Here is a 57,671-nt window from a genome sequence, read left to right on the forward strand (position 1 = left end):
CCAGGGCGCGGAGCCGTGCGGCGGGCCCGGCCCCGGGGACGAGCCCCAGGGTCTCGGCGAGCCGTGCGCGGGGTCCGGGGGCGACGGCTCCCGCGAGGGCGTGCTCGAGAGCGGTCCCGACCGTGTCCGGTGCCGCCGGGGCCCAGGCCTGCAGGGTGCGCTGGGCCAGCATGCCGGGGAAGCCGCCGTCGGCGACGAGGTCGGCGAGGTGCGCTGCGGCGCGGGGGAGGGGCGCGCGGTCGGTGAGCACCCATGCGGTGTGCTCCCGCAGCCACGGCTCGTCGTCGAGGAGCGCGGTGAGGAGCGTGTCCGCCCGGGACCCGGGCACGGAGGCGAGGGCATGGACGGCGGCGATCGCCGCGACGTGGTCGTCGCGCCGGCGGATCTCCTCCGCGAGCACGGGCAGCGCCCCGGCTGGATCCTCCCGGACCGCCTGCAGCAGGTCGTCGGCGCGGCGGATGCCGTCGAGGATCGAGGGGGCGCGGCGGACGGCCTCGAGGGCCTCGTGCGTCGCCGCGCCGGTGCGCTCTGCGCTCGTTGACGGGGCGCGGGGCGCGGCGAAGGTCATGGGCCTCACCGTAGCCGAGGCCCGGTGCCGCGCACAGCGGGTCGCGGGGATTCTCAGGCTCCTGGGAGCCGGCGCGCCGCCCGCGCGTCGGCACGGCGGCAGAGCAGGGCGAACAGGGCGCCCGAGAGGTTGTGCCAGACCGAGAACACCGCGGCAGGCAGGGCGGCGAGGGGGTTCATGTACTGGGCGGCGAGCCCGGCGGCCAGCCCCGAGTTCTGCATGCCCACCTCCACGGCGGTGGTGCGGCGCACGGCGATCGGCTGCCGCGTCACCGCCCCCACGAGGTGGCCGAGGACCAGGCCCAGGACGTTGTGCAGGGCCACGGCCGCGAGCACGAGCAGGCCCGCCTCCACGATCCGGTCGGCGCTGCCCGAGACGACGATGGCCACGATCACGGCGATGGCCGCCACCGACACCCACGGCAGGGCGGGCAGGGCGCGCTCGACCAGGCGGGGCGCGAGCAGTCGGACGGCGAGGCCCGCGACGACGGGCAGGAGGACGATCTTGGTGATCGACCATGCCATCGCCCCGCCGTCCACCGGCAGGTACTGCCCGGCCAGCCACAGGGTGAGCAGCGGGGTCAGCAGCGGTGCGAGCAGCGTGGAGATCGAGGTCATGGCGACGGACAGGGCCACGTCGCCGCGGGCGAGGTAGGCGACCACGTTGGAGGCCGTCCCCCCGGGCGCGCAGCCCACCAGGATCACGCCCGCGGCGAGCTCCGGCGGCAGCCGCAGCAGGAACACCACGAGCAGGGCCACGAGCGGCATGATCACATACTGGGCCCCGACGCCGAGCAGTACCGGCAGCGGCCGCTTCGCCACGAGCGCGAAGTCCACGGGCCGCAGGGTCAGGCCCATGCCGAACATGACCACGCCCAGCAAGGGGTTGATCCACCCGGACAGGCCGCTCACGGCGCCAGGGGCGAGGAAGCCCACGAGCCCGCCCGCGAGGACGAGCACGGGGAAGAGCAGGACGGCGGTGTAGGCGCCGCGGTCGGGCGCGGCGGTGACGGCCGCCGCGGGCCCGGGGCCTACCACCCGCGGGCCCGCCACTCCTCGAGGTGCGGGCGCTCCGCCCCCAGCGTGGTCGGCTTCCCGTGGCCGGGGTGGACCACGGTGTCGTCCTCGAAGCGCTCGAAGACGCGCTCGGTGACGTCGTCCATCAGCTGCTGGAAGTCCTCGGGGCTGTTCGTCTTGCCCACACCGCCGGGGAAGAGGGAGTCGCCGGAGAAGATGTGCGCCGGGCCCTGCGGGTCGCGGTAGACCAGGGCGATCGAGCCGGGGGTGTGCCCGCGCAGGCCGATGACCTCCAGGTCGAAGCCGTCGAACTCCGCCGTGTCGCCGTCCTCGAAGGTCAGGTCCATGGGCACGGCGATGTCGGACTCGTCGTCGGCGCCGCACGCCGTCATGGCCTCGGAGCGGGAGCGGACCTCCTCCAGGGCGCGGACGTGGTCCCAGTGCGAGTGGGTGGTGATGATGAGCTGGAGATTGCCGTAGGCCTGCGAGCAGTCGCCGTTGCCGGCGCCCACGAGACCGGCGATGGCCCGGGCGTCGTCGGCCGCGTCGATGAGGACCTGCGTGCCCTCGTCCTTGGAGGTGAGGAGGTAGACGTTGTTGTCCATCTCGCTCACGGAGATCCGGCGAATCGTGACCTCGGAGAGGTCGGTGACCTCCGTCTTCGTTGCGATCATGAGGACGAAGGTACTCCCGACTCCTGGCACTGGCCAATCGCGGGAGCGCCGGGGCGCCGGGCGGTGTGTCCGACGGCACGGGCGCCGGGGTTGGCTTCCCCACACCGTCCGGATAAAGTTGCGTGAGGCAACAAAACATCAAGGCATCCGGTGGCACCACGCCCGCGTCGTCGTCGACGCGGGACCCCGCGAGGAGCGGGGAGTGCGGACCGGGTGCCCCTTCGTCGTTGTCGCCCCGAACATCCCCGATCCCGGAGGAGCCTCCGTTGCCCGTCTCCCACGACACCGCCGTGGAGCTGGTGCGCGACCTGCTCGAGCTGCAGCGCGTCATGAAGCGCGTGACCAAGACCGACGCCGGCCCGCGCCGGCTCAACCCCACGGCGATCGCCCTGCTCTACTACCTCGACGGCAACGGGCCCCGCCGGGCCACCGTGATGGCCGCCGAGACAGGTCTCGGGCCCTCCGGGCTGAGCCGCCAGCTGGCCGTCCTCGAGGAGGAGGGCCACGTGGAGCGCACCCCCGACCCCGACGACGGGCGCGCCGCGCTGGTCGCCATCACGGATCGGGGCCGGGAGCACGTCCGGGCCGTGCTCGAGCAGGACGCCCAGCGTCTCGCCGCGCGGCTCGAGGGCTGGGACGAGGAGCAGGCCCGCACCAGCCGCGGGGCCATCAACGAGATCACCACCGTCTTCCTGGACTCCCTCGGCGTGGAGCGCACCACGTCCTGCCGGGACCAGCCGGACCGGGACCACGCAGACCGAGAGCACGAGGAGCACACCGCACCATGACGTCACAGCAACCGACCACCGCACCGGGCGGGGGGACCGGCGCCTCCCACCAGGAGGTCATGCGGGCGCTCACGGGGATCCTCTCGGTGTTCTTCATGGCGATGGTCACCCTCACGATCATCGGCACGGCCCTGCCCGTGATCATGGCCGACCTCGGCGGGGACCAGACGTCCTTGTCCTGGACGGTCACCGGCACCCTCCTCGCCAACGCCGCGACCACGCCCGTCTGGGGCAAGCTCGCCGACCTCTTCGACAAGAAGAAGCTGCTGCAGCTGTCCATCGTGATCTTCGTGCTCGGCTCGGCCATGGCCGGGCTGGCCCCGACCATCGAGTTCCTCATCCTGGCCCGCGTGGTCCAGGGCGTGGCCATGGGCGGGATCATGGCCCTGGCCATGACCATCATGGGCACGATCATCCCGCCCCGGGAGCGCGGCCGCTACGCCGGCTACATGGGCGCCGTCATGGCCGTGGCCACCTCCGCCGGCCCGCTGCTCGGCGGGCTCATCGTGGACCTCTTCGGCTGGCGCTGGGTGTTCCTCATCCCCGCCCCGCTGGCGGTCCTGGCGGCCGTGCTCGTCCACCGCACCCTGCACATCCCGCCGCAGGCGCCCCGGAAGGTGAGCATCGACTGGCTCGGCATCGTGCTGCTGATCGTCTCGGCCTCCGCGCTGCTGCTGTGGGTGTCCCTGGCCGGGCAGCCGGGCATGTTCGAGTGGGTCTCGGCGACCTCCGCGGCCCTCGTGGCCACCGCGCTCGTGGGCTCCGTGCTGTTCGTGCTCGTGGAGCAGCGCGCCGCCGAGCCGGTGCTGCCCATCCGCGTGGTCACCGAGCGCACCACCGCGCTGGCCATCCTCGCGGCCATCGCCACCGGCGCGGCCATGTTCGCCTCGACCACCTACCTCGGCCAGTACTTCCAGCTGGGTCAGGGCTTCAGCCCCACCATGGCTGGGATGCTCATGCTGCCGCAGGTCTTCGGCTCCCTCGTGGGCGCCACGGTCGCCGGGCAGCTGATCACCCGCTACGGGCGGTGGAAGATCATCCTGGTGGTCGCCGCCGTGCTCATGTCCACGGGCCTGTTCCTCGCCGCCACGCTCACGCACGACACCGCGCTGTGGGCCGTGAGCGTCTTCATCTTCCTCGTGGGCCTGGGCATCGGCGCGCTGAACCAGAACCTGGTCCTGGCCGTCCAGAACACCGTGGGGCTCAAGGACATGGGCGCGGCGTCCTCCTCGGTGGCCTTCTTCCGCACCATGGGCGGCGCCGTGGCGGTCGCCGTGTTCGGCGCCCTCATGAGCTCCCACCTGGCCCGGCAGCTCGCCGAGAGCACCCGCGCCCGCGGCGGGGACCCCGCCGCGGTGGACAGCTCCACGATGGACCTGGAGTCGCTGCCCGCCTCCGTCGAGGGCGTGGTGCGCGAGGCCTACGGCACGGGCACCGGTCTCGTCTTCCTGGTCGCCGCCGTCGCGTCCCTCGTGACGCTGCTCGCGGTGCTCCTCATCAAGGAGGTGCCGCTGCGGCGCACCGTGGACATCGTGGAGGTGGACCCCGCCACGGGCCGGCTCAAGGTCGTCACCCGCACCCTCGACGCCCGCGAGATCCGGCGCCGGCAGCAGGAGGCCGCGGCCGGCCCGCACGCCGAGGAGACCGGTCCGGGCGCGGACGGCGCCGCCGGCGGAGCGGCCCCGGACCGGGTCCGCGAGGACACCTCCACCGGCCCCGTGGACCGGGTGTGAACCCGCCCACGGACCCGGCCCCGATGTCCGGGCCCGGTACTAGAGTGGAGGGCGTGTCTGAGCCGATCCCCACGTCCACCCTGGTCCTGAACCCGTCGACCGATTCCTCCGAAGCCCTCGACGGGCCGGTGACCGCCACCGGCGCCCGGACCGCCCGCCGGTCCGACCTCACCGAGATCGTGGTGCAGGGCGCGCGCGAGCACAACCTCGACAACGTCTCGCTGACCGTGCCGCGGGACGCCATGGTCGTGTTCACGGGGCTCTCCGGCTCCGGGAAGTCGTCGCTGGCCTTCGACACGATCTTCGCCGAGGGCCAGCGCCGCTACGTCGAGTCCCTGTCCTCCTACGCCCGGATGTTCCTGGGCCGGGTGGACAAGCCGGACGTCGACTTCATCGAGGGCCTGTCCCCGGCGGTGTCCATCGACCAGAAGTCCACCTCCCGCAACCCGCGCTCCACCGTGGGCACGATCACCGAGATCTACGACTACATGCGCCTGCTGTGGGCGCGTGTCGGCCACCCGCACTGTCCCGAGTGCGGCGAGGCGATCAAGAAGCAGACCCCGCAGCAGATCGTGGACCAGCTCCTCGAGATGCCGGAGACGACCCGCTTCCAGGTGCTCGCGCCCGTGGTGCGCGAGCGCAAGGGCGAGTTCGTGGACCTCTTCCAGGAGCTCTCCGCGAAGGGCTTCTCCCGCGCCACCGTGGACGGCGAGACGGTCCAGCTCTCGGACCCGCCCAAGCTCAAGAAGCAGTACAAGCACACGATCGAGGTGGTCGTGGACCGGCTCGTGGTCAAGGAGGGCATCCGCCAGCGCCTGACCGACTCCGTCGAGACGGCGCTGGGCCTCGCCGAGGGGCGCGTCGTCGTCGAGCTCGTGCCCCGCTCGGACGAGGAGATCGCCCACCCGCTGGAGCTGCGCCGCCCGTTCTCCGAGAACCTCGCCTGCCCCAACGAGCACCCCCTGCAGGCCGACGAGATCGAGCCCCGCTCCTTCTCCTTCAACGCCCCGTTCGGCGCGTGCCCGGAGTGCGACGGCATCGGCTCGCGGCTCGAGGTCGACGAGGAGCTTGTGGTCCCCAACCCGGACCTCTCCCTCGTGGAGGGCGCGATCGCCCCGTGGTCGCTCGGCAAGGCCACGAGCGAGTACTGGAACCGCCTGCTCGCCGGCCTGGGCCAGGAGCTCGGCTTCGACCTGGTCACCCCGTGGGGGAAGCTGCCCGCCAAGGCGCGCAAGGCGATCCTCGAGGGCAAGGACTACCAGGTCACCGTGGCCTACCGGAACCGGTTCGGCCGGGAGCGCCGCTACACCCAGGGCTTCGAGGGCGTGATCGGCTACATCAAGCGCAAGCACGCGGAGACGGAGTCGGACAACGCCAAGGACCGCTACGAGCAGTACATGCGCCAGGTGGCGTGCCCGGCCTGCGACGGCGCCCGGCTGAACCCGACCATGCTCGCCGTGACCGTGGGCGGGAAGAACATCGCCGAGACCACCCGCATGCCCATGCGGGACGCCCACGCGTTCTTCCGGGACCTGGAGCTCAGCACCCGCGAGACGAAGATCGGCGAGCAGGTGCTCAAGGAGATCCAGGCGCGCCTGACGTTCCTCGTGGACGTGGGCCTGGACTACCTCAACCTGGAGCGCGCCGCCGCGACGCTGTCCGGCGGCGAGGCCCAGCGCATCCGCCTGGCCACCCAGATCGGGGCCGGGCTCGTGGGCGTGCTCTACGTCCTGGACGAGCCCTCGATCGGCCTGCACCAGCGGGACAACCGCCGGCTCATCGGGACCCTCACCAAGCTGCGGGACATGGGCAACACCCTGATCGTCGTCGAGCACGACGAGGACACCATCCGCGAGGCCGACTGGATCGTGGACGTCGGCCCCGGCGCCGGCGAGCGCGGCGGGCGCGTGGTGCACTCCGGGACCTACGCCGAGCTGCTCGCCAACGAGGAGTCCATCACGGCCGACTACCTCTCGGGCCGCCGGGCCATCCGGGTGCCCGCGCAGCGCCGGACGATCGACCGCAAGCGGATGCTCAAGGTCGTGGGCGCGCGGGAGAACAACCTGCGCGGCATCGACGTCTCCTTCCCGCTCGGGGTGCTGACCGCGGTGACCGGGGTGTCCGGGTCCGGGAAGTCCACCCTGGTCAACGACATCCTCTACACGGCGCTGGCCAACAAGCTCAACGGGGCCAAGCAGGTCCCCGGCCGGCACAAGCGGATCGACGGCGTGGACCAGCTCGACAAGGTGGTGCACGTGGACCAGAGCCCGATCGGGCGGACCCCGCGCTCCAACCCCGCCACGTACACGGGCGTGTTCGACCACATCCGCAAGCTCTTCGCCGAGACCCCGGAGGCGAAGGTGCGCGGCTACCAGGCCGGCCGGTTCTCCTTCAACGTCAAGGGCGGGCGCTGCGAGGCGTGCTCGGGCGACGGCACGATCAAGATCGAGATGAACTTCCTGCCGGACGTCTACGTCCCGTGCGAGGTGTGCAAGGGCGCCCGGTACAACCGGGAGACCCTCGAGGTGCACTACAAGGGCAAGACCATCGCCGAGGTCCTGGAGATGCCCATCGAGGAGGCCGCCGAGTTCTTCAAGGCGTTCGGCCCGATCGCCCGGCACCTCAACACCCTCGTGGACGTCGGCCTCGGCTACGTCCGCCTGGGCCAGCCCGCCACGACCCTGTCCGGCGGTGAGGCCCAGCGCGTGAAGCTCGGCGCGGAGCTGCAGAAGCGCTCCAACGGCCGCTCCATCTACGTGCTGGACGAGCCCACCACCGGCCTGCACTTCGAGGACATCCGCAAGCTGCTGCTCGTGCTGCAGGGGCTCGTGGACAAGGGCAACACGGTGATGACCATCGAGCACAACCTGGACGTCATCAAGTCCGCCGACTGGATCGTGGACCTCGGCCCGGACGGCGGCTCCGGCGGCGGGCAGGTCGTGGCCGAGGGCACCCCCGAGCAGGTGGCCCGGAACACGAACAGCCACACCGGCCGGTTCCTGGCGGAGGTGCTCGCCGAGCGCCCCGTCCCGGCGGGGGCCGCCCGATGACCGCCCCCGTGGTGCTCTGGGACCTCGACGGCACCCTCCTGGACCCTGCCGGGGCGATCACCGGCGGCATCGCGCGGGCCCTGGCCGAGCACGGCCACGCCGTGCCCGAGGACCTGCGCCGGTTCGTGGGCCCGCCCGTGGGCTTCTCCCTGCGGACCTTCACCGACGTCCCGGAGGAGGACATCCCGGCGGTGGTCGCCACCTACCGGGCCCGCTACCGCACCGAGGGGCTCGCGCAGACCCGGATCTACCCGGGGGTGGAGGAGCTCCTGGAGCGCCTGCACGGGGCCGGCGTGCGGATGGCCGTGGCCACCCAGAAGCCCGAGCCCACCGCCGAGCTCGCCGTCGAGCGGTTCGGCCTCACCCGGTGGTTCGAGACCGTCTCGGGGGCCGCCGACGACGCCGCGGCCGCCCCGCGCGACGGACTGGCCCACGACAAGCCCGCCATCATCGGGGAGGCCCTGCGCCGGCTCGGCGTGACCGCCCCGGACCCCGCGCGCACGGTCATGATCGGGGACCGCCGCTACGACGCCGAGGGCGCGCTCGCCCACGGGATCGACTGCCTGGGCGTCGCCTGGGGCTTCGCCGACGAGGACGAGCTGGGGACCGGCTTCGCCGCCGTGGCCCGGGACGCCGCCGAGCTCGGGGAGCTCCTGGCCCGGTACACCGCCCCGGCCCCGACCGGCAGCTGAGGGGGACCGGACCGTGGCCGATCCGGAGAGCTACCGCCCCGCCCGCCAGGACATCCCGACCGCCCCGGGGGTCTACCGCTTCCGCGACGAGTACGGGCGCGTGGTCTACGTGGGCAAGGCCAAGAACCTGCGCAACCGGCTGAGCTCCTACTTCGCGCCCCCGCACGCCCTGAGCCCCAAGACCCGCGCCATGGTCACCACCGCGGCCGGGGTCGAGTGGACCGTGGTGGGCAGCGAGCTGGAGTCCCTGCAGCTCGAGTACACGTGGATCAAGGAGTTCAAGCCCCGGTTCAACATCGCCTACCGGGACGACAAGTCCTACCCCTACCTCGCCGTCACGATGGCCGAGTCCGTGCCGCGGGCCCAGGTGGTCCGGGGGGAGAAGAAGAAGGGCAACCGCTACTTCGGCCCCTACTCCCAGGCCTGGGCGATCCGCGAGACCCTCGACGCCCTGCTGCGGGTCTTCCCCGTGCGCACCTGCTCCAAGGGCGTCTACCGGCGCGCCGAGCAGTCCGGGCGCCCGTGCCTGCTGGGCTACATCGACAAGTGCTCCGCCCCGTGCGTGGGGCGGATCTCCGAGGAGGACCACTACGCCCTCGCGGAGGACCTGTGCCGGTTCATGGCCGGGCACGCGACCCCGTTCATCAAGGAGCTGCAGCGGCAGATGCAGGAGGCCGCCGCGGCCATGGACTTCGAGACCGCCGCCGCGCGCCGGGACGACATCGCCGCCCTGGAGAAGGCCTTCGAGCGCAACGCCGTGGTGCTCTCCGACAGCACCGACGCCGACTTCTTCGCGCTCGCCGAGGACGAGCTGGAGGCCGCCGTCCAGGTCTTCCACGTCCGGGGCGGCCGGATCCGCGGCCAGCGCGGCTGGGTCACCGAGAAGGTCGAGGAGGCCGACGGCGGACGCCTGCTGGAGCAGCTGCTCGAGCAGGTCTACGGCGACACCGCCGCGGACGCCGCCGAGAGCGCCCACGCCGCCGCGCCCCCGTCCTCGGGCGGATCGAAGCACCGGCCCTCCGCGGAGCTCGCCTACCGGGAGGACGCCATCCCGCGCACCGTGCTGCTCTCCGAGCCCGCCGACAGCGCCGACCGGCTCGAGGAGTGGCTCTCGGGGCTGCGCGGATCGCGCGTGACGATCGCCGTGCCGCAGCGCGGGGAGAAGGCGCACCTCATGGAGACGGTGCAGGAGAACGCCCGGCAGGCGCTGAAGCTGCACAAGTCCCGGCGGGCGGGCGACATCACGACCCGCTCCGCGTCCCTGCAGGAGCTGCAGGAGGCCCTCGACATCCCCGTGGCGCTGATGCGCATCGAGTGCTACGACATCTCGCACGTGCAGGGGACCAACGTCGTCGCCTCCATGGTCGTCTTCGAGGACGGGCTGCCCAAGAAGTCGGACTACCGGAAGTTCTCGGTCACCGGCGAGGCCGCCCGGGACGACACCGCGTCCATGCACGACGTCATCTCCCGGCGCTTCCGCCGCCACCTCGAGGAGCAGGCCGAGCGGGAGGCCGCCGGGCCGCGCACCGGGCAGGTGGACGCGGGGGCCGAGGCCCCCGAGCGGGCGCGGTTCGCGTATCCGCCCAGCCTGGTGGTGGTCGACGGCGGGCCCCCGCAGGTCGCCGCCGCCGCCCGGGCGCTGCGCGAGCTCGGGATCGACGACGTCCACGTGGTCGGCCTGGCCAAGCGGCTCGAGGAGGTCTGGGTGCCGGACGACGAGTTCCCCGTGATCCTGCCGCGCGCGAGCCAGGGCCTCTACCTGCTCCAGCGGATCCGCGACGAGGCCCACCGCTTCGCCATCACCTTCCACCGCAAGAAGCGCTCCTCCGCCATGACGGTCTCCGTGCTCGACGAGCTGCCCGGGGTGGGCCCCGCCAAGCAGAAGGCCCTGCTCAAGCACTTCGGCTCCGTCAAGAAGCTCCGGGCGGCCCGGGTCGAGGAGCTGGAGCAGGTCCCCGGCTTCGGGCGGACCCTCGCCGAGAAGGTGGCCGCCGCGCTGCAGGCCTCCGACGACACCACCGCCCCGGCGGTCAACATGACCACCGGTGAGGTGCTGTCCTGAGCCCGGGCGCGCCGCCGGGGTCACGGCGGGGCCCCGCCGACTTCGTTAGGCTGGGGCGGGACCACGGGCGCAGGCCACCACGACGGGAGACGGAGCGGACATGAGCGAGCACACCGCCGGAGCGGACGTCGGGACGGCGGACGGGACCGACCACGCGAAACCGACCAGCTCGGAGCTGCTCGTCGTGACGGGCATGTCCGGGGCCGGGCGCAGCACGGCCGCGAACGCCCTCGAGGACCTCGGCTGGTACGTGGTCGACAACCTGCCGCCGCAGATGCTGCACACCCTCGCCGACCTCGTCTCCCGGACGCCGCAGGCCCTGCCCAAGCTGGCGGTCGTCATCGACGTGCGCGGCAAGGCCCTGTTCAGCGACATGAAGGAGACGCTGGCCGCCCTCGAGGCGTCCGACGTCGACTTCTCGGTGCTCTTCCTGGACGCCGCCGACGAGGTCCTGGTCTCCCGCTACGAGCACCAGCGCCGGCCCCACCCGCTGCAGGCCGGCGGCCGGATCCTCGACGGGATCCGCGCCGAGCGCGCCCTGCTGACGGACCTGCGGGAATCGGCCGACGTGGTCCTGGACACCTCCGCGTTCAACGTGCACGCCCTGTCCCGGGCCGTGGCCGACCTGTTCTCCACGAACGGGCCCGTGGTCCTGCGCCTGACCGTGCTCAGCTTCGGCTTCAAGTACGGGGTCCCCGCGGACGCCAACTACGTGGCCGACGTCCGGTTCATCCCCAACCCGCACTGGGTCCCGTCGCTGCGCCCGCGCACCGGCAAGGACGACGAGGTCCGGGACTACGTCTTCCAGGACGACGGCCCCCGGCAGTTCGTGGACCGGTTCGTCGCCATGCTCGAACCCGTCTTCGCGGGATACCGTACGGAGAACAAGCACTACGCCACCATCGCGATCGGCTGCACGGGCGGGAAACACCGCTCCGTGGCCGTGAGCGAGGAGGTGGCCCGCAGGCTCGCCAAGCTGCCGCTCGTGACGGTCAACATCCAGCACCGGGACATGGGCCGGGAGTGACCGGCTCGCCCTCACCGCGATGGGACCCCCGATGACCCTTCCTCCCACCGGCGCGTTCCCCCGGCTGCCCCTCAGCAGCGGCGCCGATGCCGACCCCCACCACTCGCCCGACCCCTCCGCCCGGCGGCCCGGCGGCGCCAGCCCCTCCGTGGTCGCCCTCGGCGGCGGGCACGGGCTCTCGGCGAACCTCGCCGCGCTGCGCCGGATCACCCCGGTGCTCACGGCGGTCGTGACGGTGGCCGACGACGGCGGCTCCTCCGGCCGGCTGCGCGACGAGCTCGGCGTCCTGCCCCCGGGGGACCTGCGGATGGCGCTCGCCGCGCTGTGCGACGACTCCGAGTGGGGCCGGACGTGGCGCGACGTCATGCAGCACCGGTTCAGCTCCTCGGAGGGGCGTACCACGACCCTCGACAACCACGCGCTGGGCAACCTGCTCATCGTCACGCTATGGGAGCTGCTGGGGGACCCGGTGGCGGGGCTCGAGTGGGCGGGCGCCCTGCTGGGCGCCCGCGGCCGGGTGCTGCCGATGTCCACGCAGCCGCTGGTCATCGCCGGCGACGTCCCCGGCGCCCTGTCCGGCGGGAGCGCGAGCGGCTGCGCGAGCGAGGCCGGCACGGTCCGCACGATCACCGGGCAGGCGGTCCTGGCGAAGCAGGCCGACGTCTGCAACGTGCGGCTCGTGCCCCCGGACGCCCCGGCCTGCCCGCAGGCGGTCGAGGCGGTCGGGCTCGCCGACTGGGTGATCATGGGGCCGGGCTCGTGGCACACCTCCGTGCTGCCGCACCTGCTGCTGCCCGAGCTGCGGCAGGCGATCTGCGGCTCGCCGGCGCGCCGCTGCGTCACCCTGAACCTCTCGCCGGACACCGAGACGCGCGGCAAGACCGCCGCCGACCACCTGCGGGTCCTGCACGACTACTGCCCCGAGCTGACCCTGGACGTGGTCCTCGCCGACCCCTCGGCCACCGAGGACGGCGCCGACCTCGAGGAGGTCGCCCGCGGCCTGGGCGCCGAGGTCTTCTACGCCGACGTCCGGGCGCACCCCGGCACCGCCGTGCACAACACGCTCCGGCTCGCGGCCGCCTACCAGGAGATCTTCGAGCGCCACCGCTGAGCCTGCCGCCCCACCCCCACACACCCCAGCATCCCCAGGAAAGGAACCGCGTGGCCCTGACGTCATCGGTGAAGGAAGAACTGTCCCGCCTCGAGATCAAGAGGTCCTCGGAGCGCCGCGCCGAGCTCTCCGCCCTGCTGCGCTTCGCGGGTGGGCTCCACATCGTCTCGGGACGCATCGTCGTCGAGGCGGAGGTGGACCTCGGCGCCACCGCGCGCAGGGTGCGCCGCGCCGTCCACGAGGTCTTCGGCCACGACAGCGAGATCGTGGTCGTCTCCGGCGGGGGACTGCGGCGCGGGAGCTCCTACGTGGTGCGCGTCGTCGAGGACGGCGAGGCCCTCGCCCGCCAGACGGGACTGCTCGACTCGCGCGGGCGCCCCGTGCGCGGGCTCCCGCCCGCCGTGGTCAACGGGGCCGTGGCCGACGCCGAAGCGGTGCTGCGCGGGGCCTTCCTGGCCCACGGCTCCCTCACGGAGCCCGGCCGCTCCGCCGCGATGGAGTTCACCTGCCCCGGCCCGGAGGCCGCCCTCGCGCTCGTGGGCGCGGCCCGCCGGCTCGGCGTCCTCGCGAAGGCCCGCGAGGTGCGCGGCGTGGACCGGGTGGTCGTGCGGGACGGGGACGCGATCGCCGCGCTGCTCACCCGGATGGGCGCCCACCAGACGCTCCTCCAGTGGGAGGACCGGCGGATGCGCAAGGAGGTGCGCGCCACCGCCAACCGCCTCGCCAACTTCGACGACGCCAACCTCCGCCGCTCCGCGCAGGCCGCCGTGGCCGCCGGCGCCCGGGTGGAGCGCGCCCTGGAGATCCTCGGCGACGAGGTCCCGGAGCACCTGCGGCAGGCGGGGGAGCTGCGGCTGTCCAACAAGCAGGCCAGCCTCGACGAGCTGGGCCGGCTCGCCGACCCCCCGCTCACCAAGGACGCCGTGGCGGGCCGGATCCGCCGGCTGCTGGCCATGGCGGACCGCCGGGCGGAGGAGCTGAACCTCCCGGGCACCGACGCCGGTGTCGCCGCGGAGGCCCTGCCCTCCTGAGCGGGGCGCGCCGGCGCCGCTGCGCCGGCGCGGTCACTCCGGGGCCGCGCCGGGAGAGGGCTTTGGTCCCGCGTGGGTTTCCGAGGGTCCGCATCCCTCGATGTGGGATTGTATGGGTTTGGCGATGAATACCGGGTGAATCTTTCACGACCCCAAGACATCCCAGGGATAACCACGTAGAATGGGACCTGGTTCAACGATCTAGACCCCGACCAACACAGGAGTACCCAGTGACCATTCGAGTGGGCATCAACGGTTTCGGACGCATCGGACGCAACTTCCTCCGCGCGGCGCGCGAGCAGGGCGAGAACATCGAGGTCGTGGCCGTGAACGACCTCACGGACCCGGAGGCCCTGGTCCACCTCTTCAAGTACGACTCCATCATGGGCCGGTTCCCCGGCGAGGTGACGCTCAACGGCGACACCATGAGCGTCGACGGCCACGAGGTCAAGTTCCTCGCCGAGCCCGACCCCGCCAAGCTGCCCTGGGGCGAGCTCGGCGTGGACGTCGTCGTCGAGTCGACCGGCCGCTTCACCAACGGCTCCAAGGCCAAGGCCCACCTGGACGGCGGCGCCAAGAAGGTCGTCCTGTCCGCCCCGGGCAAGGAGATCGACGGCACGTTCGTGCCCGGCGTCAACCTCGACACCTACGACGCCGCGTCGATGAACATCGTCTCCGCGGCCTCCTGCACCACGAACTGCCTCGCGCCCATGGCGAAGGTCCTCAACGACGCGTTCGGCATCGAGCGGGGTCTGATGACCACCATCCACGCCTACACCGCGGACCAGAACCTGCAGGACGGCCCGCACAGCGACCTGCGCCGCGCCCGCGCCGCCGCCCTCAACATGGTGCCCACCACCACCGGCGCGGCCGCCGCCGTGGGCCTCGTGCTGCCCGAGCTCAAGGGCAAGCTGGACGGTTTCGCCGTGCGCGTGCCCGTGCCCACCGGCTCCGTCGTGGACCTCACCTTCGACGCCCAGAAGGAGGTCACCGTCGAGTCGGTCAACGCCGCCATGAAGGAGGCCGCCGAGGGCCCCATGAAGGGCATCGTCAAGTACACCGAGGACCCCATCGTCTCCTCGGACATCCAGGGCGACAGCATCTCCACGATCTTCGACGCCCCGCTGACGAAGGTCATCGGCAACCAGGTCAAGGTCATCGCCTGGTACGACAACGAGTGGGGCTACACCTCCCGCCTCGTCAACGTCGTCTCCCACGTCGGCGCGCAGCTCTGAGCCCGTCGCCGCGCGACGCCGCCGGGGTAGGGTGAGTGGCATGGCTCATGCACTTGACGAACTGATCGCCGACGGCGTCGCCGGGCGCCGCGTCCTGGTCCGCTCCGACCTCAACGTCCCCCTGGACGGCTCCACCGTGACCGACGACGGGCGCGTCCGCGCGTCCCTGCCGGTCCTGAAGAAGCTGGCCGACGCCGGGGCCCGCGTCATCGTGATGGCGCACCTGGGCCGGCCCAAGGGGCAGGTCGACCCGAAGTACTCGATCGCGCCCGCCGCGCGGAAGCTGGCCGAGCTGGCCGACTTCCCCGTGGCGGTCGCCTCCGACGTCGTCGGGGAGGACGCCCGGGCCAAGGCCGAGGCCCTCGCCGACGGCGAGGTGCTCGTGATCGAGAACGTCCGCTTCGACCCCCGCGAGACCTCGAAGGACGACGCCGAGCGCGGCGCCTTCGCGGACGAGCTCGCCGCCCTGACGGGCGAGAACGGGGCCTACGTGGACGACGCCTTCGGCGCGGTGCACCGCAAGCACGCCTCGGTGTTCGACATCGCCCACCGGCTCCCGGCCTACCTGGGCGACCTCGTCAAGCGGGAGCTGGACGTGCTCACCAAGGTGGTCTCCGCCCCCGAGCGCCCCTTCGTGGTGGTCATGGGCGGGTCCAAGGTCTCCGACAAGCTCGCCGTGATCGAGAACCTCATCGGCAAGGCCGACTCGCTGCTCATCGGCGGCGGCATGGTCTTCACGTTCCTCGCCGCCCAGGGGCACTCCGTGGGCGGGTCCCTCCTGGAGCAGGACCAGATCGGGACGGTCAAGGACTACCTCGAGAAGGCCTCCGCGGCCGGCACCGAGATCGTCCTGCCCGTGGACATCGTCTACGCGGCGGAGTTCGCCGCGGACGCCGCGCACGAGGTGCGCCCGGTCGACGCCATCGAGGACGGGGAGATCGGCTCCACCGGTCTCGGCCTGGACATCGGCCCCGAGTCCGCGAAGCTGTTCGCCGAGCGGATCCGCGGCGCGAAGACCGTGTTCTGGAACGGCCCCGCGGGCGTGTTCGAGATGGAGGCCTTCGCCGGGGGCACCCGGGCGGTCGCCGAGGCCGTGGTGGCCTCGGACGCGATGAGCGTCATCGGCGGCGGCGACTCCGCCTCGGCCGTGCGCAACCTCGGGTTCTCCGACGACCAGTTCGGGCACATCTCCACCGGCGGCGGCGCCTCCCTCGAGTTCATCGAGGGCAAGGAGCTCCCCGGGGTCGTGGCCCTGGGCGCCTGACCCGCACGCTCCCCGCCACGGCGCCGGGGGCGCCCCGGGGCCGCACGGCCCGGGGCGCCCCCGCCGCCCAGCGCACCACTGCCGAACCGCACGACGAGCGGCGCACCCGCCGCGGACAGGAGTCCCCATGACCTCGCAGACCAACGGTCAGTTCGACCGCACGCCGCTGATCGCCGGCAACTGGAAGATGAACATGGACCACGCCCAGGCGATCACCCTGCTGCAGAAGCTGGCGTGGACCCTGGACGACGCCAAGCACGACTACTCCCGCGCCGAGGTGGCCGTCTTCCCGCCGTTCACCGACCTCCGCTCCGTCCAGAGCCTCGTGGACGGTGACGACCTGCGCGTCGTCTACGGCGCCCAGGACCTCTCCGACCAGGACTCCGGCGCCTACACCGGCGACATCTCCGGCCAGTTCCTGGCCAAGCTCGGCTGCACCTACGTGCTCGTGGGCCACTCCGAGCGCCGCACGGTCCACGGCGAGTCCGACGAGCTGTGCAACGCCAAGATCGCCGCCGCCCACCGCCACGGCCTGGTCCCGGTGCTGTGCGTCGGCGAGGGCCTCGAGGTCCGGCAGGCCGGCGAGCACGTCGCCTTCACGCTCGAGCAGCTGCGCGGCTCCATCGCCGGCCTCGAGGCGGACCGGGTGGCCGAGCTCGTGGTGGCCTACGAGCCCGTCTGGGCGATCGGCACCGGCGAGGTCGCCGGTCCCGAGGACGCCCAGGAGATGGCCGCCGCCATCCGCGCCGAGCTGGCCGGGCTCTACGACGACGGGACCGCCGCGAAGACCCGCATCCTCTACGGCGGTTCCGCGAAGGCTGCCAACGCCGGCTCGATCCTCAAGGGCAAGGACGTGGACGGCGTCCTCGTCGGCGGCGCCAGCCTCGACGCCGAGGAGTTTGCTAGCATTGCCAGGTTCGAGCAGCACCTCGTGACCGACTGATCACGACCCCCTGACCGTCCGCGCCCGCCGGGCGCGGCTGCTCGACGGACACCCCCGAGGGAAGGCCCCAGTGGAAATTCTGCAGAACGTGCTCCTGGCGATCATCGTGCTCACGAGCCTCCTGGCCGTTCTCCTCGTCCTGCTCAACAAGGGCAAGGGCGGGGGCCTCTCCGACATGTTCGGCGGCGGCATGACCCAGTCCCTCAACACCTCGGGCGTGGCGCAGAAGAACCTGGTCCGCCTCACCACCACCACGGCCGTGGTCTGGGCCCTGTCCATCGCGGCCTACGCGCTGACCATGCGCTTCGCCGAAGTGGCCGTCTGAGCCGACGGCTGGTCGAACGACCCCCGGCCTCCCCGGCCGACCACGGAAGTCCGTGCTCGGCCGGGGAAGCCGGGGGTCGTCCGCGCTGAGGGGCCGCCGCATGCGCCCGGCGACGTGCGGTCCCCGCGCCCCGGATCAGCGCCCGTACTGGACCCGCAACGAGGCGTCGTCGGGCAGCACCACCACCGTTCCCTCCTCGACGGACCACCCCTCGTGGAGGAAGAAGTACCGTTCCCCGCTGACGGTGAGCAGGCGCAGCCCGTCGTAGCGGTACAGCGGGGCCTCGGCCGTGCCCAGCTCGTGCGTCGTGACCCCCAGGACGTCGAGGCCCAGTGGTTCCTGGCTGTAGACCTGCGCCCGGGGCAGCCACGGCAGGTTCACCTCGAGATCCTCCGCGAGCCCCCGTCCACGGGCCTCCGCGAAGTTCGAGGTTCCCCAGAAGAGCAGCAGCGCTACGAGGACCAGGAGCAGCGTCGCCTCGACGGCCTGCTGCTCGGCGGGCCGTCGAGGGCCCTCCACGGCAGCGGCACAGCGGCGGATGCGGACGGCCCACGCGGCCACGAGCACGCCGGCGGTGACGAGGTACGGGGCGTACAGGGGGCTGTAGACGCGTTCGGCGAACAGCAGGACGACCATGAGGCCGATCAGGGCCCCTGCACCGAGCAGAGCCGCCCGCGGCAGTGTGGTCGCCCACCTGCCGGCCGCTCCCCGGTCGATGCGTCTCCGCAGCAGCCGGTCCAGCCAGACCCACAGCATCGCCAGCGCGACCAGCAGCAGCAGCGGCAGGTACAGCGCGCTGATGCTCAGCAGCGCGAAGTCCCGCGTGGTGTAGCCGAACAGGTTGACGTGCAGTCCCATCCACTCGGCCTGCGCCTTCGCGCGAGCCCAGCCGAAGTAGAACACCAGGGCCGTGACCACGGTGGCCGGCGGCCCGATGACCGACACGTAGCCCAGGACGTGCGACCACACGGAGCCGGTCGGGGCAGCGGTCTCCGTCATCGTTGCCGCCCGGTACCGCAGCCGCAGCGGCCCGTCAGGAGCCGGGGGCCGGACATGCCGTCGTGCCGGGGGCGTAGTCCAGGGCGACCGTGCTGAGGGCCGGGTCCTCGAGCACGTAGCCGGAGCCCGAGAGGGCCACCGGCAGCGAACCACCCGCCTCCGGGACCGGTGCCGGGGGCGCCACGAAGAACGGTCCGGTCGATGCCCACTGGATCGGCACGGGAGTCGGGCCCACGGTGACGAACTGCACGCTGCCCACGGGCAGGGCCCGGTCCTGCACGTTTCCGCGCAGGTGGACAGGAACGCCTCCGCACGGCGGCACGGGCACGGCGGACTCGCCGGCCTCGTCCGGCGCGGTCGCGAGCCCCGTGATGGACAGGGGGCAGGCGGTGCCCGGCGTGTCGACGAGCACGGGCACGTCCTCGGGGTGGTCCCGGTGGAACTGCACCAGACGCTGCAGCATGGCGACCGCCGCAACGTCGTGACAGCTCTGCGGCAGCGGCGCGGCAGCCAGTGCCGCCGCCCCCTGGGACCAGAGCGCCTCGTCGTTGGTCACGGCCGCCCGGCACAACAGGGAGGCGGCGTCCTGCGCGCTCGCGCCGGCCAGGCTGTCGTGGTCGCACGTGCCGGCGCGCAGGGCCACGTACCATCCCGGTTCTCCGGGACCGACGGGTCCGATCGGCAGACCGCCGATCACGGGAGCGACGCGAGGAGGGGCCGGGGTGCTGCCCTCGCCGTCGTTCCCGCCGCCGGGACGCGCACCGCCGTTGCCCTCGCCGCCGGGACGCGCACCGTCGGGACCCCCACCGCCGTTGCTCCCACCGCCGGGAGCGGCACCGTCGGGAGCGGCACCGTCGGATCGGTCGCGGTCGGAGCCGTCACGCCCGGGCCCGGCGGCGTCCTCGGAGCCGGGCTCGGCACTCGGAAGGTCCGTGGAGCCGTCCGAGGTCCGCGCGGAAAGGTCCGATTCCGGCTCGGTGGTCTGCTCGGCCGCAGGGGATCCGTTCGCCGGCTCGGCGCCGTCGTCGGGTCCGCCCCGGCCGCACGCCGTGAGCACCACGAGGACGCCGGCGGCCAGGACGGTGCCGACGCGGACGGGACGTGCCGGGAACACGACCTCACCGGCCGTCCGCGCTCGTCCGGATGTCGCCACAGGTACGCAGGATCTCCATGGTCATGGATCCCGTTCTCTTCGCCAGGCGCTCGGGTGCCGACTCTCATCGGTGAGCATGACGGCACAGGCGTCACTACGGCGTGACTACCGTCCGGTCACTCGGGGTGCTTCGCCCCGGCGGCCCGACGCGTCAGCCGTCGAGGGCGTCCTGCGTGACCAGCAGCAGCGTCTCCTCGGTCCCGCGCACTCCGGCCCCGGGCGTGCGTTCGATCGGGGCGCCGCCGCGGACGGCCGCGACCGCCCCTGCCTTGTCCGCCCCGGCCACGAGGAACCAGACCCGCTCCGCGCTGTTGATCATCGGCAGCGTCATGGTCACCCGCTCCGGCGGGGGCTTGGGGGAGTCTCGCACCCCCAGCACGGTGGCGTCCTGCTCGTGCACGTGCGGCAGCCCCGGGAACAGGGAGGCCACGTGGCCGTCGGGGCCCAGGCCCAGCAGCGAGAGGTCGAACCGGGGGTACGCCTCCGTCCGCTGCTCCGCGTCGGCCGCCGCCGCCAGCTCGCGCCGGTAGTCGAAGGCGGCGTCCTCGGCGGTGGCGAAGTCGTCGGCGCTGCCCATGTAGTGCACCCGGTCCGGGTTCAGGTCCAGGGCCCCGCCCACGGCCTCGACGGCCTGGACGCAGTTGCGATCGGCGCTGTCGCCGGCCACGAAGCGCTCGTCCGACCACCACACGTCGACGCGGGTCCAGTCGACCTCGTCCCGGCGGGCGGAGGCGGCGAGGGCCGCGAGCACCGCGGTGCCCATGCTCCCGCCGGTGAGCACGAGGCTCGCCTCCCCGCGCTCCTCCTGCGCCGCCACGACCACGTCGAGGACCCGGTCCGCGGTGTCCGCGGCGAGCGACTGCTTGTCCGGGTGGGCGACGGTCTCCAGCTCGGCGCTCATGCGCGCTCCTCCCCGGGGGCCAGGACGGACGTCTCGGGTGCCGGGACGGATGCCTCGGCGGCCGGGACCGCACCGGAGTCCGGTTCCGCCGGCTCGTCCGCCGGGGCGTCGTCGGGCGTCGTCCGGTCCCGGTCGGGGAGGCGGCCGCCGTGCTCGGCGAGGAACCGTGCGGCGCCGGGGGTGAGCTCGCCGGCGGTGTCCACGATCTGGGCGATCCGCACGTCCCGCAGGCCGGTCGTGATCACCTCGCCGTAGACCTCGTCGGGGTCCAGGCGCCGGAGCTCCTCGGCGATGCAGGCGTTGAGGTCCCGCACGGGCATGGCGATCTGCTGGTCGGGCTGACCGGGCTGCCGCAGCATCGCCACGGACCGGCCCGGGCGCTCGAGCACGATCTCGCCGTCGTCCCGGACCAGGGTCACCCGGTCGAGGCGGCGGGGCCCGGGGCTGTTGACCAGCGTCACGTCGGCGTCGAGCCGGGTGCCCAGCCACGTGCCGAGCAGCACCACGCTGGGGGAGCGGCCGCATCCCTCCACGACGACCTCGCGCACGGGCGCGGGCTCCGCCTGGTCCAGGACCGCGGCCAGTTGGATCCGCCAGTTGGTCACCCGGGTCCAGGCGAGATCCGTGTCGCCGGGGACGTACCGGGTGCTCAGCTCGGCGAGCGCCTCGTAGGCGTCGTCGCTGCGCGCGGAGTCCGTGATCCGCCGGTGGGCGATCCCGGCGATGGACGAGGTGTGCGGCGAGGGCGGCGGCACCGTGTGCGCCCACCAGGCGACGATCGGGGCGTCCGGCAGCAGCAGCGCCGAGAACAGGGTCTCGGTGGGCTCGGCGAGCTCGCCGTAGCCGTGCAGCACGATGACCTCGGAGGCGCCGGCGTCACCGCCCATGCGCAGCTGGGCGTCGAGCCGGGTGCTCTCCGCCTGGGAGTGCGCCACGTGCACGAGGATCCGGCACGGGTGCTCGTGGCTCGCGAAGTTCGCGGCCTCCAGGGCGGCCTCGGAGTGCCCGGCCTGGGCGAGGATCACGAGCGTGAGGACCCGGCCGAGCGTGACGACGCCGTGCTGGTCCCGCAGCTGGCTCAGCTTCTTGTCGATGGCCGAGGTGGTGGTGTTCTCCATCGAAACGATCACGGTCGCCTCCAGACGCGTCCGTCGCGGGCCAGCAGCTCGTCGGCGGCGGCGGGTCCCCAGGACCCGGGCGCGTAGGGCTCCGGCATGATCTCCTGCTCCGACCAGCACTGCTCGAAGGGGTCGAGGATCCGCCAGGACAGCTCGACCTCCTCGTGGTCGGGGAACAGTGGTGGTTCCCCGAGCAGCAGGTCGAGGATCAGGCGCTCGTAGGCCTCCGGGCTGGACTCGGTGAACGAGTGGCCGTAGCCGAAGTCCATCGTGACGTCCCGGATCTCCGACTGGGTCCCGGGCACCTTGGAGCCCAGCCGGATGGTCACGCCCTCGTCGGGCTGGATCCGGACCACGATGACGTTCTGTCCCAGGTCCTCGTGGCCGTTGTCCCCGAACAGCAGGTTGGGGGAGTTCTTGAACTGCACCGCGATCTCGGTCACCCGCCGGCCCAGGCGCTTGCCGGCGCGCAGGTAGAACGGCACGCCCGCCCACCGGCGGTTGTTGATGTCCACGCGCAGCGCCGCGTAGGTCTCGGTGCGGGAGTCGGCGGGGATGTCCTGCTCCTCGAGGAAGCCCCGCACGCGCTCACCGCCCTGCAGACCGGCCTCGTACTGGCCGAGCGCCGAGTGCGCCGCCCGGTCCTCGGGGACGACGACGGAGGCCAGGACCTTCGCCTTCTCGGCGCGCATGTGGTGGGCCTGGAAGGACAGCGGCTCCTCCATGGCCGTGAGGGCCAGCAGCTGCAGCAGGTGGTTCTGGATGACGTCGCGGGCCGCGCCCACGCCGTCGTAGTAGCCGGCGCGGGAGCCGATGCCGATGTCCTCGGCCATGGTGATCTGCACGTGGTCCACGAACTGCGCGTTCCACAGGGGCTCGAACATCTGGTTCGCGAAGCGCAGCGCCAGGATGTTCTGCACCGTCTCCTTGCCCAGGTAGTGGTCGATGCGGAACACCGAGTCCGCCGGGAACACCCGCTCCACGATGGCGTTGAGCTCCTGCGCGGACTCGAGGTCGTGGCCGAAGGGCTTCTCGATGACCACGCGGCGCCACCCGGAGGCGTTCTCGTGCTGGGCCAGGCCGTGGTCGGCGAGCTGCTGGCAGACCGTCTCGAACGCCTTCGGCGGGATCGAGAGGTAGAACGCGTGGTTGCCGCGCGTCCCCGAGTGCACGTCGAGCTCCTTGAGGGTCGACTTGAGCGCCTCGTAGGCCTTGTCCTCGTCGAACTCCCCGCGCACGAACCGGACGCCGGAGGCGAACTGGCGCCACACGTCCTCCTGGAAGGGGGTGCGGGCGTGCGCCTCGACGGACTCGCGCACCACCTCGCGGAACTGCTCGTGGGACCAGTCGCGGCGGCCGAAGCCGACGAGCGCGAAGGACGGCGGCAGCAGACCCCGGTTGACGAGGTCGTACATCGCCGGCAGCAGCTTCTTCTTCGCGAGGTCTCCCGTCACGCCGAAGAGCACGAGCGCCGACGGGGCGGCGACCCGGACGAGCCGCCTGTCCCTCGGGTCCCGCAGGGGATTGCGGGCGTTGTTGTCTGGCAACGGTACTCCTTCACGTCTCTGCGGGGCCGTGGCACCCACGGGGGCCTGCACGCGCAACGGTCGGCGCGGGAACTCCCGCGCCGACCGTGGCGTGCTCCCATTCTAGGTCAGCGGTCCGGTCGCGCCGGCCGGGTCAGCCGCCGAGGGCGTCGACGGCCCGGCGCAGCCGGTCCACGCCCGCGGCGCGGTCCGCGAGCCGCAGCCGCAGCACGGGCCGCCCGTGGTCGGCGAGGACCTGGGCGTCCCCGTCGGCCTGGGCGGAGATCAGCTCGCCGAAGCTGAACGGGCTGTCCGGGATCTCGAGGTCCGTCTCCGAGGCGGCGGTGATCTGCAGGTACACGCCCTCCGCCGGTCCGCCCTTGTGGTACTGGCCGGTGGAGTGCAGGAACCGGGGGCCCCAGCCGAACGTCACGGGCCGGCCGGTGGCCCGGGCGAGGACGGGGCGGACGCTCTCCAGCTCGGCCCACGAGAGCCGGTCGAAGTACGCCTGCACGGACAGGTAGCCGTTCTCCGGCAGCTGCGCGAGCAGCTTGGCGAGCGCGTCCTCGACCGTCTGTGCCCCGTCGAGCAGCTCCTGCGCCCCGCGGATCTCCACGGGCCCGTCCACGACGTCCGCGGCCGTGGGCTGCGGCTTGTCCTCGAGCAGGGCGCGGGTGGCGTTCTTGGCGGACTCCACGTCGGGCTGGTCGTACGGGTTGATGCCGAGCAGCCGCCCGGCCGCCGCGGTGGCGACCTCCCACAGCATGAGCTGGGCGCCGAGGGAGCCGGAGACCCGCACGACGTCGCCCTCGGGGGCCTGCTCCTCGTCCACGCCGACGAGCTCCACGACGAGGACGTCGGAGGCCCCCGAGGAGGCCTCCGGGGCGTCGCCGGCGCCGACGACGACGGGCAGCACGCCCTTGCCCTCCTTGCCCGTGGACTCGGCGATCAGCTGCTCCGCCCAGTCGGCGAACCCGGCGATCCCGGAGCCCAGGTCCCGGAACACGAGCTTGTTGCGCAGCGGCTGCGTGCCGCCGAGCGCCGCGCCCAGGTGCAGGCCGGGGTTGTCCTCGACGTCCTCGCGCAGCACCTCGCCGGCCTCGTCGGCGTCGTCGAGCAGGGCCCCGACGTCCACGCCGGCCAGACCGGAAGGGACCAGGCCGAAGGCGGTGAGCGCCGAGAAGCGCCCGCCCACGGTCGGGTCGGCGGTGAAGACCCGGCGGTAGCCGGCCTCCCGTGCGGACGCCTCCATGGGCGAGCCGGGGTCGGTGACCACCACGATGCGCGAGGCGGCGTCGATGCCCGCGTCCTCGAACGCCCGGGCGAAGACCCGTCGCGCCGAGTCGGTCTCCACGGTGGAGCCGGACTTGGAGGAGACCACGATCGCGGTGCGCTCGAGGCGGTCGGCGAGGGCCGCGCCCACCATCTCCGGGTCCGTGGAGTCGAGCACGAACAGCTCGACCCCGGCGGTCCGGGTGATCACCTCGGGGGCCAGGGAGGACCCGCCCATGCCCGCCAGCACGAACCGGTCCACGCCCTCCGCCGCGAACTCCTCCCGCAGCGCGGTGATCTCGGCGACGAGCGGGCGGGAGACCTCGGCGGCCTCCACCCAGCCCAGCCGCTTGGCGGACTCGTCCTCGGCCGCAGCGCCCCACAGGGTGGGGTCCTGGGCGAAGAGCTTGGAGGCGAACCTGTCGCCCACCAGCGCGGGCACGTGCCGGTCGACGGCCTCGCGGGCGGCGCCGGAGGTCTGGACGGACAGGGAGCTCATGGGTTCTCCTTCGGGTGGGGCGGCACGGACGGTGCTCGGGTCAGGACGGGACGGGCTCAGCGGGCGTTGTCGAGGGCGGCGCGCACGGTGTCGAGCAGCTCCGCCCAGGAGTCCTCGAACTTGGTGAGCCCCTCCGCCTCGAGCTGGGCGACGACCTCGTCGTAGGAGATCCCCACGCCGGCGATCCGGTCCAGGAGCTCGTTGGACTCCGCGTAGGTGCCGGTGACGGTGTCACCGGTGACCTCGGCGTGGTCGAACGTGGCCTCCAAGGTCTTCTCCGGCATGGTGTTCACGGTGTTCGGGGCCACCAGCCCGGTCACGTACAGGGTGTCCGGCAGGGACGGGTCCTTCACCCCGGTGGAGGCCCACAGCGGGCGCTGCGGGTTCGCCCCGGCCGAGGCCAGCCGCTCCCAGCGCTCGGTGTCCAGGGCGTCCTCGTAGATCTGGTAGGCGAGCCGGGCGTTGGCCAGACCGGCCTTGCTCTTGAGCGCGGCGGCCTCGTCGGTGCCGATCGCGTCCAGGCGCTTGTCGACCTCGGAGTCCACCCGGGAGACGAAGAAGGACGCCACGGAGTGGATGGTGGAGAGGTCCTTGCCGTTCTCGAGCGCCTGCTCCAGGCCCAGCTGGTAGGCGTTGATGACCGCGCGGTAGCGCTCGAGGGAGAAGATCAGCGTCACGTTGACGGAGATCCCCTCGGCGATGGTCGCGGTGATCGAGGGCAGGCCCGCCTCGGTGGCGGGGATCTTGATCAGCGCGTTGGGGCGGTCGATGGTCTGGGACAGGCGCTGGGCCATGGCGGCGGTCGCCTCGGCGTCCTGGGCCAGGCGGGGGTCCACCTCGATGGACACCCGCCCGTCCTCGCCCTGGGTGGCCTCGGCGATGGGGGCGAAGAGGTCGCAGGCGTCGCGCACGTCGTCGGTGGTGATGGCCAGCACGGCCTCGTCCACGTCCGTGCCGGCGGCGGCGAGCTGCTTGACCTGGTCCTCGTAGGCGTCGTGCTTGGCCAGCGCGGCGGCGAAGATCGTCGGGTTCGTGGTCACGCCCACGACGTCCTTCTCGTCGATCAGCCGCTGCAGCCCGCCGGAGGCAAGGCGTTCGCGGGAGAGGTCGTCGAGCCAGATCGAGACGCCGGCGTCGGAGAGCTTCTGGGTGGGGGTGGTCATGTGTCTGTCACTCCTCGTGCTCGGGGGAAGGTGGTCGGTCGGTGCGCGCCGGGGCTCAGCGGCCCACGGAGGCGGTGGCCTGCGCGGCGGTGAGGGACTCCTGGGCGGCGGCGGTGACGGCCTCGGCGGTGATGCCGAACTCGCGGTAGAGGGTCTCGTAGTCGGCGGACTCCCCGAAGTGCTCCAGGGACACGGCCCGCCCGTGCTCGCCGAGCAGGTCACGCCAGGACATGGCGATCCCGGCCTCCACCGACACGCGGGCCTTCACGGCCGCCGGCAGTACGGACTCGCGGTACTCGGCGTCCTGGGCGTCGAACCACTCCCGGCACGGCATGGACACCACCCGGGCGGCCACCCCCTGCGCCGCCAGCTGCTCGCGGGCCGCCACGGCCAGGGAGACCTCGGAGCCGGTGCCGATGAGGATCACGTCCGGGGTGCCCTCGGTGTCGGCCAGGACGTAGCCGCCGCGGGCCACGCCCTCGGCGGAGGCGAACTTCTCCCCGTCGGCCTCGGGGTGCAGATCCACCCGGGCGAAGGTGGGCACGTTCTGACGGGTCAGGGCGATCCCGGCCGGGCCGTGCCGGTTCTCCAGCATCGTCCGCCACGCGATCGCGGTCTCGTTGGCGTCGGCCGGGCGCACCACGTCCAGGCCCGGGATCGCGCGCAGCGCCGAGAGCTGCTCCACGGGCTGGTGGGTGGGTCCGTCCTCGCCGAGGCCGATGGAGTCGTGGGTCCACACGTAGATCGAGGGGACCTTCATCAGCGCGCCCAGGCGCACGGCCGGGCGCTGGTAGTCGGAGAAGATCAGGAACGTCCCGGAGAACGCCCGGGTCTGGGAGGACATGGTGATGCCGTTGACGATCGCCGCCGCGGCGTGCTCGCGGATGCCGAAGTGCAGCACCCGCCCGTAGGGGTTGCCGGTCCACTTCGCGGTGGAGCGGGCCTCGGGAATGAAGGAGGGCGCGGACTCGATGGTGGTGTTGTTGGAGCCGGCCAGGTCGGCCGATCCGCCCCACAGCTCGGGGAACGTGTCGGCGATCGCGTTGATCACCTTGCCGGAGGCCGAGCGGGTGGCCACGTCCTTGCCGGCCTCGAAGACGGGGAACGCGTCGGCGTAGTTCTCGGGCAGCTCCTCGGCGCGGATCCGGTCGTAGAGCTTCGCCCGCTCCGGGTTGGCCTCCCGCCAGGCCTGGAACTGCCGCTCCCACTCGTCGCGGACCTGCTTCATGCGGTCCTGGATGCCGCGGGTGTGGGCGATGACATCGTCCTCCACCACGAAGGACTTCTCGGGGTCGAACCCGAGGATCTCCTTGGTCGCCGCGACCTCCTCGGCCCCGAGCTTGGAGCCGTGGATGCCCCCGGTGTTCTGCTTTCCCGGCGCCGGGTACCCGATGATCGTGCGCAGGGCGATCAACGAGGGCTTGGCGGTCTCGGCCTTCGCCGCGCGGATCGCGGCGTAGAGCTCCTCGACGTCCTCGACGTAGTCCCCGGTCTTCGTCCAGTCCACCCGGGCCACGTCCCAGCCGTAGGCCTCGTAGCGGGCCAGGACGTCCTCGGTGAACGCCACGTCCGTGTCGTCCTCGATCGAGATGTGGTTCTGGTCGTAGATCACCACGAGGTTGCCCAGCTCCTGCACCCCGGCCAGCGAGGACGCCTCGGAGGTCACGCCCTCCTGGAGGTCGCCGTCGGAGGCGATCACGTACACGGTGTGGTCGAAGACGGACTCGCCCGCGGGGGCCTCGGGGTCGAACAGGCCGCGGGTGTAGCGCTGGGCGTAGGCGAAGCCCACGGCCGAGGCCAGGCCCTGGCCCAGCGGGCCGGTGGTGATCTCCACCCCGGTGGTGTGCCGGTACTCGGGGTGGCCCGGGGTCTTCGAGCCCCAGGTCCGCAGGGACTCGATGTCCTCGAGCTCCATGCCGTAGCCGGAGAGGAACAGCTGCAGGTACAGCGTCAGCGAGGTGTGCCCGGGGGAGAGGATGAAGCGGTCACGGCCCGTCCACCGGTCATCACGCGGGTCGTGGCGCATCACCTTCTGGAACAGCAGATACGCCGCCGGCGCCAGGGACATCGCCGTGCCGGGGTGGCCGTTGCCCACCTTCTCCACCGCGTCCGCGGCCAGCACCCGCACCGTGTCCACGGCACGCCGGTCCTGCTCGGTCCAGGTCAGCTTCTGATCGAGTTCGGTCGCCAAGATTCGGTGCCCTTTCCATTGGGGTCCGCTGCCGTGCGCAGCGGGTGCCGGTCGTGGACCGGCGGTTTGGGTCCAGCTTAGGTCACGCGCATTTCGGGCGTGTGACCGACGGCACCGGTCCCCGAGGCCCCGGACGTCTTTCCCGTCATGTCCGGAGCGGGAACGGACGCCGCCACGCGCTATGCTGTATAGGACCTTCTTCCGCGCCCGCGACCACCGCGCCGACCGCTCCTGCGTGCCGGCGACGCACCGTCTCCGGGCCGACCTCGCGCACGGAGCCGGGGGAACACCACCGCAACCGGGAGCAATGATTCTGTGAACTCACTCGAGACGTCGGGACCCGCAGGACGAGCCGTCCTCGGCAACGGGCACACGGGTGATGCGGCGGCCCCCCTCCGCGAGGGACGGATGACGGCCTCCCGCAAGGTGCGGGCCTACGTGGCCCTCATGAAGCCGCGGATCATCGAGCTGCTGCTCGTGGCGACCGTGCCGACCATGATCTTCGCCCAGCAGGGCATGCCGAACCTCTGGCTCATCCTCAACACCCTCGTGGGCGGCACGCTCGCGGCGGGTGCGGCCGGCGCCTTCAACTGCTACATCGATCGGGACGAGGACCGGGTGATGAAGCGCACGGCCAAGCGCCCGCTGGTCACCGGAGAGGTCACCGACCGCGAGGCCCTCGTCTTCGCGTGGGTCCTCACGGCCGTGTCGGTCGCCTGGCTCACGATCGGGGTCAACGTGCTCGCCGGCGCCCTGGGCGCGGCGGCCATCTTCCTCTACGCCGTCTTCTACTCGATCGTGCTCAAGCGCCGCACCGCCCAGAACATCGTCTGGGGCGGGGTCGCCGGGTGCATGCCGGTGCTGATCGGATGGGCCGCCGTGACGGGCGGCCTCGACTGGCCCGCGCTCGTGCTGTTCCTGTTCATCTTCCTGTGGACCCCGCCGCACTACTGGCCGCTGTCCATGAAGTACGCCGACGACTACTCCCGCGCCGGGGTCCCCATGCTGGGCGCCGTGGCCGGGGCCCGCACCGTGGGCAGCCAGGTGGTCCTGTACGCGTGGGCCACGGTGGTGTGCTCGCTGCTGCTCGTCCCCGTCGGCGGCGCCGGCTGGGTCTACGCCGTGACCGCCCTGGCCTCGGGCGCCTGGTTCGTGGGCCACAGCCACAAGCTGCACGCCCTCGCGGTGGCCGGCCGGCCCACGGACAAGCAGGCGATGCACGTCTTCCACGGCTCGATCGCCTACATCACCTTCGTGTTCCTCGCCCTGGCCGTCGACCCGTTCGTGGGCGGCCCCGTCCTCTGAGCCCGTCGGGGCCGGCGGGCCCCGCGGCGTCCGCGTCCGGCCGGGGGACCGGCCGGACCTAGGATGGTCGCATGCTCAGCATGACCTTCACCGGGCTCGTCGCCTACCCGATCACACCCTTCCAGCAGGGTGGCCGCCTGGACCTGGAGTCCTTCGGGCGCTACGTCGGCCGGCTGTCCCGATCGGGCGTGGACGCCCTGGTGGTCCTGGGCAGCTCGGGCAGCTTCGCGTACCTCTCCGGGGAGGAGCGGGCCGAGGTCGTGGGCGTCGCCGTGGAGGCCGCCCGCGGCTCCGGGGTGCCGGTGGGGGCGGGGATCTCCGCGATGACCACCCGCGAGGTCCTCGAGATGGCCTACGCCGCGGAGAACGGGGGTGCGGACGGGCTCGTGCTCAATCCGCTGTCCTACATCCCGCTCGTCTCCCAGGAGATCGCCGACCAGGTGGAGACGGTCTCGGCGGCCGTGTCCCTGCCGCTGTGCATCTACAACAACCCGACGACGACGGGCTTCACGTACCCGGTGGAGCTCGCCGCCGAGCTGTCCTGGCTGGAGAACGTCAGCGCGTTCAAGGACACCGCGGACTCCCCGGCGGACCTCGCCGCACGTCGGCACCGGTTCGCCGAGCTGGCGGAGCCGGGGACGGCCCACGGGGTCAGCGGGGAGCGGCTGCTCCACGAGGCGGCGCCGGACGCCGCGGCCTGGCACTCCGGGATCGCCGCGGTGCTCCCGCGCCAGTACGCCGCCTTCCGGGCCGCGGTGGTCTCGGGCGACGACCGCGCGGTGCGCACCTGGCAGGCGGCGCTGACCCCGCTGATGGAGATCCTGCGCCAGGAGCGGCCCCTGAGCTCCCTGTACGCCCTGGCCGAGGTGTGCGGCGTCAGCACGGCCCCGCCGCGGCGGCCGCTGCTGCCGATCCCCTCGGCCAGCCGGCAGCGCCTGGCCCAGGCCGTCGAGGAGCTGCTCGACGAGGCGCCCGACGAGCGGGCCTGAGGGCCTCAGCCGCGGGACGGGGCCTCGGCCGGCTGCGCCCGGTCGGTGCTGCGCAGCACCGGGGCCGGGGTGCGGGTGACCGCGAAGCCCTTCTCCACGGTGCGGGCCGTGGCCCAGATCAGCACCGCGGAGCCCACCAGGTGCAGGGCCACGGCGACGATCGGCACGCCGTTGAAGTACTGGTAGTAGCCGATGAGCGCCTGCAGGACCAGCGCGGCCAGGAGCACGTTGAGGCCCGAGGCCAGCGGCACGGGCCACCGGTGCCGGCGGGCGAGCACGAGCCCGAGGACCACGGCCGCGACGATCAGGTACACGGGGACCGCGTGGGCGCGGGTGACGAGGTAGGCGTCGAACGCGTGCCGGGCGGTGGTGTCGTCCCCGGCGTGCGGGCCGGTGCCCGTGACCAGGGTGCCCAGGTAGAGGATCAGCGCGGTGAGCACCCCCAGGCTCACCATGAGCCCGCGGACGGTCCGCCGCTGCCCGTAGGCCTGGCCGGGGCGCTCGGCGTCCCGCACGGCAGGCAGGGAGCGCCGCCGGGTGCGGTTGACCAGCACCGTGGCCAGCGCGATCATCGCCCCGGAGATGAGGTAGTGGATGCCCACGATCCACGGGTTGAGCCCGGTGAGCACGGTGATCCCGCCGACCACGGCCTGCAGCGGGATGCCGAGACCCAGCAGCAGGGCGATCCGGAAGAGGTCGCGGTGCTCGTGGCGCAGCCGGAGCACGGCCAGGAACGTCAGCACCGCCACGGCGGCCAGCAGGAAGGTCAGCAGCCGGTTGCCGAACTCGATGAGGCCGTGCATGCCCATCTCGGGGGTGTTGGTCCAGGACTCGTCCGTGCACCGGGGCCAGGTGGGGCAGCCCAGGCCCGAGCCGGTCAGCCGGACGAGCCCGCCGGTGAGGATGAGCACGGAGTTCGCCACCAGCGACGCGACGGCGAGCCACCGCACCCACGGGGTGATCCGGCTCGGCAGCAGGCCGCCGCCGTGCTCGCGGACGTCGACGTCGCTGGGGTCGCTGGCGCGGTTCATGAGTTCACTTCCGGACGGGGTCGGTGCGGCGGGGTCTCCGCGCCCAGTTTATCCGCCTCCGCGGCCCCCGGGTCCCGCCGACCGGGACGGGCCCTCGGGGCCGGGTCCGGACCGGCGGCTCAGCTCCACCGGAACCAGCGCACGGCTCCGGCCCAGGCGGCGGCGGCCCAGACGAGGAGCACCAGCACCGGCAGCGGCGTGGACGCCCCGGTGAGGAACGTCTCGCGCAGGGCGGTGCCCAGCGCGCCGGAGGGGAGCACCTCCACCACCCAGGTGAGCCCCGCCGGCAGCGTGCTCGAGGGGAACAGGGTGCCGCCCACGGCGGCGAGCAGCACCCACACGAGGTTGGTGACGGCGAGGGTCGCCTCGGCGCGCACCGTGCCGGCGAGGAGCAGCCCCAGCCCGGTGAACGCCGCGGCGCCGAGCAGCAGCACCGGCACGGAGACGAGCACGGTGGCCGCGTCCGGGCGCCAGCCGAGGGCCGCGCCGAGCGCGGCCACCAGCACGTACTGCACCACGAGCACCGCGACGATCGCGAGCAGCTTGCCGGCGATCAGCCCGCCGCGGCCCAGGGGAGTGGTGGAGAGGAAGCGCAGGACCCCGTAGCGGCGGTCGAAGCCGGTCTGGATGCCCTGGCCCGAGAAGGCGTTGGAGAGCACGCACAGCGCCAGCACGCCCGGCACGGCGACGTCCACCCGGGAGGCGCCGGCCGGGACGGCGGCGTCCAGCAGATCGGTGAGGGTCAGGGCCACGAGGGCCATGAGCGGCAGGATGACCAGCAGCAGCAGCTGCTCGCCGTTGCGCAGCACGGCCCGCGTCTCGTAGCGGGCCTGGGCGGCCACCCGGCGGGCCAGGGTGGCGGGCTCCGGGCGGGGGGCGGTGGCGGTGGGCAGGGCGGGGGCGGTCATCGGATCTCCCGTCCGGAGATGTCGAGGAAGACGTCCTCGAGGGTGCGCGGCTGGAGGGACAGGGACTCGGGCAGCGTGCCGGTCGCGGTGAACCACCGGGTCACGGTCTCGAGCATCGGGGGCGTGAGGACGCCGGTGAGGGTCACGGTGCGGTCGGCGCGGTCCGCCCGGACGCCCTCGAACCCGGGGCCGTCCCACGGGAACGGCCCCGCGCGCAGCTGCTCCGGGGCCAGCGTCAGCACGAGCACGGCAGGGGCGTCGGCGCCGGGGGCCACCAGCTCCGCCACGGACCCCTGGGCCATGACCCGGCCGTGGTCCACGATGTAGACCTGGTCGGCGAGACGCTGGGCGTCGTCGAGCAGGTGCGTGGTGAGGATGATGCACACCCCCTCCCGGCGCAGCTGCTGGACGAGGTCGAAGACGATGTTGCGGGACTGCGGGTCCATCCCGGCCGAGGGCTCGTCGAGGAAGAGCACCTCCGGGTTGCCCGCGAGGGCCGCCGCCAGGGCCACGCGCTGGCGCTGGCCGCCGGAGAGCCGGCGGACCACGGTGCGGTCGAAGCTGCTGATGCCGAGCCGCTCCACGAGCTCGTCCATGTCCCGGGGGCTGCGGTAGAGGGACGCCACGTGCCGGAGCAGCTCCAGCGGGCGCACCGCCTGGGGGAGCCCGCCGTCCTGGAGCATCACGCCCACGCGGGCGCGCAGCGCCGGGCTGGCCCGCCACGGGTCCTGCCCCAGCAGCCGGACAGTGCCGCCCGTGGGCCGCTGCAGCCCCTGGGCGCACTCCAGGGTGGTCGTCTTGCCCGCGCCGTTGGGGCCCAGCAGCGCCGTGATCTCGCCGTGCCGCGCGGTGAGGGACAGGCCGTCGACGGCGTGCACCACGTCGGCGCGCGCCGCGCCCGGTCCGGCCGGGCGCCGGGAGCGGCGCCGGCGGACCGGGAACTCCTTCACGAGGCGCTCGATCGAGAGCGCGGGCGAGGACGCGGGGGGACTCTGGGCGGGCACCGGACCAGTGTAGTGCGGGCGCGCCCGCGGCCCGGCCCCCTTGGCCCCACCGCGCCCCGGGGTTATTATGAGTAAGTCGTGATTCTTGGACGGAGCCCGGTAAGGCTCCACTTACTGGTCAGACCGGAATGAATTACGACATACTCCGGTTGTGTATTAGAAGCGTCCCTTGCGGGTCGCGCGCTGCAGCACGAGAGCCTCCACCCCCGAGCAGGAAGCGAACGGTTCACCCATGACTCAGACCACGGACGCCCGGAGCAGGTCCCGCTCCGGCCCGCGGGCGGAGCAGGAGGAGAACACCCGCTCGCGCGTGCTCGGCGCCGTCCTGGAGCACGGTCCCGTCTCCGCCGCGGACCTCGGCGAGATGCTCGAGCTGACCCCGGCCGCCGTGCGCCGGCACCTGGACGCCCTCGAGCAGCAGCACTTCATCGAGGTCACCATGGTCCGCCGCCGCAGCGGGGGCGCCGGCCGCCCCGCGCGGCGCTACGTCGTCGCCCCCGAGGGCCACGCCAAACTCGGCGACGACTACCTCGAGATCGCGACCGACGCGCTGGAGTCCATCCGCCGCATCGCCGGCCCGGACGCCGTGCACGCCTTCATCCAGGAGCGCGTGGACCGCCTGGAGGCCTCCTACCGCCCCGAGGTCGAGGCCGCCGGGGACGACGTCGCCGACCGTCTGCCCGTCCTGGTGCGGCTGCTCAGCCGCGACGGGTTCGCCGCCTCCACCAACGAGGTGGCCGTCGGCCGCGGCGAGTCCCGCACCATCGTCTCGGCGCAGCTGTGCCAGGGGCACTGCCCCGTGCGCGAGCTGGCCGCCCGCTACCCGCAGTTCTGCGAGCTGGAGACCGAGCTCATCGCCCGGCTGCTCGGCACCGACGTCCGCCGGCTCTCGACCCAGGCCGCCGGCGCGCACGTGTGCACCACGCACGTGCCCCTCACGCGGCCGGGACCCGCCGCGGCACCGACTTCCGTGGACCGCACCGCGGCCCGCGCCACAGACCAGACAACAGAGGAAGGCCGTCATGACTGACCAGATCGCCAGCGGCAACGACACTGTCATCGCCGACATCCTGGAGAAGAACCCCGAGCTCGAGGGCATCGGCACCTACGAGTACGGCTGGGCCGACTCGGACGTGGCCGGCGCCTCCGCGCGCCGCGGTGTCGACGAGGACGTCGTCCGGGACATCTCCGCGAAGAAGAGTGAACCGCAGTGGATGACCGACCTGCGGCTGAAGGGCCTGAAGTTCTTCGACCGCAAGCCCATGCCCACGTGGGGCGCGGACCTGTCCGGGATCGACTTCGACAACATCAAGTACTTCGTGCGCTCCACGGAGAAGCAGGCCGCCACCTGGGAGGACCTGCCCGAGGACATCCGCAACACCTACGAGAAGCTCGGCATCCCCGAGGCCGAGCGCGGACGGCTCGTCTCCGGCGTGGCCGCCCAGTACGAGTCCGAGGTCGTCTACCACCAGATCCGCGAGGACCTGGAGGAGCAGGGCGTCATTTTCCTCGACACCGACACCGCGCTCAAGGAGCACCCGGAGCTCTTCGCGGAGTACTTCGGCACGGTCATCCCCGTGGGCGACAACAAGTTCGCGTCCCTGAACACGGCCGTGTGGTCCGGCGGCTCCTTCGTCTACGTCCCCAAGGGCGTGCACGTCGAGATCCCGCTGCAGGCCTACTTCCGCATCAACACGGAGAACATGGGCCAGTTCGAGCGGACGCTCATCATCGCGGACGAGGACTCCTACGTCCACTACATCGAGGGCTGCACCGCGCCGATCTACAAGACCGACTCGCTGCACTCCGCCGTCGTGGAGATCATCGTCAAGAAGAACGCCCGCGTGCGCTACACGACCATCCAGAACTGGTCGAACAACGTGTACAACCTCGTGACCAAGCGCGCGATCGCCCACGAGGGCGCCACCATGGAGTGGATCGACGGCAACATCGGCTCGAAGGTCACCCAGAAGTACCCGGCGGTCTACATGACCGGCGAGCACGCCCGCGGCGAGACCCTCTCGATCGCGTTCGCCGGCGAGGGGCAGCACCAGGACACCGGGTCCAAGATGGTGCACATCGCCCCGAACACGTCGTCGTCGATCGTCTCGAAGTCCGTGGCCCGCAACGGCGGCCGCGCCGCCTACCGCGGTCTCGTGCAGGTGCGCGAGGGCGCCCACGGCTCGAGGTCCAACGTGGTCTGCGACGCCCTGCTGGTGGACACGATCTCCCGCTCCGACACGTACCCGTACGTCGACATCCGCGAGGACGACGTCACCATGGGCCACGAGGCGACCGTCTCGCGCGTCTCCGAGGAGCAGCTGTTCTACCTCATGCAGCGCGGGATGGCCGAGGACGAGGCCATGGCGATGATCGTGCGCGGGTTCGTGGAGCCGATCGCCCGCGAGCTGCCCATGGAGTACGCGCTCGAACTCAACCGCCTCATCGAACTGCAGATGGAAGGATCCGTTGGCTGACATGTCCAAGCTGAACGAAACGATTCGCAACGCCACGGAGGCCGCCGCCTCCGCGGCCACCGCGGTGGCCGACAAGGCCGTCGGCGCGGCCAAGGACGCCTACGGCAACCTGGGCGAGAAGGTCGACGGGGTCCGCACCGGGGAGGGGCGCGTCGCCATCCCGGGCATGGACCTGGAGGGGGAGCGGCTGGCCCGCGACAAGGTCGAGAACGACACCCTGGTGCGGCACACCGCCCACGGCGACATCTCCGGCGTGCCCGACTCCTCGCGGGCCGGGCGGCGCACGTCCTACGACGTCGCCGACTTCCCGAAGCTCACCGGCCGGGAGGAGGACTTCCGGTTCACCCCGCTCAAGCGCCTCAAGGGGCTGCACGCCGACGCCCTGACCGGCCCGGCACCCGCGGTGACCGTCGACTCGGACGCCGTGCGCGTCGAGACCGTGGGCCGGGACGACGCCCGCATCGGCAGCGCCGGGATCCCCGAGGACCGCGTCTCCGCCAACGCGTGGAGCAGCGTCACCGAGGCCACGGTGCTCACCGTGCCGCAGGAGACCGAGGTCGCCGCGCCCGTGCTCGTCGACATCCACGGCTCGGACGCCACCCCGGCGGCCCAGCACCTCGTGATCGACGCCCAGCCCTTCTCCAAGGCCCTCGTGGTCCTGCGCCACCACGGCAACGCCGTGCTCTCGCAGAACGTCGAGTTCCGGGTCGCCGACTCCGCGAACCTCACCGTGGTGACCCTCCAGGAGTGGGACGACGACGCCGTGCACGCCTCCTCCCAGCAGGCGCGCCTCGGCAGGTCCGCGACCTTCAAGCACGTGCTCGTCAGCCTCGGCGGCGACCTCGTGCGGGTCACCCCGTCCACCCGCTTCGACGCCCCGGGCGGGTCCGTGGAGATGTACGGGCTGACCTTCGTGGACGCCGGCCAGCACCTGGAGTCCCGGCTGTTCGTGGACCACTCCCAGCCGCACTGCACCTCGCGGGTGACCTACAAGTCCGCGCTGCAGGGCGAGAACGCGCACGGCGTGTGGATCGGCGACGTCCTCATCCGCGCCACCGCGGAGGCCACCGACACCTACGAGCTCAACCGGAACCTGATCCTCAACGACGGCCCGCGGATGGACTCCGTGCCGAACCTTGAGATCGAGACCGGCCTCATCACCGGTGCGGGCCACGCCTCCACCACGGGCCAGCTGGACGACGAGCACCTGTACTACCTCATGTCCCGGGGCATCCCCGAGGACGAGGCGCGCCGGCTCGTGGTCCGCGGGTTCCTCTTCGAGATCATTCAGCAGATCGGTGTCCCGGACATCGAGGAGCGGCTGCGCGGGTCCGTCCAGGACGAGCTCGCCTCCGCGAACTACTGATCCGCCGCGCCCGCACGCACCCTTCCGACCCCAGACTTTTTCGACCACAGGAGAACCATCCATGGCAACTCTCGAGATCAAGGACCTGCACGCGTCCGTCGTGCTCGACGACGAGACCACCAAGCCGATCCTCAAGGGCGTGAACCTGACCATCACCTCCGGTGAGGTGCACGCGATCATGGGCCCCAACGGCTCCGGCAAGTCCACGCTGGCCTCCACCATCGCCGGGCACCCCAAGTACGTCGTCGACTCCGGCGAGGTCCTCCTCGACGGCCAGAACGTCCTGGAGATGTCCGTGGACGAGCGCGCCCGCGCCGGGCTCTTCCTGGCCATGCAGTACCCGGTGGAGATCCCCGGCGTGACGACCTCCAACTTCCTGCGCACGGCCAAGACCGCGATCGACGGCGAGGCCCCCTCGCTGCGCACGTGGACCAAGGACGTCAAGGCCGCCATGGAACAGCTGAAGATCAGCCCCGACATGATCCAGCGCAACGTCAACGAGGGCTTCTCCGGCGGCGAGAAGAAGCGCCACGAGATCCTCCAGCTCGAGCTGCTCAAGCCGAAGATCGCCCTGCTGGACGAGACCGACTCCGGGCTCGACGTGGACGCGCTCAAGGTCGTCTCCGAGGGCGTCAACCGCGCCCTGGAGACCAACGACATGGGCGTCATGCTCATCACCCACTACACCCGCATCCTGCGCTACATCAAGCCGCAGTTCGTGCACGTGTTCCACGACGGCCGCGTGGTCGACGAGGGCGGTCCCGAGCTCGCCGAGCGGCTCGAGAACGAGGGCTACGACCGCTACCTGGCTCCCGCCAAGTAAGCGGCTCCGACCCCACCAGCTTTCGAAAGGAGGCCAGCGATGGCCGACACCCCTGCTGAGACCACCGCCGACCCCGCGACCGCGGGCCGGCCCTCCGCCGAGGAGGTCGAGGAGGCGCTCAAGAACGTCATCGACCCCGAGCTCGGCGTCAACATCGTGGACCTTGGCCTGCTCTACGGCTCCAAGTGGGCCGAGGACGGCGCCCTGGTGCTCGACATGACCCTGACCACGGCCGCGTGCCCGCTGCAGGACGTCATCGAGGAGCAGTGCGCGCAGAACCTCGACCCCATGGTGGACGAGTGGCGCGTCAACTGGGTCTGGATGCCGCCGTGGGGTCCCGACCGGATCACCGAGGACGGCCGCGACCAGATGCGGGCCCTGGGCTTCAACATCTGAGTCCTCCTCCGCACCGACACCGCCCCGCCCACCTCGCAGGAGGTGGGCGGGGCGTCGTCGTGCCGCGCCCCGTTCGATAAGTAACCTTGCGAATTGTGGGTGCGCCGCCGCCGCGCGCTCCTACACTGCCGTCATGGGCCAGAGCCTGCTCTTCGGGATCGTCGCCTCGAGCGCGCTCGTCATCGGGGCGCTGGTCGGCGTGCGCTTCGAGCTCCCCAAGCGCCTGCTCGCCATCCTGCTGTCCTTCGCCGCGGGCGCGCTCATCACCGCGCTGGCCTTCGAGCTGTTCGAGGACGCCTACGAGCGGGGCGGAATCTGGCTCGCCGTCATCGGTCTCTTCGCCGGCGCCGTGGTCTTCACGGCGCTCAGCGCCCTCCTGGACCGCTGGGCGCAGCCGGGACCGGCCTCCGCTGACGCGGAGCAGCAGCAGGGCAGCGTCAAGCTGGACACCGACGCCGCCGCGGACGAGAAGGCGCCGACGGCCGCCTCCACCGGCGGCGCCGCGGGGCTGGCGCTGCTGGCCGCCGTCACCCTGGACGGCGTGCCGGAGAACGTGGCGCTGGGCGTCTCGCTCACCGAGGGCACGGGCGGGCTGGCCCTGCTCGCGGCGATCTTCGTGTCCAACCTGCCCGAGTCCCTGGTCGGCGCGGCGTCCATGCGCGAGCAGGGCATGTCCCGCGGGAAGGCCGTCCTGCTCTGGTCGGTCTGCGCCGTGCTCCTGGTGGTGGCCGTGCTGGTCGGCGCCGGTCCGCTGGCCGGCAGCGACCCCGAGACGATCTCCCTGCCGCTCGCCTTCGCCGCCGGCGCGGTGATCGCGTCCCTGGCCGACACCCTCATGCCGGAGGCCTACGAGCACGGCGGGCCGGCGGTGGCGCTGAGCACGGCGGCGGGCTTCGCGCTGTCCTTCGCCCTGTCCCTGGCCTGAGCACCCCTCGGCGCTCCCCGAGAACGCCCCGCCGCGCGTCCCGTGCTCCGCTCGGGCCCGGTCCGTGGCAGAGTCGACGCGTGAACACCGACGAAAAGCGCATCGCCCTGCTCATCGACGCCGACAACGCACCGGCGGCCAAGATCGACGTGGTCCTCGCCGAAGTGGCCCGCCACGGCGCCGCGAACGTCCGGCGCGCCTACGGCAACTGGAAGAGCCCGCACCTGCAGCAGTGGGAGGCGGTGCTGCACGCGTACGCGATCCGGCCGATCCAGCAGTTCGCCTACAGCACCGGCAAGAACGCCTCGGACATGGCCATGGTGATCGACGCGATGGACCTCCTCTACGCGGGATCGGTCGACGGCTTCGCGATCGTCTCCAGCGACGCCGACTTCACCCCGCTGGTGATGCGGATCCTCACCGACGGGCACAAGGTCTACGGCTTCGGCCAGCGGCAGACGCCGGAGCCGTTCATCAACGCCTGCTCGCAGTTCACCTACGTGGAGAGCCTGGGGGAGCCCGCCGAGGAGAAGCCCGGGGAGGCGCCGGCGGCCGCGCCGCAGCAGGCGCTGCGCGGGGACGCCCGGCTGGTCAGGATGCTGCGGAGCGCGGTGGACGCCGCCAGCGGCGACGACGGCTGGGCGCACCTCGGCGCCGTCGGCCAGCAGATCGGCAACCAGGCGTCCTTCGACTCCCGCAACTACGGGTACCGCAAGCTCAGCGACCTCATCGAGGCCACCGGCCTCTTCGACGTCCGCCGGCAGAACCCGGGCGTCCAGGTGCGGGACAGCCGCCGCCGCTGACCGACGACGGTGCACCCACCTCGGCAATGCGACAAGGTACCAAGACACCGCCAAGGCTGATGCGTTAGCATCGACCTATGGCTGATGGAAAAGGGTTTTGGTCCTATGTGCACGCGGACGACAATGCCGAGGGGGGAAGGATTGCCCAACTGGCGCGAGATGTAGTCGCTCAGTTTGAAATGATTACGGGGGACTCTATCGATTTGTTCCTCGATCGCGATGAGTTGCAGTGGGGGGATGACTGGCGGAATTCCGTCGATGAATCGCTTGCTTCTATCGCCTTTTTTATTCCTGTAATCACCCCTCGATACTTCCAAAGCCCCGAATGTCGGCGGGAACTGAACTACTTTGCACGCCGTGCCCAGCGTTTGGGCTTAGAAGAGCTGATTATGCCCATCCTCTATATTGATTTCCCGAGGCTCCGTCAGGATCCATCGGATGACGATGCGATGGATCTAATTAAGCGCTTCCAATGGGAAGACTGGACCGATCTTCGATATGAATCCACAACGTCGCCGGACTACCGTCGTGCGGTCGGCAGAATGGCCACTCGGTTGGCCGAGGCAAACGTTATAGCCGACCAAGCCGACATCGCTCAGGCGGCGGGCGAACTCCCGGAAGAGGAGGACGACGCCCCGGGCACCGTTGATCTGATGGCCCAGGCTGAGGAGGCGCTCCCCGAATGGGCTGAAACCCTTGAAGCCATAGGGGAAGAAATCGGCACAGTTGCAGAGATTTTCGTCTCAGGCAAGGCCGATGTCGAAGCGGCAAACTCAAGTCCCAAGGCTTTCGCTGCCCGCCTCACCGTATTCCGAAAAATGGCTAATGCACTCGCGGAACCAGCTGGAAATATTTTCGAGCACAGCGAGCAATTTACTAAGCAACTTAATGATGTTGATCAGGGGATCACGATAATGATCCAGCAAGTGCCCGCGGAGCTCCAGGATAACCCCGAGTTCAAGCAGGAGGCTTGTGGTTTCTTCGACTCGGTACTTGAGATGGCGTCTTCCGCTGACGCAGGCTTGGGGTCGTTGAAGCAGATGATCGATGTCATGGAGCCCATCGAAGCGAAGTCCCGTGATCTCCGTGCCCCCATGAAACTCATGCGCCGCGGTCTTACCTCGATGTATGAAGGAAGAAAGATTATCAACGGATGGGTTGATCTAATCGAGCGCACGGGTGTGGAGTGCGGCGCGTAGCGCCGCGCCTTGACTTGAACTAGCAACGTAACTCGTTGGGGTGCTCCATCCTCGTCACTGTGCCTGGGTGCACCCGGATGCTAAATTGTGCGACTACAAGGGATCTGGTGCAGTTGCTCTCCCGGTCTTGCACGGCGTGCGTCTGCTGGCGACGTCGCGGGACTGTAACGGTTCCCTTGGGTGTCTGCTCACTCTCTGGCGATAGTGCGAACCTTCGTGGTTCCTGACCTCCAGGGTGTGTCATGTCCGCTTTTCGTTCCTCCGCTGCACCTACGCTTCCTCTTGCCGTCGATGCGGGGTGGCGTCTGTCTTTGTACCCCGATGCCGGGGAGGGCGGTGGTTGCTTTGTCTCATCCCAACGGCCCGACCGCTCCTACGTTGCTCCCGGGTCTGCCGTTGATCCCGAGCGAGCCGCCCAAGAGGCGGCACGCCGTGCTCGGGCCAAACTGCGGCGATACTGCGCGGCCAACCGGCTGAACCGTCTGGGCACTCTCACCTACGGCGAACCTCGGTGCACTGACCCCCGCCTGGTCCGGGCACATGCCGGGCTGTTCTTCCGGCAACTGCGCGACAGCCTTGGCGGCGATCCTCTGCCGTACGCCTGGGTGCCGGAACTGCACAAGGACGGGGTGCACTTCCACGTGCACTTCGCCGTGGGGCGCTACATCTCGCGGCATCTCATCAGCGAGGCGTGGGGCCGGGGGTTCGTGCACATCAAACTGCTGGGAGATCTGCCGGTCGGGTCCGGCTCGCTCGGTGAGGCGCGGCTGGCGGCGCGGTATCTGTCCAAGTACGTCACCAAAACCTTCACCGACCCGAACACCCGGGCGCTGGGGATGCACCGCTACGACCTCGGTCAGGGCTTCCAACCGAAGGTGAGACGCCTGCACGGGGACAGCCCCGGGTCGGTCATTGAGCAGGCATCCGAGGTTCTTGGCGCGGAGCCGGCGGTGCGCTGGAACTCCGATCAGGTGGAGTCCTGGGATGGTCCGCCGGCCATCTGGGCGCAGTGGGATATCTGATCGTGGGCAAGACCGATCCGTCCGTGGTGGCGGCATGGGTCAGCTCCACCTGTGCAGCACAAGGAGTACCGGAGAAGATCACCGATCCGGCGGCATTGCACGAGCTCGGTGTGCTGTTGGGGGCGAGGGCGGAGCGGTCGCGCGCGCACGGCGCCCCGGCGCCGAGCACGCGACCGGCCGCCCTGTCCTCACTGCCGCCAGTCGGGCACGACCCGATCGTGGTCCAGTCCGTGCCGCCCGAGATGAATGGCGGGCAGGATCGTGACGGAGTTCAAGACGGCTTTGACGATGGCGACCTGCCGGGAGAGGTTGAGGGACTTCCAGACTTCCTGTAGCTGCTGGCCCTGGCCGATGTACTCGGTGACCGCGTCACGTCGATTGAGCCGGTCGAACCGGCTCCTGGCGTCTTTGAGCTTCGCCTCAATCCGGTTCCGGGCGGTACGCCATTCCTCCTTGGAAATCTCTCCGTCGGCCCACATGGTGGCCAGGTCGTCCAGGCGGCGCTTCTGCGTGTCGATGGTGTCGGCCAGGGTGCGGAGCTGGTCGTGGTCGATGCCGTCCTCGGTGAGTGCTTGGTCCATGGCGGGTGAGTCCAGGCGCAACAGCACGGCTTCGGTGATGAACTGCTCGAGCATTTCGGCGTAGATGTACACGCCCCCGCACCCTCCGAAGTCTGGGCTGGTCCGGCAGCCGTAGCGGCGGGTGTCGTAGCGGGGTGCCGAGTGCATGCGGTTACCGCACTTGCCGCACACCAGCAGGCCGGAAAGCAGGTAACGGCGTGCGCTGCGGTTGGTACGTCTCGATGGGTCCAGCAGCAGCCGCCGCAGCCTCTCGCCCTGTTCGGGGGTGATGATCGGTTCCCACTGGGCGGGGCCGATGACCTGGCCCTGGTGGACGCGCATGCCCCACATGCGCGGGCTGGTCAGTTGTGTCCGGAGCGTGTTGGTGCGCCATTCCCTGCCCGTCACCGTCTTCACGCCGGTCTCCTGCAACCAGCTCGCCAGCGACGTCAGGGTCTCCCCGGCCAGGGCGCGTGCGGCAAGCTCCGCGATGATCGGGGCTTCGGTGGGGTGGTGGCTCACCCGGTCGTCCTGGAAGCCGAACGGGCGCGGCCCGCCCATCACGGGCCGTCCGGATTGGGCGACCTCCAAGGCCTTGCGGGCGCCTCGACGGCGTTTGGAGTCCGACTCGTTAGCGGCCACTGCGGCCAGCAGACGGGCCATCAGCAGACCGTCCCCGTGAACCAGGTCCACGTCTCCGGACAGCGTGACCACGTCGCGGACTCCGGCGGCGGTGCAGGTGTCCACGAACCGTTCTAGCTTAACTGGGCGGCGGTGCAGTCGGTCCATGTGCCACACGATCACCCCGTCCCGGCGCCCTTCGGCGATGTCGGTGAGCATGCGTTCGTACTGGGGTCTTTTCTTGCCCGAGTATGCCGAGATGTCGTCGTCGACGTACTCGTCCGCGACCTGCCAGCCGCGTCGTTGTGCCTCGGCGCGGCAGTCCTCCAGCTGGCGTGTCACTCCCAGTTCCTCGCCGGTGCGGTCTTGGGAGATGCGGGCGTAGATCGCCACCGCCGTCCTTGTCGTCATGGGGGCAGATTAGCTAATAGTGGGCAACCCGAGTCAGGTGTACCGCCATCCGCGCATCGACCAGTGCCGAGTCCCCAGAGAGCTCGCAACATCCCACGATCGGATTGGGGGTCTGCGAGCACTGTGGGGGCTCGGTGCCCCAGGCGGCGCCGGAGTGGGAACTCGGTGTCCCGGGTAGCGCGGTGACCTGGGGTCAGAGGGCCGGCGGGGCGTTCAGGTCGCGGGCGCTGAAGGTGTCGCAGGCGTTGATGTCGCCGGTCCGGTAGCCCGCGTAGAACCACAGCTGCCGCTGGGCGGAGGCGCCGTGGGTGAAGTTCTCGGGGCTGACCCGTCCCTGGGTGGTCCCCTGGATCCGGTCGTCGCCGATCGCGGAGGCGGCGTCGAGGGCCTGGTCGAGCTCCTCCTGGGAGATGTCGCCCAGGTCCACGGCCCCTGACGTGTCTCCGGCGGCGCCGCCGGCCCACAGCCCGGCGAGGCAGTCGGCCTGCAGCTCCACGCGCACGGCGCTGGACTCGGGGCCCTGCGGGTCCTGCTGGGCGTAGCCGAGGGTGCCGATCTGGTTCTGGATGTGGTGGCCGAACTCGTGGGCGAGCACGTACTCCTCGGCCAGCGGGCCGCCCCCGGCGCCGAACTGGGTCTGCAGCTCGTCGAAGAACGCGATGTCGAGGTAGGCGGTCTCGTCCGCGGGGCAGTAGAACGGGCCCACGGCCGAGGACGCCGCGCCGCACCCGGTGTTGGTCTGGCCCTCGAACAGCTCCACGCCGGGCATCACGTACTGCTCGCCCGTGGCCTGCGGCAGGTAGTCCTCCCAGAACTGGTCGAGGCTCTGCGCGGTGGCGATCATCCGGCAGTCGGTGTACCGGTTGGCGTCCTCACCGGTCCGGCACCGCTCCGCCCGCTCCTGCTCCACGGAGGTCTGCGACCCGGTGTCCTGGCCGCCCCCGCCGGTGATCGCGTCGATGCCGTCCTGGCCGAAGAGCAGCCCCACGACGAGCAGCAGCAGTCCGCCGCCCAGTCCACCGCCCACGGCGATCCCGCGTCCCCGCCCGCCGCCGCTGCCGACGCGGGAGGCGTCCAGCTGGGAGCTGTTGTCGAAACTCATGGCTGAAGTGTAAGCCGTCTGATGGTGGCGCGGGTGCCGGCGCTCAGTCGAAGCCGCGGGCGGCGAGGGCCTCACCGGTCCGCTGGGCGTAGGCGACGGCGGAGATCACCGCCGGGGTCACCAGTCGCACGAGGTTCGGGCGCAGCCCACGGGCTCGCACGGCGTCCCGGAGCTCGCCCACGGCGCCCACGATGAAGGGGATCGAGCGCAGCATCAGGGAGATCGCCAGGCCGATGCGCTCGGGGTCCGCCCCGACCAGCCGCACCGGCGAGCACAGCCACACGACGCCGTCGAGGAGCTCCGGCAGGGGCGTGGTGTGCATCAGGACCCGGGTGAGCACGAGGAGGACGACGATCGTCAGCACCACGTCGGCGGCCATGGCCGGTCCCGAGGTCAGGACGTGGTAGACGGCCAGCAGGACCAGCACGGGCAGGGCGGGGGCGAGTCCCCGCCACCATTCGCAAGCGCCGATGCCCGCGGCGGAGCCCGCGACGAGCAGGAGCAGAGTGAGCGCGGCGGGGACCGGCCACGAGGGCGAGAGCACCACGGCCAGGGTCACGGCGACGATGCCGAGCCCCTTGACCCGGAGCGGGGCGCGGTGCAGGGGGCCGGTGCCGGGGGAGTAGCTGCCGAAGAGGTCCGGGCCCCGGCTCACGGGCGCGCCTCCCCGGGGAAGCCGTGCGCGCACCACCGTTCGTAGGCGGGGACGACCTCCTCGGGCGGACCGTCCGCGACCAGGGCGCCCTCGTGCAGGACCAGGACGCGCGGGGCGGTCGCGGCCAGGCCGAGGTCGTGCGTGGAGATCAGCAGCTGGTGCGGGAGCCCGTCGAGCAGCCCCATGAGCCGCCCCCGGTTGCGCAGGTCGAGGAGGGTGGTGGGCTCGTCGAGGACGAGCACCTCGGGCTCCACGGCCAGCACCGCGGCGAACGCCGCCAACTGGCGCTCCCCACCGGAGAGGTCGTAGATGCTGTGCTCGGCCCGGTGGCCGATGCCCGCGCGCTCGAGCAGCTCGAGGGCGGCGGTCCGTCGTCGGGCCCGGGGCACGCCGGCCCCGCGCAGGGACAGCTCGACGTCCTCGACCGGGGTCGGCATCACCAGCTGGGAGAGCGGGTCGGTGAACACGAAGCCCACCCGACGCCGGGCCGCGCGCACGTCCCGGGTCACGTCGGTGCCGTGCACCGTGACCGAGCCCGAGGACGGGCGGACGAGGCCGTTGAACAGCCGCAGGAGCGTGGACTTCCCGGATCCGTTGAGCCCGAGCACGGCCACCCGCCGCTCGCCCAGGCTCACGTCGAGGTCGCGCAGCAGGGTCAGCTCACCCGAGGCGGTGGGCACCGTGACGGTCACGCGGGAGCACACGAGGGCCGCGGCCCCGGGGGATCCGGGCACGGCTCAGCGCGTGCCCGCGATCCGGGGGAACGCCTTGTGCACGCCCACGGCGATGACCGCCGCGAGCACCACCTTGAGCAGGTCGCCGGGCCAGAACACGAGGTCGGCGAGGAACGCGTCCTGGAAGGGCAGGCGCCCGTTGACCACCAGGCCGAGGATGCCGCCGATCCGGATCACCACGAAACCGGCCAGGGCCGCGGCCACCAGCCGCAGGGTGTAGGTGCCGGTGCGCTCGTAGCGGGCGTTGGTGGCGCCGCCGTCGTTGGCCCGGCGGGCCGGGATCAGCCACTGGGCCACGTAGCCGGCCGCGGCCGCGGCGAACGGGAAGGCCAGGATGTAGCCCGCCGAGGGCCCGGCGAGCACGCCGAAGCCGCCGCGGAAGCCCGCGAACACCGGCACGCCGATCAGGCCCACCAGGACGTACAACGCCACGGCCAGGAGCCCGCGGGTGCCGCCCAGGACCAGGCCGGTCAGGAACACGGCGAGGGTCTGCAGGGTCAGCGGCACCCCCGCCGCGCCCAGGGGGATCCCGGGGAGCACGGACAGGGCGGCCGTGAGGGCGGCGAACACGGCGATGTTCGCGAGGTCCTCGGCGGTGATGGTGCGGCGGCGCTCGACGTTGGTCATGGCACCCAGACTAGGGCTTGCGGGCCCCCGGGGCGGAACCGGTGTCCTCGTCCTGCGCGGGCCCCGCGCCGTCGGCGTCGTCGCGCTGCCGGACGGCGTCGCGCTCCGTGGCCCCGAAGCGTCCGCCCAGGGCCTGCTGGTAGCGCATCCGCTGGTACTTCCAGCGCTCGGCCATGGTGGCCTTGGCCTCGACGCGGTCCTTCGGGTTCACCGGGTCCGGGCCGAGCACCGGGTCGTCGCCGACCTGGTAGCGGTTGGACCAGACCTGGATGACGGCCCACGCCACGGCGGTGTACGGCACGGCCAGGATGGCGCCGAAGATGCCGCCGACCAACGTGCCGACGGTCAGGGCGAGCAGCACCATGAGGGCGTGCAGGCTGAGGGTGCGGCCCATGATGATGGGCTGCAGGATGTTGCCCTCGATCTGGTTCACCGCGACGATCACGACGACCACCGCGAGGGCGATGACCGGCCCGTTGGTGACCAGGGCGACCAGGGCGGCGATGATGCCCGCGATGGTGGCGCCGACCACCGGGATGAACGCGGTGACGAACACGAGGACCGCGAGGGGGATCGCCAGGGGGACGCCCAGGACGAGCAGCGCGCCCCCGATGAGCACGGCGTCCACCGCCGCCACGAACGCCGTTCCGCGGACGTAGCCGCCGAGCACCTGCGCGCTGCGGTCCACGGACTCCGCGAGCTTGGCCCGGCGCTCGCCGCGGAACCAGCGCAGCGTGAAGTTCCACATCTTCTCGCCGTCCTTGAGGCAGAAGAAGAGCACCACGATCATCAGCACCAGGCCGGTCACGAACTCGGTGGCGGCGCCCAGGCCGCTGAGGGCGCCGCCCGCGAAGGAGCCGCTGGTGACGAAGTCCCCGGCCTGCTGGACGGCGGAGTCGATGGCGGCCGTGTCGACGGGGATCGGTCCGGACTGCACGAGGCGCTGCAGCTCCTCCCAGCCCTCCACCGCCGAGGCGGTGAGCGTGTCCCACTCGCTGCGCACGGCGAGCACGATGCCGGTGAGCACCCCGCCGACAAGTGCCAGGATCCCGAGGAAGGCGGCGAGGGTGGCCAGCAGGTTGGACCAGCCCCTGCGCTCGAGCCACTTCACGACCGGTCCCACGGCGGAGGCCAGGATGAGCGCGACGAGCACGGCGATGAGCACGACCTTGACCTGCAGCAGGATCCAGATCAGCCCGACCACCACGGCGGCGACGAGCAGGGTCTGGGCGGCGCGGGAACCGGCCCGGCCGAGGGAGTCCGCCCAGGGGCTGACGGCGGGGGCGAGGGCCTGGGTGGCCTCCTCGAAGCCGGCGGGCTCGACCCCGGGGCCCGTGGCGGGGGCCGCGCTGGTGCCGGGGTCGGCCTGACCGCCGAGGACGCGCTCGGCGTGCAGCGGCGCCGCACTCGAGCCTCCGGACGACGTGCTGTGCTGCTCGGGGCGTGGGGGATTTCCCATGCGGGCGCTCCTCGGGGCGTGGGTGGCGAAGGGAAGACGGGCACCGCGGACGGGACGACGGCGATCGAGCCAACACTAAGGCGACTGTGGAGGGCTGTCCAACGGTGCCCGCGCGCGTGGGCCGGAGGGCTCAGCGGGGGTCGTCGACGACGAAGACCGCGGTGAGCACGTGCCGGCGCCGCACGACCACGTCCTGCATCAGCGCGGGAGCCTCGTCGAAGGGCACGACGTCGCTGATCAGGTGCTCGCGGATCTCGCCGCCGTGGGCGGCCAGCAGGCGGATGGTCTCCGCGGACAGCCGCTGCCGGTCCCAGGTGTGGGCGAGACCACGGGGGACCCGGCCGATCTGTGCGCAGCGCAGGCTCAGCCCGTTGTGGTGGAACTCCTCGCCCAGCCGCACCGCGTCCGCGCCCGCGGTGTAGAACGCCAGGTCGATGACGCTGCCCTGCGGCCGGACCGCGCGCAGCGCCGCGTGCAGGGCCTCGGGCTTGCCGCGGCACTGGAACACGAGGTCCGCGCCGTGGTCGCCGGGCCCGTGCCGCCAGCGGGTCTTGAGCACCCGGCCGGGGTCGTCGGCGAGGTCCAGGGGGAAGAAGCCCAGCCGCTCGGCGAGCGCCCGCCGTCGAGGGTCGGCGTCGGCGACGGCGACCTCGCGCGCGCCGAGGGCGCGGGCGAACAGGGCCGTCATGAGACCCACCGGGCCCGCGCCCGTGACCAGCACGAGCCGCCCGGCGACCCCGTCGCCGAGCCCGCGGACCGGTCCCGCGTCCGCCGCGGCGTGCAGCAGCCCGTTGGCGCAGATGGGGCCGAAGTGGGCGACGAACACGCCGAGCAGGGGGTCCAGCGTCTCCGGCAGCGGCACCAGGTGCTCGGTGAGCGGGTCGGCGACGTGGGCGGTGGCGTGGCCGTAGGCCGTGGCGAGCACGTCGCCGGCCCGGAACGCCGGCGTGCGGGAGCTCGCCACCCGGGCGACCTCCATGTAGCCCAGGCGGCGCACCGGGTAGCCCTGCTCCGCGGCACCGGGCCGGAACAGCCCGAGCTCGGTGTCGTGCCGGGAGTGCAGCCCCGGGTGGTCTCCCTTGACGAAGGCCAGCTCCGTGCCCGCGGACAGCCCTGTGGCGAGGGTCTCCAGCAGCACGCCGCCGTCCGGGACCGCGGGCAGCTCCTCCTCCACGATCTCGATCCGGTGCCGGGCGGGGACGACGAGGTTGCGGCGCGCTCTCACGGCTCACCCGCCGGTCCTGCGCGGTCCGGTCCCACGCGGTCCGGGTCCGCCAGGGCGACGGGCCGCCCGGTGCGCGCCGAGTCGGCGATCGCGCACGCGAGCCGGTGGGTGCGCAGCGCCTCGCCGTAGGGTGCGCGGGTGGACTCGCGCTCGCCGCGCACCGCCTCGAGGAACTCCCGGTCGACGGTCACCCTCGGGTCCTCGGCGGGGGTGTGCTCGGAGCGGTCCCGCGCGCCGTAGGCGGTGAGGCCCTGCTCCGAGAGTTCCAGGTAGAGCCCGCGGCTCACGGTGTGCAGGGCGGCGCGGTGCTTGACCGCGAGCGCCGACGTCGCGGCGAGCGTGGCGACGGCCCCGGAGCGGAAGCGCACGGTCGCGGCGGTGGCGTCGTCGACGTCGCCGTAGTCCTGCGGGGCCCCGTCCGGGGCCCTGCGGATCCCTGCGGCGTACACCTCGACGGCCTCGCCCAGCAGGAAGCGGGCGGTGTCCAGCACGTGGGTGAGCTGCTCCACGACCTGGCCGCCCGAGCGGTCCGTCCGCCCCCACCACGGCACGGGCGGTCGCTTGTCCAGCCAGTAGCCGTTGGCCAGCAGCGGGGGCGCCTCGGCGAGGAGCTCCCGGGCCAGCACGGCGGTGTCGAGGCAGCGCCAGTGGTAGCCGGTGCCCGTGACCACCCCGCTCTCCTCGACCCGGGCGCCGATCTGCTCGGCGACGTCCAGGCCCAGTCCCACGGGCTTCTCCACGAACAGCGCCTTGCCGCGCTCCAGCGCGGCGAGCTCGGCGGGCCCGTGGGCGAACGGCGGCACGCAGACGTAGACGGCGTCGGCCGCCACGGCGTCGAGGGCCTGCGCGGGGTCGGTGAACGCGGGGACGTCGAGTTCAGCGGCCAGGGCGGTGGCGGCGGGCAGGTGCGCGTCCGTCACCCCGACCACGCGCGCCCCGCCGAGTCCGTGCAGCACGTCGACGTGGCGACGGGCCACGGATCCCGCCCCGACCAGGGTGATGCGCAGCGTCATGTCGGGTTCTCCTCCAGGAGCCGGTGGTACAGGTCCAGGTAGCGCCGGGCCATGCCCGCCGGCGTCCACTGCTCGGCGGCGTCCCGGCAGGTCTGCGGGTCGATGCTGTCCAGGTCCCGCAGGTGCTCGACCAGGTCGTCCTCCGCCGCGGCCAGGAACCCGGTGCGGCCGTGCTCCACCAGGGAGGGCAGCACCCCCAGGGGGGTCCCCACGACGGGCACCCCCCGGGACAGCGCCTCGACGACACCGGTGGCCCCGGGTTCGGCCCAGCGGTTGGGCGTCAGCAGGGCGCGGGCCGAGCGCAGCAGGCGCTCCTTGCGCTCGCCCGCCACCCCGCCCACCCAGGCCACCGACGTCCCGTCGACCAGGGGCCGGACCGCCTCGAGCCAGTACCGGACGTCGGGGTGGGAGCGCAGCGCCTCGTCGCCGTCGGCGAGGCGCCGCTCCAGCTCCTCGGGGTCGTCGATGCCGGCCACGGGCCCGGCCAGCACCAGCGGGATCCCCGCCCGCCGGCAGACGCGGGCGGCGGTGTCCTGGCCCTTGTCGGCGGTGATCCGGGCCAGCACCAGCGCGTGCTCGCCCCGGGGCGCGTCCACGGGCAGCCCCGGGGGCGCGGCCAGCGGCACCACCCCCAGCGTCTGCCGCCGCAGGTTGGCCGGCGCCCGCTCGAGCTGGGACGCGGAGACCGCCGCGAACCGGACCCGGCCCCGTCCGTCGAACGCCGAGTAGAACTCGGGGTGCTTGCGCAGGTCCCAGTGCAGGGTCTGCAGCACCGGTGGGGCCGCCGTGCCCATCGCGCCCAGCACGGACGGTCCCACGACCTCCAGGTGGTCGTGCACGAGGTCCCACCGCCGCGGTCCCCGCAGCGCGTCCACGAGGCCCTGCATGTGCGCGTGGGCGATGCCCGAGACCCGGTTGTAGGGCATCGCGATGGAGCGGAACGCGGGCTCGGGCAGGGGGCGCAGGTGGTCGTCGGCCTCGAGCGTGCTGGGGCCCACCGTGGCGAGCGTGACGTGCACGCCGGCGCGCCGGAGCTCCGGCACCAGGGTGGCGACCACCGTCTCGATCCCGCCGTAGCCGGACGGGGGCACGGGCAGCCAGGGGCCCGCGTTGACGAGCACCCGCAGCGCGCTCATGCGACGCGGCCGGCCGGCTGCGCCCGGTACTCGGGCACCTGCACCATGGGCGGGCGCTCGCGGACGCTGACGTCATGGACCTCGGCGAGGAAGCGCTCCCCCTGGCGCAGGAACTGCGTGAGGCGCCCGCTCTCGTCGGCGACGGGGGAGTCGCAGCGCAGCCGCGCCTGGACCGTCAGCTGGATCTGGGCGGCCATGCGGGCCAGGGCGGCGTCGGAGGAGTTCCGGTGGGACCGGACACCCAGGTCCACCTGCGCCATCGCGTCCAGGCCCACGGCCTCCAGCACGTCGATGAGCATCGCGATCTCCACCCCGTACCCGGAGACGAACGGCACCCGTTCGAGCAGGCTCCGGCGTCCCGCGTACTCCCCGGCCAGCGGCTGGACCAGCCCCGCCAGCTGCGGCCAGAACAGGTTCAGCAGCGGGCGGGCCACGAGCTCGGTGACGCGCCCACCGCCCGCCGGCATCACCGTGGCGCCGTCGTGCAGCGGGCGGTCGTAGCAGCTCTTGACGAACTGCACCCCCGGCTCGGTCAGCAGCGGCCCCAGCAGCCCCACGGCGAACTGCGGGTCGAACTCCCGCAGGTCCGAGTCCACGAACGCGAGCACGTCCCCGGTGGTCACGGCCAGGGACTTCCACAGCGCCTCGCCCTTGCCGGGGACGTTGCCGTGGGCGGGCAGGATGTCGGCCTGCCGGTGGACCCGGGCCCCGGCCGCCGCGGCGACCGCCCCCGTGCCGTCCGTCGAGTCGGAGTCGATGACGACGAGCTCGTCGATCAGCGCCACGTCCTCCATGAGCGTGCGCCGCAGCGCGGTGACGATCGCGCCCACGGTCTCGGCCTCGTTGCGGGCCGGGAGCACCACGCTGACCGTGCTGCCGCGCTTCCGGCGGCAGAGCTGCTCGGCGGACCACTGGCTGCCGTGGTAGCTGCGGGTGGTGAACCACTGCTGGACGTCCTGTCGCATGCTGCCCGCTTCCGACGATGAGAAATACTGGAAGGAGACTGACCAGTTGACGTCGGACACTACCCAGCGACGGCCCCGCCGAGAAGAGTCCGCCCGGAGTCGGGCGATTGTGTCGGGCGAATGTGTCAGCCTCCGGGCCCGGGCCGCGCAGAAGATGCCCCGGAGAAGGCGCCCGTCCGGCACGTGAGCAAGAACGCGGACCCGGCCCGCTGCGCGGGGTGCCGCCGCGGAACGGGGACCGGTAGAATGGACAGGTTGCCCGGTCAGGGCACCCACTCCTCACCACTGCCTCCCGAAAGGTCTCCTCCGTGATCACTGTCCAGAACCTCGAACTGCGTGCCGGTGCGCGGCTGCTCATGGACGAGGTCAACTTCCGGGTGGACAAGGGGGACAAGATCGGCCTGGTCGGGCGCAACGGCGCCGGCAAGACCACGATGACCAAGGTCCTCGCCGGGGAGACCCTGCCCGCGGGCGGGACGGTCACGCGCACCGGGGCCATCGGCTACCTCCCGCAGGACCCCAAGGTCGAGGACATGGAGCAGCTGGCCCGGGACCGCATCCTCTCCGCCCGCAACCTCGCGGGCGTCGTCGCCCGCCTGCGCCAGGCGGAGCAGGACATGGCCTCCGAGGACGACGCCGTGCGCAGCAAGGCCATGCGCGGCTACGACCGGCTCGAGTCGGAGTTCCTCGCCGGCGGCGGCTACGCCGCGGAGTCCGAGGCCGCGACGATCACGTCCAACCTGGACCTGCCCGAGCGGATCCTCGACCAGCCGCTGCGCACCCTCTCCGGCGGGCAGCGCCGTCGCGTGGAGCTGGCCCGCATCCTGTTCTCGGACGCCGACATCATGCTCCTCGACGAGCCCACCAACCACCTGGACGCCGACTCCGTGGTGTGGCTGCGGGACTTCCTGAAGAACTTCCAGGGCGGGCTGCTGGTGATCAGCCACGACGTGGAGCTGATGGAGATGGTGGTCAACAAGGTCCTGTACCTGGACGCCAACCGCTGCGTCATCGACCTGTACAACATGGGCTGGAAGAACTACCTGCTGCAGCGCGAGCAGGACGCCCACCGCCGCAAGCGCGAGTACGCCAACGCGGAGAAGAAGGCCACCGCGCTGATGGACCAGGCCAACAAGATGCGCGCCAAGGCCAGCAAGGCCGTGGCCGCCCAGCAGATGATCAAGCGCGCCGAGCGGCTCATGAACGGCCTCGAGGGCGAGCGCCAGGCGGACAAGGTCGCGAACATCCGCTTCCCGAAGCCCGCCGACTGCGGCAAGACCCCGCTGACCGCCCGGGACCTGTCCAAGTCCTACGGCTCGCTCGAGATCTTCAACGACGTGGACCTGGCCATCGACCGGGGCTCCCGGGTGGTCATCCTCGGGTTCAACGGCGCCGGCAAGACCACGCTGCTGCGGATGCTGGCGGGCGAGGCCCAGCCGGACACCGGTGAGGTGGTCCCGGGGCACGGCCTCAAGCTCGGCTACTTCGCCCAGGAGCACGACACCCTGGACCCGGACCGGACGGTGCTGGAGAACATGCGCTCCGCCGCCCCGGACCTCGCCGACACGGAGGTCCGCAACGTCCTGGGCTCGTTCCTGTTCCAGGGCGACGACGTGTCCAAGCCGGCCGGGGTGCTCTCCGGCGGCGAGAAGACCCGCCTGGCGCTGGCGACCCTCGTGGCCTCCTCCGCCAACGTGCTGCTGCTCGACGAGCCGACCAACAACCTGGACCCGGCCTCCCGCCGGGAGATCCTCAACGCGCTGCGCACCTACGAGGGCGCGGTCGTGCTCGTCTCCCACGACGAGGGCGCGGTCGAGGCGCTGGACCCCGAGCGCGTGGTGATCCTGCCCGACGGCACCGAGGACCTGTGGAGCCAGGAGTACCAGGACCTCATCTCCCTCGCCTGACGGCGGGCGCCCCTTGCGACGTCAGTCGCGGGCGGCGGAGGTGTGCTCGCGCTCCAGGGCGTCCAGCATCGCGTCCTCCTCGTCCTCCCACGTGGGGCCGGAGCGCCGGCGCTGCGGCCGGGGGCGCATGAGCGACTTGAGGTGGGCCGGCATGTCGTCGGCCATCTCGAGCTGGCGGACGACGAGCTCCTCGTCGCCCTCGCCGATGTAGTTGCCGTCTTCGTCGTAGAACCGTGCGAGCCGGCGCTCCATCTCCTGGGCGAACTGGCGGTCCCAGGCGTCGTTGCGGGCCTGCTGCCGGGCGGCGTAGCCCCAGGCCACGAAGAACAGCGCCGCGAACGCGTACCACTGCAACGAGTAGGACAGGTGCGGCCCGGAGTCGATCTCCGGCTCCGGAGCCGGCGCGGGGGCCGCCGCGGGGGCCGGGTCCTCGGCGAAGACCTCGCCGTAGGCCGCCGTCCCGATCGGCCGGTCCCAGCGCTCGCGCAGCTCCTCGAGGTCGATCGAGGCGATCTGGCCCGCGGGGGCGCCGCGGCTGACGGCCGGCTCCCCGGGCTGGAGCCGGGCGGTGACCGTCACCCGGCCGGCGGGCGGGGCCGGCACCTCGTCCGGCATCCCGTTGGCCGCCTCACCCGTGGGGATCCAGCCGCGGTCGAGGACCACGACGTCCCCGTCCTGCGTGCGGAACGGGACGAGCACCTCGTAGCCGACGCGTCCGTCCTGCGGCCTGTTGCGGACCAGCACCTGGTCCTCGGGCAGGTACTCGCCCGTGAGCTCGACGGGGTGCCAGGTGAGGCGCTCGTCGTGGACGGCGAACTGCTCGGCGGCGGCCGCACCGGTCAGGGGCTCGGCGCGGTAGTTCTGCGTGATCTTGGCGTTCTCGCCGACCAGGTGGTCGTTGCGGTCCATCTGCCAGCCGCCCAGGTACACCGAGACCACGGCGGCGGCGCAGGCGAGAAGGAAGAAGCCGAGCCACTTGCCGCTGAGCAGGAAACGGTAGTCGTTCATCCCCGGGGCTCCTGCGCGGGGCCGGCGTCGGCGAGGGGGACGGTGTCCTTCCAGAAGCCGCGCGCGCCGAGGAACTGCTCGAGGTCGCCGCGGTGCTCGGGGCACGCCAGCCACGTCTTGCGGCGCTCCGGGGCGTGGATGCGCGGGTTGTTCCAGCGGATCTGCCACGCGGCGTCCGCGCGGCAGCCCTTGCGGGAGCACTGCGGGGTGTCGGGCCCGGCCGGGGGAGCGTCGGCGCCTCGCGGGGACAGCGATCCGAGCAGGTCGAACTCCACGGCGGTCGTGCTCCTCAGGGTCTTCGGCGGATCCCGGTACGGCCCGCGGCGGGCTCAGGCCGCTCCGCGGCGCCGGGTGGTGTCGTCCTCGACAGTAGCGGAGGAAGCCGGGTCCCCGCTGGGAGCGGTCGTGCTCCCGCGGCCGTCCGGGACGGAGTCGTCCTCGCGGTGCCCGGCGACGAACTCGCCCTCGAGCACGAAGTCGATCGCCAGGGGCGGGGCCGGCGGCCGCGGCTCGGGGGCGGCGGCCAGCGCCGGCGCGGCGGGCGGCTCGTAGTACTGGCTCGTCCGGGCGGAGCGGTCGTTGCTGTTGGCCAGCAGCACCGCCATCCACGGCAGCACGGCCACGCCCAGGATCGCGACGCCGCGCATCCAGATGTTGTCGACCGCGACGAACACGATGAGGCACACGATGCGCAGGCCCATCTGGATGCTGTAGACCTTCATCCGGTGGCCCATGTCCTGCGTGTGCGGCTCCGCGGTGGCGGTGATGGAGTGGACGTCGTCCTGGCCGGCGGCCTCGCCGGTCGTGAGATAGCGCTTGCTCATGGTCCTCCCAACAGACGATCAAGTATCTCACCGGGGTCCGACATCGAGAAGGCGGTCCTCCGGGGCTGCCGTCCGGTCGCCCGCGGCGACCGGTACGATTGGGGGGATTTCCCCGCGGGCCGGCGCCGACCGGCGTGCCGCGCACCCGCGACCCACGACCGAAAGGCCCCCTCCCCATGGCAGACGAGCAGCGCAGCCCGGCCCCCCGCACCGTCCTCGTGACCGGCGGCAACCGCGGGATCGGACGGGCCATCGCCCAGGCGTTCCAGGACGCCGGGGACAACGTGGCCGTCACCTACCGCTCCGGCGAGGCGCCCGAGGGCTTCTTCGCGGTGCAGGCCGACGTCACCGACTCCGCGTCGATCGACGCCGCGTACAAGGCCGTCGAGGCCGAGTTCGGCCCGGTCGAGGTCGTCGTGGCCAACGCCGGGATCACCCGGGACACCCTGCTGCTGCGGATGAAGGAGCAGGACTTCCAGGACGTCGTGGACACCAACCTCACCGGCGCGTTCCGCGTGGTGCAGCGCGCCGCCAAGGGATTCATGCGCCTCAAGCGCGGGCGCGTGGTCCTCATCTCCTCCGTGGTCGGGCTCTACGGCTCGCCCGGGCAGGTCAACTACGCCGCGTCCAAGGCCGGTCTGGTCGGCATCGCCCGGTCGATCACCCGGGAGCTGGGCGGGCGCAACGTGACCGCCAACGTCGTCGCCCCCGGGTTCATCAACACGGAGATGACCGCGGCGCTGCCGGAGGACACCCAGAAGAACTACCTCGCCTCGATCCCGGCCGGCCGGTTCGCCGAGCCGGAGGAGGTCGCCGCCGTCGTGCGCTGGATCGC

General features: G+C 72.2%; 51 protein-coding genes and 1 pseudogene (1 of these 52 running past the window's edge). 25 read left to right on the forward strand and 27 right to left on the reverse strand.

From position 1 onward, the window contains the following. The 3 genes and pseudogenes from CRM73_RS01280 to CRM73_RS01290 form a co-directional block, all read right to left on the reverse strand. Nucleotides 1-568, reverse strand: a pseudogene (locus CRM73_RS01280) (hypothetical protein); the annotation flags it as partial. A 53-nt stretch (nt 569-621) separates the two neighbouring features. Then, nucleotides 622-1,605 carry a bile acid:sodium symporter family protein gene (locus CRM73_RS01285; protein ID WP_035924107.1) on the reverse strand — a complete coding sequence of 328 codons (984 nt, stop codon included), beginning with the start codon at nt 1,603-1,605 and terminating at the stop codon, nt 622-624. Next, nucleotides 1,599-2,258: an MBL fold metallo-hydrolase gene (locus CRM73_RS01290; RefSeq protein WP_229586523.1), complete on the reverse strand. Its 660-nt coding sequence runs from the start codon at nt 2,256-2,258 to the stop codon at nt 1,599-1,601. The genes CRM73_RS01285 and CRM73_RS01290 overlap by 7 nt, the downstream gene beginning before the upstream one ends. 266 nt (nt 2,259-2,524) lie before the next feature. Here CRM73_RS01290 and CRM73_RS01295 point away from each other — a divergent pair, with 266 nt between their 5' ends. From CRM73_RS01295 to secG, 12 genes are all read left to right on the forward strand, one after another. After that, on the forward strand, nt 2,525-3,046 hold the full coding sequence (locus CRM73_RS01295) for a MarR family winged helix-turn-helix transcriptional regulator (RefSeq protein WP_052132723.1): 522 nt from the start codon (nt 2,525-2,527) through the stop codon (nt 3,044-3,046). Beyond that, complete coding sequence (locus tag CRM73_RS01300) at nt 3,043-4,779, forward strand: MDR family MFS transporter (protein WP_229586525.1); 1,737 nt, start codon at nt 3,043-3,045, stop codon at nt 4,777-4,779. The genes CRM73_RS01295 and CRM73_RS01300 overlap by 4 nt, the downstream gene beginning before the upstream one ends. Before the next feature lie 44 nt (nt 4,780-4,823). Continuing rightward, nucleotides 4,824-7,829 (forward strand): excinuclease ABC subunit UvrA, encoded by a 3,006-nt coding sequence (gene uvrA / locus CRM73_RS01305; RefSeq protein WP_229586557.1) that lies wholly within the window; start codon nt 4,824-4,826, stop codon nt 7,827-7,829. Beyond that, nucleotides 7,826-8,521: an HAD hydrolase-like protein gene (locus CRM73_RS01310; RefSeq protein ID WP_229586527.1), complete on the forward strand. Its 696-nt coding sequence runs from the start codon at nt 7,826-7,828 to the stop codon at nt 8,519-8,521. The genes uvrA and CRM73_RS01310 overlap by 4 nt, the downstream gene beginning before the upstream one ends. Nucleotides 8,522-8,534: 13 nt before the next feature. Next, on the forward strand, nt 8,535-10,583 hold the full coding sequence (uvrC, locus tag CRM73_RS01315; protein WP_229586529.1) for an excinuclease ABC subunit UvrC: 2,049 nt from the start codon (nt 8,535-8,537) through the stop codon (nt 10,581-10,583). Nucleotides 10,584-10,683: 100 nt separating this feature from the next. Next, nucleotides 10,684-11,610, forward strand: coding sequence for an RNase adapter RapZ (gene rapZ, locus CRM73_RS01320; protein ID WP_095651779.1), 927 nt, complete (start codon nt 10,684-10,686; stop codon nt 11,608-11,610). Nucleotides 11,611-11,641: 31 nt separating this feature from the next. After that, nucleotides 11,642-12,721, forward strand: coding sequence for a uridine diphosphate-N-acetylglucosamine-binding protein YvcK (gene yvcK / locus CRM73_RS01325; protein ID WP_109222858.1), 1,080 nt, complete (start codon nt 11,642-11,644; stop codon nt 12,719-12,721). Between the two features lie 50 nt (nt 12,722-12,771). Next, nucleotides 12,772-13,752, forward strand: coding sequence for a DNA-binding protein WhiA (gene whiA, locus CRM73_RS01330; RefSeq protein WP_031282663.1), 981 nt, complete (start codon nt 12,772-12,774; stop codon nt 13,750-13,752). A 230-nt stretch (nt 13,753-13,982) separates the two neighbouring features. Further along, nucleotides 13,983-14,987, forward strand: coding sequence for a type I glyceraldehyde-3-phosphate dehydrogenase (gene gap / locus CRM73_RS01335; RefSeq protein ID WP_031282661.1), 1,005 nt, complete (start codon nt 13,983-13,985; stop codon nt 14,985-14,987). Between the two features lie 40 nt (nt 14,988-15,027). Then, nucleotides 15,028-16,251: a phosphoglycerate kinase gene (gene pgk / locus CRM73_RS01340; protein WP_017832805.1), complete on the forward strand. Its 1,224-nt coding sequence runs from the start codon at nt 15,028-15,030 to the stop codon at nt 16,249-16,251. A gap of 127 nt (nt 16,252-16,378) precedes the next feature. Next, complete coding sequence (gene tpiA, locus CRM73_RS01345; RefSeq protein WP_095651535.1) at nt 16,379-17,194, forward strand: triose-phosphate isomerase; 816 nt, start codon at nt 16,379-16,381, stop codon at nt 17,192-17,194. A 70-nt stretch (nt 17,195-17,264) separates the two neighbouring features. Continuing rightward, a complete protein-coding gene (gene secG / locus CRM73_RS01350; RefSeq protein ID WP_035923973.1) occupies nt 17,265-17,519 on the forward strand; it encodes a preprotein translocase subunit SecG in 255 nt (84 codons plus the stop codon). A 135-nt stretch (nt 17,520-17,654) separates the two neighbouring features. Here secG and CRM73_RS01355 read toward each other — a convergent pair whose 3' ends face one another. The 8 genes from CRM73_RS01355 to tkt form a co-directional block, all read right to left on the reverse strand. Then, on the reverse strand, nt 17,655-18,518 hold the full coding sequence (locus tag CRM73_RS01355) for a hypothetical protein (RefSeq protein ID WP_109268936.1): 864 nt from the start codon (nt 18,516-18,518) through the stop codon (nt 17,655-17,657). A gap of 34 nt (nt 18,519-18,552) precedes the next feature. After that, nucleotides 18,553-19,161 (reverse strand): hypothetical protein, encoded by a 609-nt coding sequence (locus tag CRM73_RS01360; protein ID WP_126346344.1) that lies wholly within the window; start codon nt 19,159-19,161, stop codon nt 18,553-18,555. 661 nt (nt 19,162-19,822) lie between these two features. Beyond that, nucleotides 19,823-20,572, reverse strand: coding sequence for a 6-phosphogluconolactonase (gene pgl, locus CRM73_RS01365; RefSeq protein ID WP_229586531.1), 750 nt, complete (start codon nt 20,570-20,572; stop codon nt 19,823-19,825). Further along, a complete protein-coding gene (locus tag CRM73_RS01370) occupies nt 20,569-21,702 on the reverse strand; it encodes a glucose-6-phosphate dehydrogenase assembly protein OpcA (protein ID WP_017832800.1) in 1,134 nt (377 codons plus the stop codon). The genes pgl and CRM73_RS01370 overlap by 4 nt, the downstream gene beginning before the upstream one ends. Continuing rightward, nucleotides 21,699-23,210, reverse strand: a complete 1,512-nt coding sequence (gene zwf / locus CRM73_RS01375) for a glucose-6-phosphate dehydrogenase (protein ID WP_017832799.1) — start codon at nt 23,208-23,210, stop codon at nt 21,699-21,701. Before zwf ends, CRM73_RS01370 begins: the two co-directional genes overlap by 4 nt. Before the next feature lie 160 nt (nt 23,211-23,370). Continuing rightward, nucleotides 23,371-24,987, reverse strand: coding sequence for a glucose-6-phosphate isomerase (locus CRM73_RS01380; RefSeq protein WP_229586534.1), 1,617 nt, complete (start codon nt 24,985-24,987; stop codon nt 23,371-23,373). A gap of 56 nt (nt 24,988-25,043) precedes the next feature. Further along, entirely contained in the window at nt 25,044-26,150 is a 1,107-nt protein-coding gene (gene tal / locus CRM73_RS01385; RefSeq protein WP_229586536.1) for a transaldolase, read from the reverse strand. Between the two features lie 55 nt (nt 26,151-26,205). Then, the gene (tkt, locus tag CRM73_RS01390; protein WP_229586538.1) at nt 26,206-28,341 is read right to left on the reverse strand and encodes a transketolase; all 2,136 of its coding nucleotides are present in this window, start codon (nt 28,339-28,341) and stop codon (nt 26,206-26,208) included. A gap of 408 nt (nt 28,342-28,749) precedes the next feature. Here tkt and CRM73_RS01395 point away from each other — a divergent pair, with 408 nt between their 5' ends. Both CRM73_RS01395 and CRM73_RS01400 read left to right on the forward strand, forming a co-directional pair. Continuing rightward, nucleotides 28,750-29,646 (forward strand): heme o synthase, encoded by an 897-nt coding sequence (locus CRM73_RS01395; protein WP_017832795.1) that lies wholly within the window; start codon nt 28,750-28,752, stop codon nt 29,644-29,646. 71 nt (nt 29,647-29,717) lie between these two features. After that, on the forward strand, nt 29,718-30,635 hold the full coding sequence (locus tag CRM73_RS01400) for a dihydrodipicolinate synthase family protein (protein WP_017832794.1): 918 nt from the start codon (nt 29,718-29,720) through the stop codon (nt 30,633-30,635). Nucleotides 30,636-30,640: 5 nt separating this feature from the next. Here the strand turns inward: CRM73_RS01400 and CRM73_RS01405 are convergent, their stop codons facing one another. The 3 genes from CRM73_RS01405 to CRM73_RS01415 all read right to left on the reverse strand — a co-directional run bounded on the left by CRM73_RS01405 (nt 30,641) and on the right by CRM73_RS01415 (nt 33,578). Further along, nucleotides 30,641-31,666, reverse strand: a complete 1,026-nt coding sequence (locus CRM73_RS01405) for a heme A synthase (RefSeq protein ID WP_035923968.1) — start codon at nt 31,664-31,666, stop codon at nt 30,641-30,643. A gap of 119 nt (nt 31,667-31,785) precedes the next feature. Next, nucleotides 31,786-32,574 (reverse strand): ABC transporter permease, encoded by a 789-nt coding sequence (locus CRM73_RS01410; RefSeq protein WP_109222864.1) that lies wholly within the window; start codon nt 32,572-32,574, stop codon nt 31,786-31,788. Beyond that, nucleotides 32,571-33,578 carry an ABC transporter ATP-binding protein gene (locus CRM73_RS01415; RefSeq protein ID WP_031282652.1) on the reverse strand — a complete coding sequence of 336 codons (1,008 nt, stop codon included), beginning with the start codon at nt 33,576-33,578 and terminating at the stop codon, nt 32,571-32,573. The genes CRM73_RS01410 and CRM73_RS01415 overlap by 4 nt, the downstream gene beginning before the upstream one ends. Nucleotides 33,579-33,810: 232 nt before the next feature. On the opposite strand from CRM73_RS01415, the gene CRM73_RS01420 reads away from it, so the two are divergent. The 9 genes from CRM73_RS01420 (at nt 33,811) to CRM73_RS01460 (ending at nt 42,589) form a co-directional block, all read left to right on the forward strand. Then, nucleotides 33,811-34,608 (forward strand): metalloregulator ArsR/SmtB family transcription factor, encoded by a 798-nt coding sequence (locus CRM73_RS01420; RefSeq protein ID WP_017832790.1) that lies wholly within the window; start codon nt 33,811-33,813, stop codon nt 34,606-34,608. Next, a complete protein-coding gene (gene sufB, locus CRM73_RS01425; protein ID WP_035923965.1) occupies nt 34,601-36,055 on the forward strand; it encodes a Fe-S cluster assembly protein SufB in 1,455 nt (484 codons plus the stop codon). The genes CRM73_RS01420 and sufB overlap by 8 nt, the downstream gene beginning before the upstream one ends. Nucleotides 36,056-36,221: 166 nt before the next feature. Then, nucleotides 36,222-37,421: a Fe-S cluster assembly protein SufD gene (sufD, locus tag CRM73_RS01430; RefSeq protein ID WP_229586559.1), complete on the forward strand. Its 1,200-nt coding sequence runs from the start codon at nt 36,222-36,224 to the stop codon at nt 37,419-37,421. Between the two features lie 61 nt (nt 37,422-37,482). Next, nucleotides 37,483-38,244, forward strand: a complete 762-nt coding sequence (sufC, locus tag CRM73_RS01435; protein ID WP_017834303.1) for a Fe-S cluster assembly ATPase SufC — start codon at nt 37,483-37,485, stop codon at nt 38,242-38,244. Nucleotides 38,245-38,283: 39 nt separating this feature from the next. Continuing rightward, a complete protein-coding gene (locus CRM73_RS01440) occupies nt 38,284-38,640 on the forward strand; it encodes a metal-sulfur cluster assembly factor (protein WP_035923963.1) in 357 nt (118 codons plus the stop codon). 133 nt (nt 38,641-38,773) lie between these two features. Then, entirely contained in the window at nt 38,774-39,565 is a 792-nt protein-coding gene (locus tag CRM73_RS01445; protein WP_229586540.1) for a ZIP family metal transporter, read from the forward strand. 80 nt (nt 39,566-39,645) lie between these two features. Beyond that, nucleotides 39,646-40,368 carry an NYN domain-containing protein gene (locus CRM73_RS01450; RefSeq protein WP_017834300.1) on the forward strand — a complete coding sequence of 241 codons (723 nt, stop codon included), beginning with the start codon at nt 39,646-39,648 and terminating at the stop codon, nt 40,366-40,368. Nucleotides 40,369-40,445: 77 nt separating this feature from the next. Beyond that, entirely contained in the window at nt 40,446-41,567 is a 1,122-nt protein-coding gene (locus CRM73_RS01455; protein ID WP_229586542.1) for a toll/interleukin-1 receptor domain-containing protein, read from the forward strand. A gap of 605 nt (nt 41,568-42,172) precedes the next feature. Further along, a complete protein-coding gene (locus CRM73_RS01460; RefSeq protein WP_229586543.1) occupies nt 42,173-42,589 on the forward strand; it encodes a hypothetical protein in 417 nt (138 codons plus the stop codon). 188 nt (nt 42,590-42,777) lie between these two features. Here the strand turns inward: CRM73_RS01460 and CRM73_RS01465 are convergent, their stop codons facing one another. From CRM73_RS01465 to CRM73_RS01510, 10 genes are all read right to left on the reverse strand, one after another. Beyond that, the gene (locus tag CRM73_RS01465) at nt 42,778-44,163 is read right to left on the reverse strand and encodes a recombinase family protein (protein WP_229586544.1); all 1,386 of its coding nucleotides are present in this window, start codon (nt 44,161-44,163) and stop codon (nt 42,778-42,780) included. A gap of 211 nt (nt 44,164-44,374) precedes the next feature. Beyond that, nucleotides 44,375-45,283 carry a neutral zinc metallopeptidase gene (locus CRM73_RS01470; RefSeq protein ID WP_229586545.1) on the reverse strand — a complete coding sequence of 303 codons (909 nt, stop codon included), beginning with the start codon at nt 45,281-45,283 and terminating at the stop codon, nt 44,375-44,377. 43 nt (nt 45,284-45,326) lie between these two features. Then, nucleotides 45,327-45,938: an energy-coupling factor transporter transmembrane protein EcfT gene (locus tag CRM73_RS01475; RefSeq protein WP_229586546.1), complete on the reverse strand. Its 612-nt coding sequence runs from the start codon at nt 45,936-45,938 to the stop codon at nt 45,327-45,329. Continuing rightward, nucleotides 45,935-46,672, reverse strand: coding sequence for an ABC transporter ATP-binding protein (locus tag CRM73_RS01480; protein WP_229586547.1), 738 nt, complete (start codon nt 46,670-46,672; stop codon nt 45,935-45,937). Before CRM73_RS01480 ends, CRM73_RS01475 begins: the two co-directional genes overlap by 4 nt. A 3-nt stretch (nt 46,673-46,675) precedes the next feature. Beyond that, nucleotides 46,676-47,299, reverse strand: coding sequence for a biotin transporter BioY (locus tag CRM73_RS01485; protein ID WP_229586548.1), 624 nt, complete (start codon nt 47,297-47,299; stop codon nt 46,676-46,678). A 10-nt stretch (nt 47,300-47,309) separates the two neighbouring features. Next, nucleotides 47,310-48,758, reverse strand: a complete 1,449-nt coding sequence (locus CRM73_RS01490) for an AI-2E family transporter (RefSeq protein WP_035923960.1) — start codon at nt 48,756-48,758, stop codon at nt 47,310-47,312. Nucleotides 48,759-48,888: 130 nt separating this feature from the next. Continuing rightward, entirely contained in the window at nt 48,889-49,983 is a 1,095-nt protein-coding gene (locus tag CRM73_RS19840; protein ID WP_095651525.1) for a zinc-binding alcohol dehydrogenase, read from the reverse strand. After that, nucleotides 49,980-50,996 carry a Gfo/Idh/MocA family protein gene (locus tag CRM73_RS01500; RefSeq protein ID WP_109243965.1) on the reverse strand — a complete coding sequence of 339 codons (1,017 nt, stop codon included), beginning with the start codon at nt 50,994-50,996 and terminating at the stop codon, nt 49,980-49,982. The genes CRM73_RS19840 and CRM73_RS01500 overlap by 4 nt, the downstream gene beginning before the upstream one ends. Next, nucleotides 50,993-52,132 (reverse strand): glycosyltransferase, encoded by a 1,140-nt coding sequence (locus CRM73_RS01505; RefSeq protein ID WP_031283427.1) that lies wholly within the window; start codon nt 52,130-52,132, stop codon nt 50,993-50,995. Before CRM73_RS01505 ends, CRM73_RS01500 begins: the two co-directional genes overlap by 4 nt. After that, nucleotides 52,129-53,097 (reverse strand): glucosyl-3-phosphoglycerate synthase, encoded by a 969-nt coding sequence (locus CRM73_RS01510; protein ID WP_017834290.1) that lies wholly within the window; start codon nt 53,095-53,097, stop codon nt 52,129-52,131. Before CRM73_RS01510 ends, CRM73_RS01505 begins: the two co-directional genes overlap by 4 nt. Before the next feature lie 308 nt (nt 53,098-53,405). Here CRM73_RS01510 and abc-f point away from each other — a divergent pair, with 308 nt between their 5' ends. Continuing rightward, nucleotides 53,406-55,004, forward strand: a complete 1,599-nt coding sequence (gene abc-f, locus CRM73_RS01515) for a ribosomal protection-like ABC-F family protein (RefSeq protein ID WP_017834289.1) — start codon at nt 53,406-53,408, stop codon at nt 55,002-55,004. Between the two features lie 21 nt (nt 55,005-55,025). On the opposite strand, the gene CRM73_RS01520 is transcribed toward abc-f, so the two are convergent. Genes CRM73_RS01520 through CRM73_RS01530 form a run of 3 tightly spaced genes read right to left on the reverse strand, consistent with a single transcriptional unit; the run spans nt 55,026 to nt 56,836 of the window. Beyond that, nucleotides 55,026-56,012, reverse strand: coding sequence for an SURF1 family protein (locus CRM73_RS01520; protein ID WP_126346334.1), 987 nt, complete (start codon nt 56,010-56,012; stop codon nt 55,026-55,028). Beyond that, nucleotides 56,009-56,287 carry a hypothetical protein gene (locus CRM73_RS01525; RefSeq protein WP_109222749.1) on the reverse strand — a complete coding sequence of 93 codons (279 nt, stop codon included), beginning with the start codon at nt 56,285-56,287 and terminating at the stop codon, nt 56,009-56,011. Before CRM73_RS01525 ends, CRM73_RS01520 begins: the two co-directional genes overlap by 4 nt. A 54-nt stretch (nt 56,288-56,341) precedes the next feature. Further along, a complete protein-coding gene (locus CRM73_RS01530) occupies nt 56,342-56,836 on the reverse strand; it encodes a DUF3099 domain-containing protein (protein ID WP_109222748.1) in 495 nt (164 codons plus the stop codon). A 176-nt stretch (nt 56,837-57,012) separates the two neighbouring features. Between CRM73_RS01530 and CRM73_RS01535 the strand changes: the two genes are divergently transcribed. Further along, nucleotides 57,013-57,671, forward strand: partial view of a beta-ketoacyl-ACP reductase gene (locus CRM73_RS01535; RefSeq protein WP_017834285.1) — the 5' portion only. Its footprint extends 70 nt past the window's final position; 659 of the gene's 729 nt are visible here — the first part of the coding sequence; its start codon is at nt 57,013-57,015; its stop codon lies off the right edge, out of view.

Origin of the sequence: Kocuria sp. CCUG 69068, assembly GCF_020833785.1 — a bacterium.
GTDB classification, from domain to species: domain Bacteria; phylum Actinomycetota; class Actinomycetes; order Actinomycetales; family Micrococcaceae; genus Kocuria; species Kocuria rosea.

Coding starts and splice junctions, on each gene's coding strand:
- CRM73_RS01405 (WP_035923968.1), bottom strand. CDS start 31,666: ATGAACCGCGCCAGCGACCCCAGCGACGTCGACGTCCGCGAGCACGGC.
- CRM73_RS01355 (WP_109268936.1), bottom strand. CDS start 18,518: ATGACGGAGACCGCTGCCCCGACCGGCTCCGTGTGGTCGCACGTCCTG.
- pgl (WP_229586531.1), bottom strand. CDS start 20,572: ATGAGCGCCGAGCTGGAGACCGTCGCCCACCCGGACAAGCAGTCGCTC.
- rapZ (WP_095651779.1), top strand. CDS start 10,684: ATGAGCGAGCACACCGCCGGAGCGGACGTCGGGACGGCGGACGGGACC.
- CRM73_RS01500 (WP_109243965.1), bottom strand. CDS start 50,996: ATGACGCTGCGCATCACCCTGGTCGGGGCGGGATCCGTGGCCCGTCGC.
- CRM73_RS01470 (WP_229586545.1), bottom strand. CDS start 45,283: ATGAGTTTCGACAACAGCTCCCAGCTGGACGCCTCCCGCGTCGGCAGC.
- CRM73_RS01395 (WP_017832795.1), top strand. CDS start 28,750: ATGACGGCCTCCCGCAAGGTGCGGGCCTACGTGGCCCTCATGAAGCCG.
- tpiA (WP_095651535.1), top strand. CDS start 16,379: ATGACCTCGCAGACCAACGGTCAGTTCGACCGCACGCCGCTGATCGCC.
- CRM73_RS01310 (WP_229586527.1), top strand. CDS start 7,826: ATGACCGCCCCCGTGGTGCTCTGGGACCTCGACGGCACCCTCCTGGAC.
- CRM73_RS01380 (WP_229586534.1), bottom strand. CDS start 24,987: ATGAGCTCCCTGTCCGTCCAGACCTCCGGCGCCGCCCGCGAGGCCGTC.
- yvcK (WP_109222858.1), top strand. CDS start 11,642: ATGACCCTTCCTCCCACCGGCGCGTTCCCCCGGCTGCCCCTCAGCAGC.
- CRM73_RS01290 (WP_229586523.1), bottom strand. CDS start 2,258: ATGATCGCAACGAAGACGGAGGTCACCGACCTCTCCGAGGTCACGATT.
- CRM73_RS01520 (WP_126346334.1), bottom strand. CDS start 56,012: ATGAACGACTACCGTTTCCTGCTCAGCGGCAAGTGGCTCGGCTTCTTC.
- tal (WP_229586536.1), bottom strand. CDS start 26,150: ATGACCACCCCCACCCAGAAGCTCTCCGACGCCGGCGTCTCGATCTGG.
- CRM73_RS01420 (WP_017832790.1), top strand. CDS start 33,811: ATGACTCAGACCACGGACGCCCGGAGCAGGTCCCGCTCCGGCCCGCGG.
- CRM73_RS01440 (WP_035923963.1), top strand. CDS start 38,284: ATGGCCGACACCCCTGCTGAGACCACCGCCGACCCCGCGACCGCGGGC.
- sufB (WP_035923965.1), top strand. CDS start 34,601: ATGACTGACCAGATCGCCAGCGGCAACGACACTGTCATCGCCGACATC.
- CRM73_RS01530 (WP_109222748.1), bottom strand. CDS start 56,836: ATGAGCAAGCGCTATCTCACGACCGGCGAGGCCGCCGGCCAGGACGAC.
- pgk (WP_017832805.1), top strand. CDS start 15,028: ATGGCTCATGCACTTGACGAACTGATCGCCGACGGCGTCGCCGGGCGC.
- CRM73_RS01445 (WP_229586540.1), top strand. CDS start 38,774: ATGGGCCAGAGCCTGCTCTTCGGGATCGTCGCCTCGAGCGCGCTCGTC.
- CRM73_RS01400 (WP_017832794.1), top strand. CDS start 29,718: ATGCTCAGCATGACCTTCACCGGGCTCGTCGCCTACCCGATCACACCC.
- sufD (WP_229586559.1), top strand. CDS start 36,222: ATGGACCTGGAGGGGGAGCGGCTGGCCCGCGACAAGGTCGAGAACGAC.
- CRM73_RS01490 (WP_035923960.1), bottom strand. CDS start 48,758: ATGGGAAATCCCCCACGCCCCGAGCAGCACAGCACGTCGTCCGGAGGC.
- CRM73_RS01510 (WP_017834290.1), bottom strand. CDS start 53,097: ATGCGACAGGACGTCCAGCAGTGGTTCACCACCCGCAGCTACCACGGC.
- CRM73_RS01505 (WP_031283427.1), bottom strand. CDS start 52,132: ATGAGCGCGCTGCGGGTGCTCGTCAACGCGGGCCCCTGGCTGCCCGTG.
- CRM73_RS01300 (WP_229586525.1), top strand. CDS start 3,043: ATGACGTCACAGCAACCGACCACCGCACCGGGCGGGGGGACCGGCGCC.
- CRM73_RS01485 (WP_229586548.1), bottom strand. CDS start 47,299: ATGACCAACGTCGAGCGCCGCCGCACCATCACCGCCGAGGACCTCGCG.
- sufC (WP_017834303.1), top strand. CDS start 37,483: ATGGCAACTCTCGAGATCAAGGACCTGCACGCGTCCGTCGTGCTCGAC.
- CRM73_RS01455 (WP_229586542.1), top strand. CDS start 40,446: ATGGCTGATGGAAAAGGGTTTTGGTCCTATGTGCACGCGGACGACAAT.
- CRM73_RS01410 (WP_109222864.1), bottom strand. CDS start 32,574: ATGACCGCCCCCGCCCTGCCCACCGCCACCGCCCCCCGCCCGGAGCCC.